50 protein-coding genes and 1 tRNA gene (2 of these 51 cut by a window edge) are annotated in these 57,671 nt (G+C 53.2%); 19 read left to right on the forward strand and 32 right to left on the reverse strand.

Annotated features, from left to right (window positions below; translation table 11 throughout):
* From IPM28_04475 to IPM28_04500, 6 genes are all read left to right on the forward strand, one after another.
* Positions 1-162, forward strand: partial view of an ankyrin repeat domain-containing protein gene (locus tag IPM28_04475; GenBank protein ID MBK9172249.1) — the 3' portion only. 207 nt of this gene lie to the left of the window's left edge; only the last 162 of its 369 coding nucleotides appear in the window; the start codon falls outside the window, past its left edge; it ends in the stop codon at positions 160-162.
* Entirely contained in the window at positions 143-1,867 is a 1,725-nt protein-coding gene (locus IPM28_04480) for a hypothetical protein (GenBank protein MBK9172250.1), read from the forward strand. Before IPM28_04475 ends, IPM28_04480 begins: the two co-directional genes overlap by 20 nt.
* Before the next feature lie 13 nt (positions 1,868-1,880).
* The gene (locus IPM28_04485; GenBank protein MBK9172251.1) at positions 1,881-2,387 is read left to right on the forward strand and encodes an energy transducer TonB; all 507 of its coding nucleotides are present in this window, start codon (positions 1,881-1,883) and stop codon (positions 2,385-2,387) included.
* 172 nt (positions 2,388-2,559) lie between these two features.
* Positions 2,560-5,307, forward strand: a complete 2,748-nt coding sequence (locus IPM28_04490) for an RHS repeat protein (protein MBK9172252.1) — start codon at positions 2,560-2,562, stop codon at positions 5,305-5,307.
* A gap of 1 nt (position 5,308) precedes the next feature.
* The gene (locus IPM28_04495) at positions 5,309-6,394 is read left to right on the forward strand and encodes a hypothetical protein (GenBank protein ID MBK9172253.1); all 1,086 of its coding nucleotides are present in this window, start codon (positions 5,309-5,311) and stop codon (positions 6,392-6,394) included.
* A gap of 221 nt (positions 6,395-6,615) precedes the next feature.
* On the forward strand, positions 6,616-6,939 hold the full coding sequence (locus tag IPM28_04500) for a hypothetical protein (protein ID MBK9172254.1): 324 nt from the start codon (positions 6,616-6,618) through the stop codon (positions 6,937-6,939).
* A gap of 107 nt (positions 6,940-7,046) precedes the next feature.
* On the opposite strand, the gene IPM28_04505 is transcribed toward IPM28_04500, so the two are convergent.
* The 3 genes from IPM28_04505 to IPM28_04515 form a co-directional block, all read right to left on the reverse strand.
* Complete coding sequence (locus IPM28_04505) at positions 7,047-7,664, reverse strand: inorganic pyrophosphatase (GenBank protein MBK9172255.1); 618 nt, start codon at positions 7,662-7,664, stop codon at positions 7,047-7,049.
* A 52-nt stretch (positions 7,665-7,716) separates the two neighbouring features.
* Complete coding sequence (locus IPM28_04510) at positions 7,717-9,654, reverse strand: ABC-F family ATP-binding cassette domain-containing protein (GenBank protein MBK9172256.1); 1,938 nt, start codon at positions 9,652-9,654, stop codon at positions 7,717-7,719.
* A gap of 115 nt (positions 9,655-9,769) precedes the next feature.
* Positions 9,770-11,068, reverse strand: coding sequence for a SurA N-terminal domain-containing protein (locus IPM28_04515; protein MBK9172257.1), 1,299 nt, complete (start codon positions 11,066-11,068; stop codon positions 9,770-9,772).
* Between the two features lie 96 nt (positions 11,069-11,164).
* Here IPM28_04515 and IPM28_04520 point away from each other — a divergent pair, with 96 nt between their 5' ends.
* Entirely contained in the window at positions 11,165-11,359 is a 195-nt protein-coding gene (locus IPM28_04520) for a 50S ribosomal protein L28 (GenBank protein ID MBK9172258.1), read from the forward strand.
* A 104-nt stretch (positions 11,360-11,463) separates the two neighbouring features.
* Here the strand turns inward: IPM28_04520 and IPM28_04525 are convergent, their stop codons facing one another.
* From IPM28_04525 to IPM28_04590, 14 genes are all read right to left on the reverse strand, one after another.
* On the reverse strand, positions 11,464-11,841 hold the full coding sequence (locus IPM28_04525) for a RidA family protein (protein MBK9172259.1): 378 nt from the start codon (positions 11,839-11,841) through the stop codon (positions 11,464-11,466).
* Positions 11,842-11,950: 109 nt separating this feature from the next.
* Entirely contained in the window at positions 11,951-14,161 is a 2,211-nt protein-coding gene (locus IPM28_04530; protein MBK9172260.1) for a bifunctional (p)ppGpp synthetase/guanosine-3',5'-bis(diphosphate) 3'-pyrophosphohydrolase, read from the reverse strand.
* 144 nt (positions 14,162-14,305) lie between these two features.
* Positions 14,306-15,274 carry a hypothetical protein gene (locus IPM28_04535; GenBank protein ID MBK9172261.1) on the reverse strand — a complete coding sequence of 323 codons (969 nt, stop codon included), beginning with the start codon at positions 15,272-15,274 and terminating at the stop codon, positions 14,306-14,308.
* A gap of 65 nt (positions 15,275-15,339) precedes the next feature.
* Entirely contained in the window at positions 15,340-15,822 is a 483-nt protein-coding gene (locus IPM28_04540) for a biopolymer transporter ExbD (protein ID MBK9172262.1), read from the reverse strand.
* 48 nt (positions 15,823-15,870) lie between these two features.
* Positions 15,871-16,317 (reverse strand): biopolymer transporter ExbD, encoded by a 447-nt coding sequence (locus IPM28_04545; protein ID MBK9172263.1) that lies wholly within the window; start codon positions 16,315-16,317, stop codon positions 15,871-15,873.
* A 40-nt stretch (positions 16,318-16,357) separates the two neighbouring features.
* The gene (locus IPM28_04550) at positions 16,358-17,065 is read right to left on the reverse strand and encodes a MotA/TolQ/ExbB proton channel family protein (protein MBK9172264.1); all 708 of its coding nucleotides are present in this window, start codon (positions 17,063-17,065) and stop codon (positions 16,358-16,360) included.
* Between the two features lie 152 nt (positions 17,066-17,217).
* The gene (locus tag IPM28_04555) at positions 17,218-18,030 is read right to left on the reverse strand and encodes a TonB family protein (protein ID MBK9172265.1); all 813 of its coding nucleotides are present in this window, start codon (positions 18,028-18,030) and stop codon (positions 17,218-17,220) included.
* A gap of 428 nt (positions 18,031-18,458) precedes the next feature.
* Positions 18,459-19,556: a protein translocase subunit SecF gene (secF, locus tag IPM28_04560; protein MBK9172266.1), complete on the reverse strand. Its 1,098-nt coding sequence runs from the start codon at positions 19,554-19,556 to the stop codon at positions 18,459-18,461.
* 61 nt (positions 19,557-19,617) lie between these two features.
* Complete coding sequence (gene secD, locus IPM28_04565) at positions 19,618-21,297, reverse strand: protein translocase subunit SecD (GenBank protein ID MBK9172267.1); 1,680 nt, start codon at positions 21,295-21,297, stop codon at positions 19,618-19,620.
* 76 nt (positions 21,298-21,373) lie between these two features.
* Positions 21,374-21,670: a preprotein translocase subunit YajC gene (yajC, locus tag IPM28_04570; GenBank protein ID MBK9172268.1), complete on the reverse strand. Its 297-nt coding sequence runs from the start codon at positions 21,668-21,670 to the stop codon at positions 21,374-21,376.
* Positions 21,671-21,731: 61 nt separating this feature from the next.
* Positions 21,732-22,916, reverse strand: coding sequence for a tRNA guanosine(34) transglycosylase Tgt (tgt, locus tag IPM28_04575; GenBank protein ID MBK9172269.1), 1,185 nt, complete (start codon positions 22,914-22,916; stop codon positions 21,732-21,734).
* A gap of 20 nt (positions 22,917-22,936) precedes the next feature.
* Complete coding sequence (locus tag IPM28_04580; protein MBK9172270.1) at positions 22,937-24,397, reverse strand: redoxin domain-containing protein; 1,461 nt, start codon at positions 24,395-24,397, stop codon at positions 22,937-22,939.
* A 3-nt stretch (positions 24,398-24,400) separates the two neighbouring features.
* Entirely contained in the window at positions 24,401-25,750 is a 1,350-nt protein-coding gene (gene der / locus IPM28_04585; protein ID MBK9172271.1) for a ribosome biogenesis GTPase Der, read from the reverse strand.
* A gap of 138 nt (positions 25,751-25,888) precedes the next feature.
* The gene (locus IPM28_04590) at positions 25,889-26,284 is read right to left on the reverse strand and encodes a hypothetical protein (protein MBK9172272.1); all 396 of its coding nucleotides are present in this window, start codon (positions 26,282-26,284) and stop codon (positions 25,889-25,891) included.
* Positions 26,285-26,347: 63 nt separating this feature from the next.
* On the opposite strand from IPM28_04590, the gene IPM28_04595 reads away from it, so the two are divergent.
* The gene (locus IPM28_04595) at positions 26,348-27,127 is read left to right on the forward strand and encodes a hypothetical protein (protein ID MBK9172273.1); all 780 of its coding nucleotides are present in this window, start codon (positions 26,348-26,350) and stop codon (positions 27,125-27,127) included.
* Between the two features lie 271 nt (positions 27,128-27,398).
* Here the strand turns inward: IPM28_04595 and IPM28_04600 are convergent, their stop codons facing one another.
* Together IPM28_04600 and IPM28_04605 are read right to left on the reverse strand one after the other, a co-directional pair.
* On the reverse strand, positions 27,399-28,112 hold the full coding sequence (locus IPM28_04600) for a hypothetical protein (GenBank protein MBK9172274.1): 714 nt from the start codon (positions 28,110-28,112) through the stop codon (positions 27,399-27,401).
* A gap of 63 nt (positions 28,113-28,175) precedes the next feature.
* Positions 28,176-29,147, reverse strand: coding sequence for a KpsF/GutQ family sugar-phosphate isomerase (locus IPM28_04605; protein MBK9172275.1), 972 nt, complete (start codon positions 29,145-29,147; stop codon positions 28,176-28,178).
* Positions 29,148-29,493: 346 nt separating this feature from the next.
* Between IPM28_04605 and IPM28_04610 the strand changes: the two genes are divergently transcribed.
* The gene (locus tag IPM28_04610) at positions 29,494-30,018 is read left to right on the forward strand and encodes a hypothetical protein (GenBank protein MBK9172276.1); all 525 of its coding nucleotides are present in this window, start codon (positions 29,494-29,496) and stop codon (positions 30,016-30,018) included.
* Between the two features lie 115 nt (positions 30,019-30,133).
* Here IPM28_04610 and IPM28_04615 read toward each other — a convergent pair whose 3' ends face one another.
* On the reverse strand, positions 30,134-36,475 hold the full coding sequence (locus IPM28_04615; GenBank protein ID MBK9172277.1) for an Ig-like domain-containing protein: 6,342 nt from the start codon (positions 36,473-36,475) through the stop codon (positions 30,134-30,136).
* A gap of 402 nt (positions 36,476-36,877) precedes the next feature.
* Between IPM28_04615 and IPM28_04620 the strand changes: the two genes are divergently transcribed.
* From IPM28_04620 to IPM28_04630, 3 genes are all read left to right on the forward strand, one after another.
* Positions 36,878-37,657 (forward strand): PspA/IM30 family protein, encoded by a 780-nt coding sequence (locus IPM28_04620; protein ID MBK9172278.1) that lies wholly within the window; start codon positions 36,878-36,880, stop codon positions 37,655-37,657.
* Positions 37,658-37,700: 43 nt separating this feature from the next.
* Positions 37,701-38,552, forward strand: coding sequence for a hypothetical protein (locus IPM28_04625; protein ID MBK9172279.1), 852 nt, complete (start codon positions 37,701-37,703; stop codon positions 38,550-38,552).
* A gap of 195 nt (positions 38,553-38,747) precedes the next feature.
* Positions 38,748-39,803 (forward strand): hypothetical protein, encoded by a 1,056-nt coding sequence (locus tag IPM28_04630; protein ID MBK9172280.1) that lies wholly within the window; start codon positions 38,748-38,750, stop codon positions 39,801-39,803.
* Positions 39,804-39,881: 78 nt separating this feature from the next.
* Here IPM28_04630 and IPM28_04635 read toward each other — a convergent pair whose 3' ends face one another.
* Both IPM28_04635 and IPM28_04640 read right to left on the reverse strand, forming a co-directional pair.
* A complete protein-coding gene (locus tag IPM28_04635; GenBank protein ID MBK9172281.1) occupies positions 39,882-41,249 on the reverse strand; it encodes a tetratricopeptide repeat protein in 1,368 nt (455 codons plus the stop codon).
* 163 nt (positions 41,250-41,412) lie between these two features.
* The gene (locus IPM28_04640) at positions 41,413-42,270 is read right to left on the reverse strand and encodes a hypothetical protein (GenBank protein MBK9172282.1); all 858 of its coding nucleotides are present in this window, start codon (positions 42,268-42,270) and stop codon (positions 41,413-41,415) included.
* Between the two features lie 218 nt (positions 42,271-42,488).
* On the opposite strand from IPM28_04640, the gene IPM28_04645 reads away from it, so the two are divergent.
* The 3 genes from IPM28_04645 (at position 42,489) to IPM28_04655 (ending at position 45,546) form a co-directional block, all read left to right on the forward strand.
* The gene (locus IPM28_04645; GenBank protein ID MBK9172283.1) at positions 42,489-43,181 is read left to right on the forward strand and encodes a sigma-70 family RNA polymerase sigma factor; all 693 of its coding nucleotides are present in this window, start codon (positions 42,489-42,491) and stop codon (positions 43,179-43,181) included.
* A gap of 259 nt (positions 43,182-43,440) precedes the next feature.
* Positions 43,441-44,253, forward strand: a complete 813-nt coding sequence (locus IPM28_04650; protein ID MBK9172284.1) for a zf-HC2 domain-containing protein — start codon at positions 43,441-43,443, stop codon at positions 44,251-44,253.
* A 105-nt stretch (positions 44,254-44,358) separates the two neighbouring features.
* Positions 44,359-45,546, forward strand: a complete 1,188-nt coding sequence (locus tag IPM28_04655) for a carotenoid 1,2-hydratase (GenBank protein ID MBK9172285.1) — start codon at positions 44,359-44,361, stop codon at positions 45,544-45,546.
* Between the two features lie 62 nt (positions 45,547-45,608).
* On the opposite strand, the gene IPM28_04660 is transcribed toward IPM28_04655, so the two are convergent.
* The gene (locus IPM28_04660) at positions 45,609-47,006 is read right to left on the reverse strand and encodes a tetratricopeptide repeat protein (protein ID MBK9172286.1); all 1,398 of its coding nucleotides are present in this window, start codon (positions 47,004-47,006) and stop codon (positions 45,609-45,611) included.
* 25 nt (positions 47,007-47,031) lie between these two features.
* Positions 47,032-48,978 (reverse strand): protein kinase, encoded by a 1,947-nt coding sequence (locus IPM28_04665; GenBank protein MBK9172287.1) that lies wholly within the window; start codon positions 48,976-48,978, stop codon positions 47,032-47,034.
* Between the two features lie 831 nt (positions 48,979-49,809).
* Between IPM28_04665 and IPM28_04670 the strand changes: the two genes are divergently transcribed.
* The 3 genes from IPM28_04670 to IPM28_04680 all read left to right on the forward strand — a co-directional run bounded on the left by IPM28_04670 (position 49,810) and on the right by IPM28_04680 (position 51,605).
* Positions 49,810-50,799, forward strand: coding sequence for a VWA domain-containing protein (locus tag IPM28_04670; protein ID MBK9172288.1), 990 nt, complete (start codon positions 49,810-49,812; stop codon positions 50,797-50,799).
* 100 nt (positions 50,800-50,899) lie between these two features.
* Positions 50,900-50,976, forward strand: a tRNA-Arg gene (locus tag IPM28_04675).
* 212 nt (positions 50,977-51,188) lie between these two features.
* Positions 51,189-51,605: a hypothetical protein gene (locus IPM28_04680; GenBank protein ID MBK9172289.1), complete on the forward strand. Its 417-nt coding sequence runs from the start codon at positions 51,189-51,191 to the stop codon at positions 51,603-51,605.
* A 127-nt stretch (positions 51,606-51,732) separates the two neighbouring features.
* Here IPM28_04680 and IPM28_04685 read toward each other — a convergent pair whose 3' ends face one another.
* From IPM28_04685 to IPM28_04705, 5 genes are all read right to left on the reverse strand, one after another.
* Entirely contained in the window at positions 51,733-54,213 is a 2,481-nt protein-coding gene (locus IPM28_04685; protein ID MBK9172290.1) for a tape measure protein, read from the reverse strand.
* Positions 54,214-54,418: 205 nt separating this feature from the next.
* Positions 54,419-54,790 (reverse strand): hypothetical protein, encoded by a 372-nt coding sequence (locus tag IPM28_04690; GenBank protein ID MBK9172291.1) that lies wholly within the window; start codon positions 54,788-54,790, stop codon positions 54,419-54,421.
* A gap of 172 nt (positions 54,791-54,962) precedes the next feature.
* Positions 54,963-55,853: a phage major capsid protein gene (locus IPM28_04695; GenBank protein MBK9172292.1), complete on the reverse strand. Its 891-nt coding sequence runs from the start codon at positions 55,851-55,853 to the stop codon at positions 54,963-54,965.
* A gap of 62 nt (positions 55,854-55,915) precedes the next feature.
* Entirely contained in the window at positions 55,916-56,326 is a 411-nt protein-coding gene (locus IPM28_04700; protein ID MBK9172293.1) for a hypothetical protein, read from the reverse strand.
* A 180-nt stretch (positions 56,327-56,506) separates the two neighbouring features.
* Complete coding sequence (locus tag IPM28_04705) at positions 56,507-56,782, reverse strand: hypothetical protein (protein MBK9172294.1); 276 nt, start codon at positions 56,780-56,782, stop codon at positions 56,507-56,509.
* Positions 56,783-56,789: 7 nt separating this feature from the next.
* On the opposite strand from IPM28_04705, the gene IPM28_04710 reads away from it, so the two are divergent.
* On the forward strand, positions 56,790-56,987 hold the full coding sequence (locus IPM28_04710) for a hypothetical protein (GenBank protein ID MBK9172295.1): 198 nt from the start codon (positions 56,790-56,792) through the stop codon (positions 56,985-56,987).
* 22 nt (positions 56,988-57,009) lie between these two features.
* Here the strand turns inward: IPM28_04710 and IPM28_04715 are convergent, their stop codons facing one another.
* The 3 genes in view from IPM28_04715 to IPM28_04725 are tightly spaced (at most 13 nt apart) and all read right to left on the reverse strand, a layout consistent with a single transcriptional unit that may run on beyond the window.
* The gene (locus IPM28_04715) at positions 57,010-57,276 is read right to left on the reverse strand and encodes a hypothetical protein (GenBank protein MBK9172296.1); all 267 of its coding nucleotides are present in this window, start codon (positions 57,274-57,276) and stop codon (positions 57,010-57,012) included.
* Positions 57,277-57,289: 13 nt separating this feature from the next.
* Positions 57,290-57,571, reverse strand: coding sequence for a hypothetical protein (locus tag IPM28_04720; protein MBK9172297.1), 282 nt, complete (start codon positions 57,569-57,571; stop codon positions 57,290-57,292).
* Positions 57,571-57,671 carry the end of a hypothetical protein gene (locus tag IPM28_04725; GenBank protein MBK9172298.1) on the reverse strand. It continues 613 nt past the right edge of the window, so the window shows 101 of its 714 coding nt (coding positions 614-714); the start codon falls outside the window, past its right edge; its stop codon occupies positions 57,571-57,573. The genes IPM28_04720 and IPM28_04725 overlap by 1 nt, the downstream gene beginning before the upstream one ends.

The following is a 57,671-nucleotide window of genomic DNA, read 5'->3' on the forward strand; positions in this document are numbered from 1 at the left end:
GCAGTTATTGGTCAGCATCCTAAAACCACAGAGGCATTGATCGAGAAAGGAGCAGATGTTTGTGAGAAAACCGAGGGGAGCGCATTACAATACGCTGTCGAAGTAGAAAACGGCGACTTAATAGCGATTCTAGAGGGATCCGGTGCAAAAAGTTGCCCGTGAGTTCGCCATAACGCGGATGAGAAAGGAACGGCCAGTGGGAGAACACGGTGTTCAACTCCCGTCTGCAGCCGACGAACATCGGTCTTGGGAATGGTGTGAACTCGCAGAATCTGCTGAAACTGCAATACGGTTACGGACCACCGCAAACAACGGGAACGTGCTGAGCCAGACGATCACTGTTCCGGGAGTTGCAAATCCGTACGTTCAGCAGTACACCTACGACGAGCTGAATCGGCTGAAGATCGCCGAGGAGACGCAGAACTCGACGCAGACCTGGAAGCAGACATTCACCTTCGACCGCTACGGCAACCGCAACTTCGACGAGGTAGAAACAACGACGTTGCCGAAAAGCTGCATGGACGGGAGCAATCCTGTTATGTGTGCCGCTGATCGAAAGATCTATAACCCGTCCGTCAATCAAAACAACAACCGGCTAAACGCCAGCGAAGATTATTCTTACGATTCGAGCGGAAACACTACAAACGATCCGCAAGGAAGAATCTTCAAGTACGACGGCGAGAATAAGCAGTACGAAGTCCGGGATTCCCAGAACAACGTTATCGGCCTGTATTTCTTCGACGGAAACGGAAAGCGTATCAAAAAGATTGTCCCTTCAACCGAAGAAGTAACTGTTTTCGTTTACGATTCAACCGGGAAACTCTCTGCGGAATATTCGACGAGGCTATCACAAGACCCGAAGGTCAGTTTTACAACATCGGATCATCTCGGCAGCCCGAGAATAAAGACCGACGAGAATCGATCTGTGATCTCAAGGAATGATTACCATCCTTACGGTGAACAAGTCTATACGACTCAGAGAATTCAAGCGCTGGGCTATAAGCCGGATGACATTCGTCGTCGATTTACAACCTATGATAGAGACCATGAGACAGAGTTGGATTTTGCGCAAGCACGGATGTATTCCAATACATTAGGTCGTTTTACTCAGGTAGACCCGATTAGTATTGACAGAGATCGCCTGATCAACCCTCAAAGAATCGGTCTTTACGTTTTTGTGCGTAACAGCCCCCTTGTTCTGACTGATCCAACCGGTAAAGATATCTATCTTGAGAATGACACTAAAGAAGGACGACGCAAAGCCCTGCTTAGCGCAACAGCAACATTGAAGGATAGTGAAAAGAGGAACGTAGGCATCAGGGAAAATGCCGACGGGAAGTTCGAACTTTATCTGAAAGATCCTTCTAAAGTTGACGTGCAAAAAGCTTCAGTCGGATACAAGTTCCTTGCGGGAAGAATAGCCGACAGTAATCTGAAAATTGGATTCACATTGTTAGAGAAAGGGAAAAGCATGACTGGAACAGATGGGGATACTTATTCTCAAAGAGATTTGGCTCAGGGCGCTGCTGGTGTAACCATCAGTTCAGGAAATGGAAATATTCAGGTAATTGTTGCAGAAGGCGGCGGTGCGAATGGCGTCAGGGGCCTTACAAAATCGGGAAAAGATGTTCCAATCGCCTTTCCCGAAGCGATAGTTACTGCCCATGAACTATTCGCAGAAACTCAAAAGTATGTCAAAGGTTGGGAACGATTCCAAAAACAAGATGACGCTTCGCGTAAGGCCGACAGTCAGCTCGTAATTGGCATTGAGAACATGATTCGTGAGTCGCAGGGGCTTCCACTGCGAAGTGGAAAAGATCATGGTGCAACGCTCGAATTCGAGGTTACGGTTCAACCTGAAGAGTAAGAGGAGTAAATTAATGAAATTCAAAGTTATCCTAGTGGTCGCAATCGTTTGTGCGTCGTGTTTTTCACAATCAAATCGAATGGAAAAACCAAATGAAATTACTAGGATCGAGTCGAAGGCCGATCAGGAGAAAAATGGGTGTGATTTTTCTGCCTTTAAGCCTTTTCAAGTGTCTCATTTCGTTCGTTCTAACCTCAAAGTGAGCTTTGTTCCTGAATATCCACAAAGTGCTATTCAACGAAACGCTCATGGAATTGTCAGTGTCAAAATCCTCGTTGATCGGGAAGGCTCAGTTGTGAGGGCCTGCTCATTAGACGGCGATGAGGACCTAGCAATAGCTGCGGAAGCTGCCGCTCTTAAATGGAGGTTCAAGCGGAAAGTTGTTCCCGGTCGGGAGTCATTTGTGGAGGCCGGTATAACGTTTCGTTTTGTGCTACATAAGACAGATCTAGGTGTTGAAAACTCGGATGAGACGATCGTGTATGCCAGATCGATTGATAGTGATACATCTAAACAGTAATTGGTTTAGCATAAACCAGTGTCAGGTCTGCGAGATTTGTAATGTATAACTTTTCGACTTGAGGTCTTGAGTCGGCGAGTTTTCTGTCTGATTAGAGTTTTAGCCGGGCGGCGTTGCATCAGCAGCTGACGGGCGGAGGGTCGCGGTTCAGCATTACGACCAACTGGGAAGAGTGCGCCTTTCTCGGTCGATCGAGAACATTGCAACCGAAGACCCAACCAACGAACAGCACGGCATCAAGGTCCAGACGCGGTACAAGACGGTTGCGGGTTATACGTATCAGTTATCGTCGAACCCGTACCGGGCCGCGACCGCCGTAACAGAGACCGACCCGACAATGGGCTGGACGCTCTCGACCGCCTGGAGCACTGGCCGCCGCTCGGAGGTCGAAACATTCTCTGGCTCCGCTCTGCCGGTCGCCTTCGGCGGCTCGAACCAAAACTCCACCGGCATCGTCCGCACAGACATCGACGCAAACCGCACGCTCGTCACCGATCAGGCCGGGAAGCGCCGGATCAGTAAGACAAATGCGCTTGGGCAGTTGAAAGAGGTCTGGGAAATACTCGCGGCTAGCGAAACTGGTTCGGAGAGCGTCGCGTTCCCGAACACGACGGTCGCCCATGGCTTCAAGACCGCCTATGGCTACGACACGCTTAATAACCTGACGACCGTATCCCAAGGGGTTCAGACGCGGACCTTCAGCTACAGCAGCCTCTCGCGCCTTCTTTCGGCGGCGAATCCGGAATCGGGGACGATCGGTTACGAATATGATCCAAACGGCAATTTGACCGAGAAGACGGACGCACGAAGTATTGTAACTACATACACTTACGACGAGCTGAACCGCGTAACGGCCCGAGATTACTCCGATACGACGCCCGATGTCGATTACACCTACGGCACGAGTGCTCCGAAAGTTGGTAAACTGGTGAAAGTGGAATCGAGCGTTTCGACAACCGAATACACGGGGTTTGACATCTTAGGACGTGTGACGGCCCACAAACAGACGACGGACGGCGAGGAATATGAAACCGGATACGCCTATAATTTATCGGGGGCGATGGTCGAGCAGACTTATCCATCTGGCCGCGTGGTGAAGAATGTGATCGATAACAACGGCGACCTTGCGATGGTCCAGAGCCGGAAGTCTGCGAACCACGGCTTCTTCGACTACGCCGGATCGTTCTCGTATAACGCCGCTGGCGCTGTCACGTCAATGCAGCTTGGGAACGGCCGATGGGAATCGACGGTGTTCAACTCACGCCTGCAACCGACGCAGATCGGGCTTGGTGTGACACCGAACGCCACCAACCTCCTGAAGCTCGATTACAGCTACGGCACGACCGCGAACAACGGGAACGTCCTGAGTCAGACGATCACGGTGCCGACGGTGGGAATAAATACAGGCTTTTCGGCGGTGCAAACCTACAATTACGACAGCCTGAATCGGTTGAAGGACGCGACCGAGATGCTGACGCCGCACGGAGGTTCGCAGTCACAATCGTGGAAGCAGACATTCACCTTTGACCGCTACGGCAACCGGAACTTTGACGAAGCGAACACCGCTTTCGCGGGCTTCGATAAGCTCTGCAACAATAATACGGAGTTATGTGCTGATCTCAGAAAGCGGCTGAATCCTTCGATCAACACATCTAACAACCGACTTAGCACTAGCGACGATTACGACTTCGACGCGAGCGGGAACACTACTTCCGACCCGGACGACAGGATGTTTATCTACGACGCTGAGAATAAGCAAGTGGAGGTCAAGGACTCGCTAAATGCCACTATTGGCCAGTATTTTTATGACGGAGATGGCCGTAGGGTGAAGAAGTACGTTCCCTCGACCGGCGAGGTGACGGTGTTTGTCTATGACGCTGGCGGAAAACTTGTGGCGGAATATTCGACCATCGTCGCCTCAACCAACGACGCCACGGTCGCCTACCTAACCAACGACCACCTCAGCAGCCCAAGGATCACGACCGACCAATTCGGCCAGATCGCCTCCCGCCGCGACTTCATGCCCTACGGCGAAGAAATCGCCCGCACCGGCTACGGCTCCGACAACGTCCGCCAGAAATTCACCACCTACGAACGCGATGGTGAAACTGATCTGGATTATGCAAAGAACCGTCAAACCGATTTCAGCCTAGGCAGATTTACCTCTCCTGATCCCTACAAAATCGTTGCTGAAGTGAAGGTCGAACGGAACAAAGAAAAAGCCGATGAAATGCTTAGAGCATATATTTCTCATCCTCAAAAATGGAACCAATACCCCTATACAATAAATAATCCGTTGAGATACACAGATCCAACGGGTGAGGAAATTTGGTTACGAGGAACGAAGGAAGAGATAGCGGAAGCACTCAAGCTATTGAAGGAAATACTAGGCAATGAGAGATTTGAATATGTTAACCAACTGGACCATAACGGCGACGATGGGTACGCCTTGGTTCTAAATATCGACCCCAAAAATGTCGAGGCCTTTTCGAAGATAGGCGACGACATACACAATAGGACGCTCAGCGAAGGAATGGCTGAGATTCTATCAAGTTCGAGTGTCTTGGAGGTAAGGATGGATGGTAACTTTGTCGATAAGGAGGGTAACCTTGTTGATGTTGACGCTCCCGAAAGAACCAATTTAGATTCCGGATATGTCAATTACTCTTGGAGCATCATTAGGCGTGGGCAAGCTGTAGTTGGCCCCGGCGCCGTAGAGAAGGCGAACTCAGAAAGAACCCTCGGTGAAAGAACGCGGTTGTCTACAGATGGCCGACCTTTGCAATTCACGAAAGCAATGATCTTAGCTCATGAAATCGGCCACCACTGGAGGAAACGCGGAGGTGGCGATGGTGCGGTCGCCTTCGAAAACGCGGTTAGGTCGAGGAATAGTCAGAGACTAAGGTTGGCTGAACAATAGAATGAAAAAAACAATGATTTTCTTTCTTTTCGTATTGCTCGGAGTGTTGTTGAGCGGCTGCAATCTTGCATCCCCCAACCATAGGACTGAGTTCGAGGGAACCTGGAAGCTGCTGTCGAAGACGAGCGACAGGCCACCCCCAATTGTACCACTTGAAACGGACTTATTTTTCTTTAATGAGAATGAAGGGTTCACAACAAACGGTCTTCGGATTGATCGCACAGCCGACGGCGGAAAGGAATGGACAGTTGTTTGGCAATACGAAAATACTGGCGACCCCGAGTTCCATTCCTTTGCTTTTGACGAGACTAAGAATGTTTGGGGCGTCGGATCGAGAGATCGTGATGGTATACGCTCGACGGATCCCGATGAGAAACCTCGTTCTGCCACAGTAACGCGTTCAAAGGATAAAGCGAAAACGTGGTCTCAGTTGGAAATTGACTTCGGCGATGAAAGGGAATTTCTCACCGAGTCCGTAACTTTCTGGGACATTTGTTTTACATCGTCCGACAGCGCTTGGATTGCCAGCAATATCGGACTGGTGCAAGCTACTGTCCGTGAAGAATCCGTCAAGGTCGAAAATGTCGTTCGTACAGAGGAAGAGCTAAGGAGAGTGTCTTGCTGGAGTACGGGGCGAGTTGTAATTGCCATCGGAAATTCGGCCGTGTATCGATACGACGGTCGAGGACTATCCCGACTGAGTACGCCTTCAGAGTTTACATTTTCGAAAGTCAAGCAACTCGACGGCCATATCTGGATGCTGGGACATAAAATGCTTTATCCGAACAGCAACTCGGTCGCTACGGGTTTAACCGGCATCGTCCTCGCTAGTCCAGATGGAGGAGCAACGTGGGAGAACAGAACTCCCAAAGAAATTCGCTTTTTCAGTGATATTGATTTCCGAAAGGGAAAGGGTTGGCTGACAGGAAGTGATGGAAGTCTTTTCTACTCAAATGACAATGGGAAATCGTGGCACCATGTACCGGTTCCCACTACGCATGATCTCTACAGCATCTTTTATCTCAATGAGCAGAATATTTGGATAAGCGGTCTCAACAGCACGATCCTAAAATATGGTGTTGACTAAAAGCGCTTGATTAAGTCGCGGAACTATTGCTTGGCTCAACGACACAAGAACAATGGGGTCAGGCCTACGATATTGCGATTCTTGCGTTGTAGCTCCGCTCATGAACTTGCGTGATCAGTTCTTGCATTTCCTTATCGGCCCTTGTTCGCCTAACAGCCGAGTCGTAAGGGCGGCTGACGGCTGAGAGCGATCTGGTCTTTGATCAGAAGTATGGTTATGACATGCTGAACCGCATCACATCGGCGGAGGAGAAGACCGAGACGACGGTGAACTGGAACCAGACTTATACGTTTGACCGATACGGCAACCGGAACTTTAACGAGAACCTGACGACGACGTTGCCCAAGGGTTGTGTGGATGGCAGCACGGCGGTCGTTTGCGAGGCGGACAAGAAGATGCTCAACCCCGACCTAAACGCCTCGGACAACCGGATGGCCGCGGGCCAAGGCTGGAGCTACGACGCGGCCGGAAATGTGACCGCCGACGCCGAGGGCCGGACGTTCATCTACGACGCGGAGAACAAACAGGTCGAGGTCTCGCGTTAATTCAGCGGTTTGCCGAGCGCTGAAGAATGTGAAGCTTTGCGATCATAAGAGAGCACCGTCGATCGTCGTCTCATCGATGCTGAGAGAACTGATCGGGATCTACAGCCTCAACGCGAATTTCCGGTCAATTCGGCATAATCGGCGATCGCCGCGTTTATCACGTTATAGCTTTCTTCACGGCCGTAAGAATAGGCGATCTCGCAAACGTTCGGTGCATCGGGGAGCGATTTGTAGGTGAGAAAGTAATGTTCGAACCGCTCGAGTATGCCCTTTGGCAGCTGAGCGATCTCGGTGTACTGCTCAAAGACCTTGTCGCCCTTTAGGACGGCGATCAACTTGTCGTCGGCCTCATTATCATCAACAAGACAAAACCCGCCGATCGGCCTCGCGACCAGGATGATATCGCCGCGTGGTATGTGGTGCTCGCTAAGGACGAGAATGTCAAGCGGGTCGCCGTCGCCGCCGCTGATCGCGATATCGGTCTTTGAGCGGGCAAGAGCGGCAATGCCTTCGCCGCAATACGTCTGCGGAATGAAGCCGTAGTTTGCCGGTACGACATTCGAGTATTGCTGCGGCCGGTCGATCTTCAGATAACCCGTCTCCTTGTCGACCTCATACTTTACGGTGTCGCGCGGAACGATCTCGATGAAAACGGATACCTCGCCAGGCGCGTTCTCACCGATCGGGATACCGTGCCAGGGATGAGCTTTGTCGGTTCGGAACATGAGCCTATTATCAGACCATGTCGGGGCAATGTCTATCGCACGAGCCCGTGGATCATGCGGCTGCACCGGTCCCCGCCTCAGGGTCGAGATCGAGCGAGAGCCGTTCCCATTCGGCTGTGTGTTTGTCGATCTCCGATTCGGTTTCAGCGATCAGGCGGGCGAGTTCTTCAACGCGGTCTGCATCCTTGGCGACCTCGGGGTCGGACATAGCGGCCGAATAGCGGGCAAGTGCATCCTCTTTTTCGGCGATCGACGCTTCAAGTTTTGCGACGCGTTCCTGCATCTGCCGGATCTGGTTCTTGCTGAAACGCGATACCTGAATCGGATCGTTCGATGATGCCGATCCTCCGGGTCCGCTCGCCGCCGATCCGGAACCTGAGACCCCGGAGCTCGCCGCCCGGTTCAGCTTCCAGTCGTGATATTCGGTATAGTTTCCGGCAAAGGTCTCGACCGCTCCGTCGGGTTCGAACGCGAGGATCTGGGTGGCGATCTTGTCGAGGAAAAATCGGTCGTGGCTGACGGTGACGATCGTTCCATCGTATTCGGCGAGAGCGTCTTCCAAAGCTTCACGCGCGGGAATGTCCAGATGGTTGGTCGGCTCGTCGAGGATGAGGACGTTCTTACGCGAATAGATCAATTTCGCAAGGGCAAGCCTTCCCTTTTCACCGCCCGACAGGTCACGGACGTTCTTGAATACATCCTCGCCCAGGAACAAGAATCGGGCAAGGAACGATCGGAGCTCGCCATTGTCGGCCAGCGGTGCCACACGGCGAAGCTCCTGAATGACCTCATTGGCCGGATGCAGCTCGTCAAGGTTCTGAGCATAGTAGCCGATGTTGGTCTTTGCACCCCAACGGATCTCGCCGCCGAGCTCGCGGATCTCGCCAAGCAGGGTTTTCAAAAGCGTGGTCTTCCCGGTTCCGTTAGCACCTATAACGCCGAGCACCTCGCCGCGAAGGAGCGAAAAATTGATGCCGTCTGCAAGCCGCTTGTCGCCGTAGCCGACCGCAAGGTCTTCGGCCGTGATGACGTTATTGCCTGTACGCTCGACCTTTTTCAGACCGAAACTGCCGCCGTGTTTTTCGGCCGCAACAGCTTCGACCCGTTCCATGCGTTCGAGCATGTTTCGGCGCGATTTCGCTTGCTTGGTCTTTTGCCCCTCGAGATTTCGGCGAATGAACTCCTGCGTTTTGTTTATCAGCGATTGCTGATTCTCGTATTCACGCATCTGCTGTTCACGCCGCAGTTCGCGTTCGACGATGTACTTCGAGTAGTTTCCTTTGTAGTTGACGGCCCTTCCATTCTCGATCTCGATGATGCGGTCGGTCGTCCTATCGAGAAAATAGCGGTCATGACTGATCACGACGTAAGAACGATCGTACGTCTGCAGAAATTCTTCGAGCCACTCGACGGCGTTGACATCGAGATGATTCGTCGGCTCATCGAGCAGCAGAACGTCAGAACCGGAAAGCAGCAGTCTCGCCATCCCGAGCCGGTTCTTTTGTCCGCCTGAGAGTATTCCGGTATCAAGCGACCACTGCTCTTTTGTAAACCCGAGACCGAGCAGGATCGCCTCGGCACGCGCCGAATAGGTAAAGCCGTCGGCACGCTCGAAGGCGATCTGAAGATCGGCGTAACGATTGAGCACCTCGTCGGAATGATCGGTCTCCATTCGCTTTTCAAGGCTACGCATTTCGGCCTCGATATCATGGATCTCCTTGAAAGCTGCCAACGCCGCCGTATGGACCGTATCGCCGGAGGCAAAATCGACGTGTTGGTCGAGGAGTCCGAGCCGCAGCCCATTGATCTTGACGACCTCGCCGGAATCGGGCTCTTCGGCCCCGGTCACGAGACGAAACACGGTCGTTTTTCCCGCGCCGTTACGGCCGACAAGCCCGATCTTTTCGTCGGGGTTGACCTGAAAAGATACGCCGCGCAGCACCTCGGTGCCGCCGTATGATTTCGTTACGTCTGATAGTCGGAAAAGCATTTGAAAATGGACCGGCCACAGAAAGGTCCGCGGTTATGGGCCAAAATTGCGTGACCCGGAACTGCCCGTGACTTTCTGTGGCCTTGATAGTTCTCGCTAAACCCAGAAACGCAGTTTAACGGTTCGCATTGCCGCCGGAGTTCGCATTCGTATTCGAGCGAGCCGCCGTCGTGCTGGTATTTGCGGCATTCGAATTCGAATTCGAAGCCGCATTAGTATTTACAGCGGCCGTGTTCGTGTTTGCTGCGGCGGTATTCGTATTAGCCGAAGTATTAGCATTCGCCGGCGTTGCGGCCGAAGCGGGACGTGCGCCGCTCAGTTCATTCGGATTATCAACTACCTTTTTCGCCAATATGTTCTCGACCTTAGCTTCATTGATCGCCAAGGCGATGTACGACTGCCAGAGAAGATTCTTGCGGGCGTTGATAAGCAATTCGGTGATCCGAGGCCGAACCTGCGGGCTCTCGAGCGTCAGGTCCTCGTCACGCTCCTGCTTACGCTGAAGTTTGACGATCAGGATCTTGCCGTCAAGTGTTAATGCCTGCGGGACGATCTGGCCATTTTGCATTTTGTTCATCACAAAATCGGCGACACCGGCACCGAACGCCTGCTTAAGTTCGTCTTCCGTGAAATAACGCCAATCTCCGCCGCGTGAGCGCGTCTCGAGATCTTCGCTGAACTCGCGAGCCAATGTCGCAAAGTCGCTCCCCGAAAGAGCACGCCCGCCAACCTCTTTTGCTCGAAGCTGCGCTTCGGCTTCGTTGGTCGTCGTATCGCCTTGACCGGCATTGACAGGGTCGATGACGATCGCCGCAAGCTCAGCACCACGTTTGTTCTTGAACTGTTCTCGGTTGCCGGTAAAGAACGATTCGATCTCGCTGTCTTTCGGCGATTCCACCTTTCCGGCGATCTTCTCCTGCAATTTCTGGAGAGCCATTTCCTTTTTGACGTTGAGCCGCCACGACTGTTCGCTTTCGCCGGCAGCCTTCATCTGTTTTTCGAACTCTTCGGCTGAAAGCCCGCTCGAGGTCTTTCGCTTGTTCATTTCAGCGGTGACCTCGTCCTCGGTCGGAACGGTCTGTTCTTTCTCCGCCTTCTGGAACATCACCTCGGTCTGGATCAACTGCTGAAGAACGGTGAGCCGGGCCGAGGCAAGCTCGAGTGGCGAGAAGTTGGTCTCTTCGCCCTGGCTCTGAGCCTTGATCGCTTTCTCGACCTCTTCGAGTTTGATCTCCTTGCCGTTCACACGGGCGGCGACCTCATTCGGGTCCGAACCGCCAGGGCCCGGCCCGGGTCCGCCGGAACACGCACCCAGAACGACAGAAAAAATAGCGATCAATCCGACGACGGCGGATCTCGATTTAAGATTTTGCACTATGGAATTAGCTCCTTTGAATTTGACAATATTGCTCATTACTTGACTATACCTATCGAAGTTTGTTATAAAACTTGTTTTTGAGTTTTCAATAACTCTTTGAACTTTCCCCACGCTAGATGGAGGCAATCATTTATGGCACAACGATGTGACGTCTGCGGCAAAGGGCCGCAATTTGGGAATAACGTTTCCCACGCTAACAATAAAACACGCCGGCGCTTTAATCCGAATCTTCAGCCGGTCAGGGTTCAGATGCCGACAGGCGGCAATAGTCGATTGAAGGTTTGCACCCGTTGTATCAAATCGGGGAAGATCGTAAAGGCCGCTTAGTAACGGCGCCCAATTTTTCTAAATTTTCAACAGCCAAACGCTTATCATCGATCGGCGTTTGGCTTTTCGTTTAGGCCGCGATCGCCTTGCGGGTCATAACGGACTCAGACAGTCGCTATACAATCGATCTCGACCTTTGCGTCACGTGGCAATCTGGCTGCCTGAACCGTCGCACGGGCCGGCTTGTTTGCGTCGAAATAGCGCCCGTAAACTTCGTTCATCGCCGCGAAATCATTCATATCCGCTAGGAAGACCGTCGTTTTAACGACCCTATCAAGGCCGCTTCCCGCGGCCTCAAGGACAGCGGCAAGATTTTTCAAAACCTGTTCCGTTTGTTTCGAGACATCATCAGAGACGAACTCGCCCGTCGCAATATCGATCGGGATCTGACCCGAGCAGAAGACCATACCGTTCGCTTTGACGGCCTGCGAATAGGGCCCGATCGCGCCCGGTGCTTTGTCAGTTGAAATTATCTCGTTCATCAGATGTAAACCGCGGCCTTGCTATAATTCAAGCAAAAGGCGAATTTTAGCAGAATTGGCAGTCAAATGTAAAACGGGACCAGTAAGAACGGAGTTTTGGCCAAGATCTTCAGGCGGCGTTCATTCGCTCGACGGCGATAACGCCAGGTACCTTTTCGATCGCGCTTAGGACCTTGTCGAGGTGCTTCTTATCAAAAACCTCAACGGTCACCTCGATCAAACCTTTGTCGTCGCGAGACACATTTGCCCTCGCATCTCGGATAGCTGTCTTGATCTCGGCAATTGCGTTGGTGATGCCGGCAAGCATCCCGGTGCGGTTTTCAGTCGTAACTAAAATACGAACCGATTGGATCTCTTCCTTTTCGCTCTTTGCCCATTCGACTTCAACGATCCGGTCGCGATTGACCATCAGTTGTTTGACGTTCTTGCATCGCTTGTTATGAACGACGATGCCCTTACCGAGCGAGATGTAGCCGACGATGTCTTCGCCGCGAAGCGGGTTGCAGCAACGGGCTCGGGTCGTAAGCAGATTGTCGACACCCTTTACGATGATCGCGTCTTCGCCGAGCCCGATGAACTTCTTGACGGCCTTCATACCGGTCTCGAGCCGCGTTTCCTTGCGTTTATCGGGGTCGAGTTCGGCAAACCGCTCGGCGCCAAGGTATTTCAAGAGCACGTTTCGCGGCAGAGTCTTGCCGTATCCGATCGACGCGAAGAGATCGTCGGGGCGCCCGAGGCCGTATTCGTTCGCGATCCGTTTCATTTCGACATCGTTGCTCGACAGCTTTTTCGGCGCGACACGGAATCGATCGGCCTCTTTCTCAAGGAGTTTCCGGCCTATTTCGATCGAATCGGCACGCTGTTGTTCCGAGATCCAATGTCGGATCCGATTGCGGGCCTTTGAGGTGATCACGTAATTAAGCCAGTCACGCGATGGCTTGGAATTGCTGGTCGTCAAGATCTCGACTACGTCGCCGTTCTGTAGCTCGGTCTTGATCGGCACGATACGGCCGTTGATCTTTGCTCCGGTACATGTGTCGCCGACCTCCGAGTGAATGGCATAGGCGAAATCTATCGGCGAGGCACCCCGTGGCAGCTGAATTACCCGGCCCATCGGGGTAAATGCGTAAACGTCTTTCGGAAAAAGATCAAGTTTCAGCGATTCGATAAAGTCTTCGGAATCGTCATTGGTCTGCGTGTTCTCGACCAGTGGTAAAAGGAGTTTTTCGACGGTCTTCCGAAGTTCGTCGAGGCTTTCATCGTCCTCGGCAGAACCGAGCTTGCTTTCTTTATATTTCCAGTGTGCCGCAACGCCTTCTTCGGCGATGTGGTGCATATCCTCGGTCCTGATCTGCACCTCGAATGCCTGACCGGTATCGCCTATGACCGACGTATGCAGCGACCGGTATAGATTATCGCGAGGTATCGCTATCCAGTCCTTAAAACGCTCGGGCACAGGCGTCCACGTATCGTGGATGACACTGAGAGCGAGATAGCAATATTTACGGTCGTTAGGGGTGATGACCCGGGCCGCGATCAGATCGTAGACCTGTTCGATCGTCAGCTTCTGCTTCTTGAGCTTTTTCCACAGCGAATAAAGCCTCTTTACGCGTCCCTGGATCTCGACATACGGCACATCGTTGGCCGTCAAACGCTCTCTGATGGTCGTAGTGATCCTGTCGAGCGTTGCCTCGAGTTCGGGACGACGCGCGTCAACTTCTTTAGCGAGCCGCTTGTATTCGTCAGGATAAAGGTTTTGAAATGAAAGGTCCTCTAGTTCGCTTCGGACCTTACCCATCCCGAGACGATGAGCGATCGGTGCGTAAATATCAAGCGTCTCCTGAGAGATCCGGGCACGCTTTTCGGGCTTCAGGAACTGCATCGTCCGCATATTGTGAAGCCGGTCGGCGAGCTTGATCAGCACGACGCGGACGTCGGTGATCATCGCGAGGACCATTTTACGGACATTTTCGGCCTGCTGGCGTTCTTTCGAGAGGTTGCTGATCTGCGCGATCTTGGTAAGGCCGTCAACAAGCTGAGTTATCTCGTCGCCAAAATAGGACCGGATCGTATCGAGGTCAACTAGGGTGTCTTCGACTACGTCGTGCAGCAGCCCGGTCGAGACGCTGACCTCATCGAGACGCATTTCGGCCAAAAGGTCGGCAACCTCGAGCGGATGAACCAGATATGGCTCGCCCGATGCCCTTTTTTGGCCTTTATGATGAAGAGCAGAGAAAAGATAGGCCCGCCGGATGAGATCGACATCCGGGTTCGGACGGTTTCGCTCCACTTTTTCGATCACGTCTTCAATTCGGATCATAAAAGCCTGTCTTTACTATTGTATATTCATTCGGACCGCGAATACCAGATTCATCTCACCGACGCAAGACCCGATACAAAATGAAAAGGTGATGCCCGATAACAAATACCGAACATCACCTGAGGTAGGTCGCAAAGGCGAAAACTACTGGGCCGCTGTGTTTGCCGCGTTAGCATTTGCGGCCTCTTGCTCGACCGCGATCCTTGCATCGATCTCGGCCTGGATAGCCTTGCTGGCTTCGCTTAGCTCAAGAAACTCAGCCCGGGCCTTTTCAGAGTTGGCACGGAGCTGATCGGCCTCAGGCTGCTTGCCGTCCATTTCGGCCAATCGCGAAGCTTGAATGATGAGACTCGCCCGGTAAGAACGAGCTGATTCGAAGACCTTGATCAGATCAAGCCGTTCCTTCAGTTGTCCGTCGGTGAGCGATTTGACGTCAGCAACCTTTGCATTCTTGACCAGGTCGGTCTCAAGGGCGTAAGCCTTTTCGATCAGCTGATTGCCAAGGGTGACGCATGCCCGCATTTTCTCGAGTTCTGCCGGATCTTCAGGCTTGATGTATTGGAAAACGTCTTTGCCGTCACGCTTGATCGGCTTTTTGGTCTTTTCGGTGTCGGAGATCTCGTTTGCGCAGGTGTTCTGCTTTGCCGCAAGCGACGTCAAAGCCTCGGCTCGATTTTGCGGCAGGATCGCTTCATTATTCGCCCGTTCAGTCACCCATTTCTGCCATTCATCGGTCTTCTGAAGATTTTCAAGCAGGCCGGCAACCGCTTTATATGCACTTTGCTCGTTCGGGTCCATTTTAAGCATTTTCTGATACTCGACAATGGCCGAATCGGCGAGGTCCTTTCTAGAACGGTCGCCGATGTAGCGAGAATGCAGTGTTCTCGCCAAAAACAGTTGGGCTGTTCGCCCCTCAAGAGTTGCGCCCTCGGGGTCACGCTCGGCGGCCTTGCGGAACATTTGTTCGGCCTCTTCGAACTTGCGCCCCTTGTATGCAACCGAACCGTCGACGAGGTTCTTCCTCGACATGATCCGATTATAGTACGTGCAATTCGTGGTAAATAATACCGATACGATTACAAATGCAATTATCCCTAAACGAGAAGATCTCATTTTCTGCTCCATTAACGGCCGGACGATCAGGAGGCGACCACGCCGCCGAGCGTCGCAAGGCCAAATTATTCTGCTGACAGATCGTCGATCTGTAACCCGATCGGCTGTGCTCCGGCCATTTTGGCTGCATCGATCACCTTGACCACATCACCGTAACGAACGGACGTAGGCGATTTGATAAAGACCGTTTTCTCGATCTCGTTCGTGCCTTCGCGTCGAACGTCATTATTCTCACGCTGCTTGAAGATGTCGGCCAATTTTGTCGTCAACGCCTCAGGCTCATCGACCGTACCCGCCGGCTCATTATTGAGCAAGAGGCCGCGAGTAGCTCGGTTGATCGCGATCACCAGGGTCAACGGGTTCGGCTTGACCTCAAGATTCTGCTGCTCCTTGGGCTCTGCCGGCACCTTTGCTTCAAACTTGCTGGGCTTGACCGGCGTGATGATCATAAAGATGATCAGCAGCACCAGCAGCACGTCGATCAGCGGGGTAACGTTAATGTTTGGTGTGGCTTCGTCGTGCGAGCCACCGCCTGTTGACATTCCCATAATAATTACCTCATGAGGAGACAAAAGGACCGCCTTCGGCCCTCGGGCCTAATTCTCAGCGGAGTCGCCTCCCTTCTTACGGTCGGCAACCAAACCGATCTTGTCGATGTCCTGCTTGCGGATCGTGTCGATCGCCTGCACGACCGTGCCATAATCGACATCGACGCCGCTCTTGATATACACAATTCGTTTATCAGGCGCTTTGTCTTTCATCATCGACTGGATCTTTTCGCCAAGTGCCGAGATCGGAAACGGATCCTTCCCGATATAGAAATCGTTATTGTTCGGTATCGAGATAACGACTGACGTATCCTTGGTGATCTCGGCATCTTCGACCGGCGTGTTCATCTCCTTCGGAATATTCACCGTAACGCCTTGTTGGAGGAGCGGCGTAACGATCATGAAGATGATCAGCAGCACCAACATGACGTCCACCATAGGTGTTACGTTGATCTCCGAATTATATTCATCGGTTCCCCCGACTTTTGCTCCCATGGCAATATTCTCCCTTCCGTTAATACTGTCGGATATCGAACTAGCCGTTCAGTCGTTTGGTTCGCTGCCGGATGAAGTAGTCGACCAACTCGGATGCCGAGTTTTCCATTTCGACGCCGAAGCTTGTCACCTTGTTCGTAAAATAGTTGAAAAGCCAAACGGCCGGGACGGCCACGGCGATACCAAAAGCGGTTGCCACGAGAGCTTCGGCAATAGCGGCACCCACCGCGCCGATACCGGCATTTTCAGCCTGAGCGAGAGCGACGAAAGCACCGATGATGCCCACAACGGTTCCGAACAGTCCGACGAACGGAGCGGTCGAACCAACGGTCGCGAGTCCGGAGAGGCCGCGCTTGAGTTCGGCCGTCTTGACGGCGATCGCCCGATCAAGGGCACGCTTCGAAGCTTCCATTTCGTCAGCCGTTATCTCGGAATTTCCCTGATGCGCGCTGAATTCTTTGAGGCCCGAAGAAACGACCATTGCAAGGTGCGAATCTTTGTGCTTGTCGCTGATGCTGATCGCTTCATCAATGTTGCTGTTCTTCAAAGCCTGAGCAACTTTTGGTGCATACTGACGGGACTGCGCCTTGGCCTTGTTGTAGGTAAGCCAACGCTCGATACCGACAGCAATAAGGTAGACGGTCATGATCATCAGCGTGATGATAACGAGCCAACCCGGGATCGTTAAACTGGCGGCGATATCGTAGATACCGAAAGAGATCTTTTCTTGCCCACCGGCAGCGAACATAAGGAATGTGCCCTGGAATTCACTTCCGAGCAGGCTTGCGAAAAAAGTCATGATTTTTCCTCCAAAGAAATCGAAAAGTTTTAAGATTGCGTAAAAAACTTTTGTACGCAGCGGCAGGGTCGATCTGCCGCCGCGTGACATTCATCGTCCCATTAAGGAGCGACAAAATTGTATGTGATAACACCCGAGACCTTGACCGGCTGACCCGAAAGCATTGTCGGACTGAAACGGGCACTCCGGGCCGCCTGAACAGCAGCGGCTCTGAGAAGCGGATGGCCACTAACGGCACTCGCCGAGATGACGCTACCACTTTCACTGATCAGGACCTGAACCGTTACCGAACCACCAGCGCGGACAGCTCTTGCTGCGGGCGGATATGGCGGTTTGGGCAAGCTGGTCGCCCTTCCGTTAAGAACACCGCCTGAGATCTGTTTCGGGACGGGCGGCTTGGTCGGCGGCGGCGGCGGGGCATCGCGTCCGGTTTCACCATCACCGCCTCCGCCTCTGAGTGCGCTGTCGCTTCCCGTTCCGGTGGCGTTCACCGGTCCTTTGTAGTCCGGCGGCGGTGCATTGGCCGCGCTGTAGTTCCTGTCACCCAGAACCGTGTACTTGTTCGGATCCCTCGGCGGAACAGTGTTCTTAACAACACTGGTTTTGTCCGGCGGTTTCGGAGGAGTCTCCGACATGCTGGCGATGATCTCTTTACGAACGTCGACGTTCGGATCTTTCTGCTTCTCTGGTTGCTTTTCCGGCTCCGGTTCCGGTGCTTCTTCGATCACCGGAGGTGCAACGAGCGTCTGAAGCGAAAGCTCGTCGCCGCCCATATTGAAGTCCTTTGCAAAAAGACTATAGAGCCAGGCACTGAGAAAGACGGTGACCATTATGATGGCAGTTGTTAAAAGAAAACCGCCTCGCCTGGTATCTTCGCCTGCATGGCTTTTAGATTCGACTAATTGATCTAACATCTCTAATCCTCCCTGTTTTAGGGTGCCAAACTTTGGTCAGGGCCCCGATGAACCCTGCAATTCGTTCGATGACGTATCTCAGGCCCGACGTTGTAGTACATCTCATCAACAACGGGTCCGGGCTCTCGATCTGTCGGCTTCTTAACGTATGAACAATTGTTCATCGAGTGCGGGGCAAAAAGGAACTCTGCCGGCAATCCAAACAAAAGCTCTACGACCTCCATTTTGAAAGGGCCTCAAAACGGATAAAAGCAGATACGAAATATTTAATTGACCAGCAACGTAAAGAAGTCTAATTTCTAAAAACCTGAAAGTCAAGAATAATCGCAGTACTTTGAACGGATATTCTTATCTTTTTGCAAATATCATTCAGCATCGGATCGCCGCAGAACGTGATCTTCGCCGATGAACCGAATTGCCCGGTATGGTCATCGTGTTACCGGCCTGCGTGTGACCGAACGCCGCGATGCCGAAGCGAGCTTTTCTGTAGTCGGTGCGGACTGGACGTCTTTCATTTCCGCTTTGCCGATCTTGCTCTGCCACCAGATCGCGATCGGACTCGCGATGGCTATCGTCGAATAGGTGCCGGTTATAGAACCCACAAAAAGCGCCAACGAGAAACCCCGCAGCACCTCACCTCCGAAAAGCACGAGAGCGAGCACAGACAAAAAGAAGAGGCCGTTCGTCACAATGGTACGCGACATCGTTTGATTGATGGCCTTGTTCGTTAACGAGTAAAGCGAGTCGTTACGGTGCAAAGCTACGTTTTCGCGGATGCGGTCGAAAATGACGATCGAGTCGTTGACCGAAAATCCGACCAAGGTCAGTAATGCCGCAAGCACCGTAAGACTGACCTCCCATTGAAAAAGTGTAAAGAACGCGAGCGTTACCAACACGTCATGAAAAACCGCAATGACGGCTCCGGCCGCATACGTCCAGTCGTACCGAAATGCGATGAAAAGAAGCATGCCGATCATGCCAAGAAGCGTCGCGATCACAGCGGCGTCGCGAAGCTGAGATCCAGCGACCGGGCCGACCGAATCGGTTCCCACTATCTTGTACGCCGCATTGGCGTCCTGACCAAGCGCGAGAGTCGGCTCGGCTTCTTTACCAAATGTATCCAACGCTGAACGCACAAGGGCACGTCCTTTTTCGACCTGAGAAGCTCCGGTCGTTACAGCATCCGCCGCGGATCCTTCACCAGACGCGATGCCCTCGACCAGGGGAACCTTTATAAGCACCTCGTCGGTCTTGTCGGTCGAATCTTGGATTATCGGTTCACCGATGCCGACGTTGTTCAGTGCCGACCTGATCGCGTCAGGAGTCGGCTTCTCTTTGAACTTGACCGTAATGACGGTCCCTCCCTGAAAGTCAACGCCGAGATTGAACGCGTCAGTCCCGCCCGGCGTGAACTGCCGGACCATTGCCGAACCGAGCCCGGCCAGCAAGACCGCGATCGATAGAAAGACCAGAGGCTTTCGGAGGCCAAGCCAATCTACATTGAGATCTGTAAAGAATTGAAACATTGTTTTCTACAACATATCGCTGAATACATAGACCACGATCCGGCGGTCATCCAGCACAAGATCAAATACTTATCTGCTTCATCTCAGGATTTCGCTCGAGAAGCCACATGAATATCGTTCGCGATACAAATACCGAGGTAAAGAGGTTTATAAGCAAAGCAAGAATAAGAGTTACCGCAAACCCCCTGATCGGCCCTGAACCATAAAGGTAAAGTATCGTGGCCGAGATTATCGTCGTCACGTTTGCGTCGATGATAGTGACGAAGGCCCTGTCAAACCCCGTCGAGACGGCCTTTGCGACCGGCTGCCCCGCCCTAATTTCCTCACGCATTCGTTCGAAGATAAGCACGTTCGAATCGACGGCCATGCCGATACCGAGAATAAATCCCGCAATGCCCGGCAACGTCAGCGTTGAGTCCAGGATCACAACACCGGCGACCGTCAGGATCATGTTCAGCGATAAGGCGATCACAGAATTGATCCCTGACGCACGGTAGTAAAAAAGCATGAACACAACAATGAATGCGAGTCCTGCCAGCGAAGCAGTCACGCCCGAGCGTATCGAATCGGCACCGAGGCTCGGCCCGACTGTCCGCTCTTCGAGATACTCGATCTTCGCCGGCAATGCACCGGACCTCAGCGTTAATGCGAGATCGTCTGCAGTGGCTTTGGTGAAACGTCCCGAGATCTCGCCCTGATCAAAGATCTGCGAGCGAATATACGCGGCAGACTTGACCTCGTCGTTAAGGACGACCGCCATGTAATTATTGATATTTCGGCCCGTCCATTCGCCGAATTTCTGTGCGCCGGCAGGCTTGAACGAGAATGAGATCTGGTAATCGCCATCGTTGCCCGTACGCGATACGGCATTGGCGTCACGCAATTCGCTGCCGTCGACGACAGCCGGATATTCAACGATCACGAATGACTTGGGTCTTTCGGCCGGACTCTGCGTTGCGGCCGTCTCGTCGCGTTCGGCGTACGGCATTATGCGACGGGTCGGCGGAACCGCTCCGCCAAGCGACTGTCGGGCAGCTTCTTCCGACGGGAACGTCTGCACCGGAGATGGGCTTGGCGGGCTGACGATCTTCATCAACATCAAATTTGATTCCGCACCGATCAACGACTTAACGCGTTCGGGGTCATCAACGCCTGGCATTTGGAGCAATATCTGAGCTGACGATTCGGCACCATGACGCTGCAATGTCGGTTCCTTCACGCCAAACGCATTGATTCGACTCTCGATGATCTTCAGTGCCTGCTCGACCGCCTGATTCTTCATCACGGTCTGAACATTTGATGGTAACGACCAGGTGATCGAGTTTCCGCTCGCATCTTCGGTCCAATTGAAAAGATCGACCTTTTTCTTGACCTCTTCCGCTACTGCGGCAGCCTGGGCCTCGTCGGTCAATTGAAGAGTGAATGAGTAAGTTGAGCCCTGCGTGACGGTGGAATTGCCCGAGACTGGAAGCTTGGCGTCCTGAGCCGCCGTGAGAGCCGCCTGAGCGTTGTTCTCGGTCAGCGTCTTGAGATACTCGTCAGTCCTTACGCGCATCACCAGATGCGAGCCGCCTTTTAGGTCGAGCCCGAGATTGATGTTCTCTTCGAGATTTGTTTTTATCCCCTGCCAGGTAAAGTCCTGGCCCGTCGGGGTTCGACGAGGACCGAAGACAAAGTAAATGCCGATCAGCGTTATTGCTATGATCAACGCCGTCCTGATTGCCAAACTCTTGTTTTTCATTAGTGAAACATCGGCCTTTGAAACACATCGCTATCCCGGAGATGCGTCTGTGTAATGAACTCAGGCCTGAAGATCGTTATTCCGCTCTTTTTCCTACGACAGCGCTTTTGCCTATCTCAATGAACGATTTGTCCGCGCTGTTGATAATGAAACTGTTTTCCTTGATCTCCTTTATCTTCCCTATAACACCGCCGTTCGTTACGACCTCGTCGTTAATCTTCAAGCCGGCGATCATTTCCTGCAGCTGCTGTTTCTGACGCTTTTGAGGAAGTATGACCAGAAAATAAAAGATTCCGAAAATAAAGACGAAAGGCAGCAATATCCCAACGAGACTGCCGCCGCCGTCCTGAAAATAAGCAAGTAGAATATTCATTATTACAACACCGAGAAAATAAAAGGTTAATAATATACGTTCCGCGAGCGGTAATCAAACGTCACCCCGATTCACCTTCGCTCAACCTGGTCAGGAAATCCTTTTTGAATCGCGAGAACTCGCCGGATTTGATAGATTGCCGAACGCGACGCATCGTGTCAAGGTAGAACGCCAAATTGTGATGTGAGATCAAGGTTGCAGCCGTCATTTCGCCAGCCTGGTAAAGGTGCCGAAGGTACGCCCGCGAATATCTCCGGCAAACCGAGCAATTGCAATCGTCATCGAGCGGCGAAGTGTCCGCCGCGAACCTTGCATTACGAATATTGAGTTTCCCGCGCGACGTAAAAACGCTGCCCGTCCGCCCGTTTCGCGTTGGCATCACGCAGTCGAACATATCGACCCCCCGAGACACCGCCTCGATCAGATCCTCCGGCGTGCCGACGCCCATCAGGTATCGAGGTGCGTCTTGCGGCATTTTCGGAGCCAGGTGCTGCAGTATGCCGTACATAACCGATTTCTCTTCGCCAACGCTCAAGCCGCCGATCGCGTACCCGTCAAAACCGATCTCAACAGTTTGTTCAAGACTCTTGTCCCGAAGGTCGAAATGGCCGGCGCCCTGAATTATTCCGAAGAGTGCCTGTTCGCCCGATAACTTTTCTGAATGCGAGTTCGGATCCAAATATCCTTTGTCGGCACCTTCGGCTTGCAGCCGGTCGAACCTGCTTTTTGATCTCTGCGCCCATCGTATTGTTAACTCGAGACTTTTTTTTGTGGCTTCGTACCCGGCGTCACCAGGCGGACATTCGTCGAAGGCCATTACGATCTCGGAACCGAGGGCCGCCTGGATCTCCATCGATATCTCGGGTGAAAGAAACCGTTTGCTGCCGTCGATATGAGAACGAAACTCAACGCCATCCTCTGTGAGCTTTCGAAGATCGGTCAACGAAAAGACCTGAAAACCTCCTGAATCCGTGAGAAAGGACCGCGGCCAACTGGTGAACCGGTGGAGGCCTCCAAGCTCGCGTATCAGGTCGGGTCCGGGCCGTAGAAAGAGATGGTACGTGTTCCCGAGGATTATCTGAGCATCCATCTCTTTCTCGAGCCATTCGAACCTAACGCCTTTTATCGAGCCCTGTGTACCGACAGGCATGAAGACCGGGGTTTCGATCAACGATCGCCTGGTAGACAGTAAGCCTGATCGCGCCTCACCGTCCTTTGCTGTCACTCTCCAATCGATCGCGCCCATTCTGAACTCGCTGCCGTCCGTTATTTGCCCAAGAGTGCCCGTATGTTCGGCGAACCGATACCCGCTTCGGTCGTAACGACCCCCTCGGCATTGACCAGGACCGCAGACGGTGTTCCGAACAGTCCGAAGTTGATGGCCTTGATATGACGGACATCGATAATTACCGGTGACTGGAAGCCATAGGACCTGAATTCATCCGCGTCGCCGTCAGCAAGAATAACGATCCGTCGCCCACCGTCCAATCGTTCGGATTCCCATTTTTTTATCTCGTCGGCCATCTCAACGCAGTGCGGACATGCGAGGCTCCATGCGATGACCAATGCCGGTTCACCGATCAGATCATTTTCGGTCCATTGGCGTCCGTTGATGTCCGTTAGTTCGAACTTCGGTATACGTGAGCCGATCTTGATAGCGCGTCTTATTGCGGGATTCGCAAAGAACGTGAACGGCCGAGATAGATCGGAGGCCTTGATGCGCTCTGCAAGCTCCCGAATGGCTCGGTCGCCAGCCGCTGGGTGGCTTGCGATCGAACCATCCGTGCCGACAACGATAGCGGTCGGCGTCCATCGCGCGTGAACTAACTCGGCAAGTTCGCGCTTTTGCTGCAACAGCAGTCGGTCGCCTTCGAATCCGGCAAATTTCGAAAGATTTTCATCTGGCTCGCCGCTGCTTATCAAAAAGATGTCCATTTTTTCAGCGAACTCCGAGCACCATTCCTGTATCTCCGGAAACAGAGCTCGACACGGTCCGCATTCCGGGCTGACGAATATCAGCATCAAAGGGCGCGCTCGCGAAAGCAGATGTTCGAAGCGGACCGCCTTACCGGACGCCGACGGTAACTCGAAGTCAGGGAAAGGAGCACCGATCGGAAGGCCGTCTGCCGGGTCCCCTGCATTCTCGCGAACGGCCGGAGATCCGCCCTCAAACGAACCGATCGATTCGAGCCGACCGGAAAACTGTGCAAACTGGTCCGAGAGTTTCTTTACGAAGAAAAGCAGGGTCACAGAAAGCATTAGGCATGTGACGATGAGAAGGGTTTGGATCGACTCTGCTGGCGACTCTGCCAACGCGAGCCCCTGACCACCGCTCCCCTGTATCGCAAGGACCAATGCGAGTGCGGCAAATCCAACGCTGCGGATGATACTGCTCCGCCCAACGGGCTCACTGTGGATCTGACCAAAGCAATGACAATCGGGAGCCTTTCCCCTTGCAAGCATATGGATCATTCCGCCAATAAATATAAGCAGGAGGAGCAGGCCGACGATCGCGGCAAACCAGGAAGTCGCATTGAACAGGAACAGTGCGGCAATAAGAAGCTCGACGATCGGCAATGCTAACGCGGCGAACGGCACAAAGCTCGACGGAACGCCAAATTCCGTGACCGCTTTCCGCGACCCAGCCGGATCCATTAATTTCCCGATCCCCGCGAGTGCGAAGACGCCGAAAAGAAAGATCCGGATCAGAAGTAGAACGGTTTCCATTAGCTATTTTTTCTTTGTTTTATGACGCTCCTTAATTCTTATCGGCGTGGCGAAAAACTCAAAAGCACCTCGTAACTGATTCTCGATGTACCTCAGATACGAGAAGTGCAAACCCGCCTTATTGCCTCCTGAGGTAAAGAGCACGAAAAGCGGAGGACGGAGGCCGCCCTGCGTAATGTATTGCACCTTTAAACGCGAGACACCGCCCTTAACCGGTGCAGGTGCGGTTCCGCCGCGGGGTTGGGCGATACTGTCTTCGAAAAACTTGTTCAGCTGCGACGTCGGAATCCTCAGGTTCCGTGCTTCATTCGCTTTGACCACAAGCGGCAAGACTCTGGTGACCCGTTGTCCGGAAAGCGCCGAGATAGCGACCATCGGAGCCCAGTCGAGAAACTTCATCTGACGCCGCAGGCTGCGCTCAAATTCGTAGATCGTATTCGTCTCTTTTTCCTCGACCGCGTCCCATTTATTAACGGCGATAATGACCGAACACCCTGAATCGACCGCATAGCCGGCGATGTTCGCGTCTAGGTGCGTCACACCTTCGACAGCGTCGATAACCAAAACCGCAACATCGGCCCGCTCAAGTGCCTTTTTTGCCATTATCACCGAGAGCTTCTCGGCCATTTCAGTCGTCTTCCCTTTTCGCCGAATTCCGGCCGTGTCGATAAGCAGAAATTTCTGCCCGTCGAGGGCAAAATGGGTGTCGATGGCATCGCGGGTCGTTCCGGCGATCGGCGACACGATTGTACGCTCTTCGCCAAGTATCTTGTTCAGAAGCGACGATTTGCCAACATTCGGCCGGCCGATAATGGCGAGTTTGATCTCGTCGGACACCTCTGTTTCAGCTTCATCCTCAAATTCAAGGACATCGAACAGGTCGTCAAGCAGATCACCGATCGAGGTGCCGTGCTCGGCTGAAAGCGGAGTCACGTCAAAGCCAAAGCCGTAGAACTCGGCGGCTTCTTCTTCGACCTTTCGCGATTCGCATTTGTTCGCCGCGATAAAGACGGGCTTTCCGATATTTCGAAGAAATACCGAGATCTCTTCATCAAGCGGCGTTATGCCTGCACGTGCATCGACCACCCAAACTATTGCCTGGGCCTTATCGATAGCGAAGCCTGCCTGTTTGAAGATATTTGCAGGAATCACCGCATCATCGTCGGGGACGATCCCTCCAGTGTCGACGAGTTCGAACGTTTTCGATTTCCATTCGACATCCCCGTATATCCGATCGCGTGTGATGCCCGGTTCGTCGCCGACGATCGATTTTCGCGAACCGGTCAACCGATTGAAAAGAGTCGATTTTCCGACGTTCGGCCTCCCGATTATTGCTACCAAGGGCGGATTCATTACCTTCAGGATAGTAGAGAAACGCGTGACTTGCACGTTAACAGTCACTTTAATCCAATGACCGAAACACGCCGACAAAAAAAAATGACCCCGCCCGAGACTTTGCCCGAACGGGGTCGATAGATGGATCAGGCAGCTTTAGAACCGGACGATCTCAACGATCGCACCGATTATCGCTCCGAGGATGTTGTAACGACCGTTATCGTAGTAACCGTATTGATTCTGGCTGTAATAGCCATCTTCATAACCTCGTTGAAAGCCTTGTCTGAAGTAATAATTATACTCGTCAAGGCCGATGTAATAGCTGTCGTACCCGAAAGAGGCATCCTGATAACCGTAAGAATTCTGCGGGCTGAACTGCCATCCGTCCTCGCGATCAGAGCGTCCGGCATAATAACCCTCTTCGTAACCACGATTGACCGCATCCTCGATCATCTGCGCGCCGTATTGACTGGTGTAGTAGTAACTGCCGCCACGCGTGTATCGGTAATCGTAGATAAGGTTGTCGTAATAGCGTGCCTGCTGTAGCCTCAACTGATCACGTCTGATCTGTTCCCAATATCGCTGCTGGTAGCGTAGGTATGCCAGCCGCCTCTGTTGCTGCAGTTGACGCTGTCGCCGATCCTGGATCGACTGCCAGTTTTGCCACCGGTTGTTGTATTGATTCCAACGCTGCTGCTGAAGCTGACGCTGCTGATCGCGGTCGTACTGCTGATACCGACCGTTGGAATTACGGTTCCGGGCGTCATTGTTCCAGGTCGGGCGCTGTTGTGCCGGCCGCCGCTGAGCCTCCTCGGCCCGTTGCTGCTGTGCCTTGGTCTGTTCACCTTGCTGCTGGCGAAATACGCGTTGCTGCTCCTGCCCCAGCTTCTCCTGGTTTCTCTGCTGCTGACGCCAAACTTGCTGCTGCTGTTCCTGACGTGGCCGCTGCTCAACCTGTTGCTGACGTTGACGCTGTTCCTGCTGAGCTTTTTGCTGGGTGTTCTGCTGTTGCCGCCATACAGGTTGCTGTTCCTGCCGCGAGCGCTGTTCGACCTGTTGCTGCTGCTGACGTTGGCGCTGTTCCTGCTGAGCTTTTTGCTGGGTGTTCTGCTGTTGCCGCCATACAGGTTGCTGTTCCTGCCGCGAGCGCTGTTCGACCTGTTGCTGGCGTTGGCGCTGCTCTTGTTGAGCCTTTTGCTGCGTACTCTGCTGCTGCCTCCACACCTGCTGCTGTTCCTGACGCGACCGCTGTTCGACCTGTTTTTGCTGTGTGTTCGTTTCAGAACGGTTTCGCTCGACTCGAGCCGGGCGTTCCTTTACCTTTTCCTCGCTGCGCACCTGTTCTTCCTTGGTCGCGGTTCCCTGTATGTTTCGACGCTGGGCATCTACGTCTGAGGCCGCAAACGCAAGAAACACAACGCTAGCGAGCACCGCGAGACCAATTGGACTTATTAAATTCTTTCTCATTTTTTTCCCCAACTTCCGATCGATATGCCGAGGCTTTCGACACTCCAAGGATGCTACGCCGCAAATCGCGTACCAATCGGAAAAGACCATGTTTTACTCTATGTTTGGGGCTTGAAAGCGGATATCGACACCAAATCGTGATATTCGCCACGATTTCGTCGATTATTTATATTGTAGGGTCAACTCTTAGGTCGCAGAACTACAACCTGGAAAACTCGTAGGCGATATGGATCAGCAGACTGCCGTTCTGGATCTCATTCCTGACGCCAACAGCTTTCATCTTGAGGTTGCCGGAGTTTTGTATCGGGACGATGAACGACACCTTGTCCATCCGGATCACCTCGATCGGGTTGATCTTGCGATCAATGGCGTTTTGTACCATACGGGCGATCAAACCGCTTCCGACGCCACCGGTGCCGCTGAGGATCACATTCAAGACCTTTGCGTCTGCGACCAACCGCTGCGATTCCTGATCGAAACGCAGTTCGATATTCGTTTCAGCCCAGCCCGAGAAATCGACGCAGCCGACAAACGGTGGATTGTACGAACCCCTGAAAGCGAGCGGGGCGTATATCTTACCTTCGCGAAACCTAACTGCAGTTCGTATCCCGTTGAGTTCGCGGCTTAGCCTTATCGACTCTTTGCAGGCCGACGCAGATTCTTGCGGAAAGAACGAACTTGGATATGTGATCGAAATTGATGTCCTCTGATCGTCGGGGATGAACTCGTCGACCCTTCGCTTCGAACCCGCGATCGAAAATTCCGGCGGTTCGCCGTTCTGGAACAACGCATCGACAACGGTGTCGAAAAATTGTTCGCTCAGACCGATCGAAATTTCGGTGCGTTGAGCGTTAGCGGCTGAAACAAACAACAGGGCGAGGATCAAAAGGGATGGAACAAGTCGTACTTTCATATTTTGTTCGATCAATTAATTTGGATGTTCGTTTCAGAAGATTCGTTGGTTGTCGGTAGAGCTTCAGATCCCAGCCCGGACAAGATCATGAAGCCTTAGCATACCGATGCACTCCCCGCTACCGTCGACCACCGGCAGCACCGAGATCTGCGACGGCCGATCTTCCATTAGCCTGAGAGCGTCAAAGGCTAGAGCATCGGGACTTGTGCAAATCGGTGAACTGGTCATCATCTGTTCGGCTGAAAGCGACGAGAGCATTTCCGTTTTGGTTTTCTCGATCGTACGGCGAAGGTCGCCATCGGTCACGATACCGAGAAGCTGGCCGTCCTTGCTAACTACATTTACCGCACCGAGCGAGGCATCGGAAATGGCCTTAACGACTGCAAGCCAACCAGTCTCGAGTAGTATGTTTGGGCTTGGATGCATGAGATCGGCAACCTTTAAGGTTAACCGCTTGCCGAGCCGGCCCGCCGGGTGATTTGCCGCAAAATCCTCAGCCGTCTGGCCTTTTGCTTCCATTACGGTCATTGCAAGAGCGTCGCCGATAGCAAGTGCGACCGTGGTCGATGTCGTCGGGGCGAGATTCAGCGGACAGGCCTCACGATCCACCGAAGCGTCGAGCACGACGTCAGAGCATTTTGCGAGCGACGAATCCAAACTGCCAACGATCGAGATGATCGCGACACCGCGAAGCTTCAGCGACGGCACGATCGCGAGAAGTTCATCGGTCTCGCCCGAATTGCTAAGCGCTATCACGACATCGTCTTCCCGGATCATTCCCAGGCTGCCGTGCAATGCGTCGGAGGGATGAATAAAGACCGCGACCGTGCCGGTCGAAGTCATCGTTTGAGCGATCTTTTGTCCAATGACGCCCGATTTGCCAACACCGAGGATGACGATCTTACCTCGGCAATTCACGATCAGATCAACGACCCGCTCGACCGAATCGCTGTTGATCTGTTCCGCCGCGCGTTCGATCGCCGAGGCCTCGAGCCGCAAATACTCGACGACCCGCAATGAAGATCTCTTTGCCATTTCGTATTTTGGATCCATTTCGCGACAAGGTTGAGTTCAGTGAACCGGCGATCGGCTCATTGAACAACTTTCGGTGAATACGTACACGGATAACCCGTCCGTTTTCGAGATACTAACATAGATACATTATCTCAGGCTTTTTTTGGTCGACGCTATTCGCGCTGCAAATCCAGCTGGCAAGACGCCGGTTAGATCGCGGGCTTGGTTTTGTTTGCGGTGGATCGGATAGGCGTTCGGGGGATTTGTCTCGTTCAAGAAATTGGTTGACACACTCCGATATTCAAAAATACAATCCAGCGCATTCCGATCGTCAAAGATTTCTGAATTGTCCGGAGGATTATTGCAGATGAGTACCTTCACTTTGTACCTGAAACGCAAGAGTGGTTCAAAAGAGGCCGCCGAAAAGGCCATAACGTTACTGAAGACCTATCTGCCGAAGGTTGTCGAAAAGAACCCGGCGTTTACGGGCTCTGATGCCGTTCTGGTCGACGAGAATACTACGCCAACGCTGGCCGAAACAGACGTCATCGTCTATATGGTGAAGAGCGTAGGAAAGAGTATTATCGCGGCAAAAGGCGGTGACGTCAGCATTGCGCATTCGAACGGAAACCTTCTCGGTCTAACTGACCTTAACCTGAAGATCTGTGAGGTATATTTCGATCGAATGTATGACGGAAGTCCAAAGGAATTGTCAGGAGCGTGTTATCACGAGGCGGCCCATATCAAATCGAATATGGATAACTCGATGCATAAAGGACAGGACGGTTTTCTGAAGGACGCACCTGATTACAACGGCAGCCCGACCGATAAGAATGCCGAATTCCTGGCAAAGCACCTCGGCAAAAAGGTATCGATGAATGCAGGTTATTGAGCGTCAAGGATCTAATGTGCTTGTTCGGTTTGAAGGCGATCGCTTAAAGACGTCCGCGGTTCGGAACCTTTCACCGAACCACGGAAGTCTTACCGTCTGATATTTGGGTGGCTTTCTATTCGACCCTCAAGAAGTCGGTACCAGATCGCCCGAACGTCTCTGGTGCATACATTTCCTCGGCCTTTGCGGGCGGCACGACGAATTGACCAGGTGTCGTCGCACGTGTCACGTAAGTATAGTTGTAGACACCTTCCCAAAGGAGCGAACTGAACGCCTCGGCACGCTCGTCGCGGAAGTTCTGGTGTTCGAACCAGTTTGCCCTCCACCAATAGTAGTTCCGGCCGAGCGAACGGCTTCCGATCTCAGCGACGCCTGTGTTGCCGCCTCCAGTGTCGGGCGGTAATGCTTCTGTGGTCGCGAGACCCGGATTCAGGATCTCGAGCCCCGCGGGCAGGTTATCGACCAAAGCAACGTGGTAACGCCGGGACTGTGCGATCATCGTTAGCCTCACACGGACACGAGCACCGGACCTGACCGTCCAAGAGCCATCCGGATTTTGCTTAACATCGTCTGCGGAATCGACCGCTTCGTATTTGCGCAGAACCGTAAATCCGTAATCGGCCGGTTCGAGCTTCAGATTCTTTGGCGCATACTGCATGCCTATCCGATAGTAAAGGCGACCAGCACCTTGTCTATCGAGGATCAGGTTCGAGCTTCCGCCCTGACCGACCAAATAAGACATCGGGATGTTCAACTGATTCGAATCGACCGACCGTCCTTTGAATGCTTGTTCGCCGGCGTAGGTGTTCCCGAGCCAGACCTTTGTCACAAAGTCCGGCGTCACCTTCTCAAACGCATTGAAATACTTGTCCAACGCCAAAAGAATGAACACATTCTCTTGGGTCGAACCCCAATGCCCTTTCTTCCGATGTGCAAGCAGTCCGCGAACGAGTTTTGGAATCAGATCCTCGACGGCTGGCTGTGGTATCCCGGCAGCATTGGCTTTTTCGCGGATCTTCACCATCGCTTCCAACAAAACGCCGTCAGCACGGCGATTTGAGTACATGATCAACCACCCGCCATCGCCATAATTCGTCACGAAGTTTGCAGCTGCCGCGGTCTCGGTAGTTCGGTTCATAAGGAACCGGGTAATAGCATCGACCTCAGCAGCCGAATTCTTATCGTCAGCAAGGACGGAAAGTACCCAACCGAGTGCCTCAAAAGGCATCTTTTCGATCGTCGCTTCGGAAAGTAGTTTTTTCGCCTTTCCCGCGTCCTTGTCGCCCATCATGTTCCGGATGTACAGCGCATAGGCCGAGATCGTCCAACGAACCTGCGGCGACGATATATACCATTGATCCTTTAAGTGGCTTTCGATATTCGATAGATAAGGCTTTACCTTATTGATCATTTCGTCGGGCACTTTATAGCCCTTTGCCTTAGCCAATGCGAGAGCGTGCGCGACATGGATCGTAAGGAAAGGATACTCATAACGTTCCCTTTCCCGTTTCCATAGGCCAAAGCTCCCGTCGTTTCGTTGACGCGACTGCAGGATCTGGATGTCGCGTGCGAACTTTGCCTCGAGTTGAGCGGCTGTCGGCATGTCCTTTGCTTTGAACGCGTTCAAAACGTCGCGAAGCGCGGCGGTCGAGATCATCCGCGACGAGATCTGCTCGGAACATTCGTAAGGATAATTCGCAAGATAGATATACGCGTCTGTAAGTTCTTGAAGTTGTGTAGAGCTGGTCGTTACTTCGAGACCGCCAAACTGGGGAAAAACATCTCCCGGTGTTTGCACAGGTTGGAAAACAGCTCCATTTGCATCGGTTGTTCCGTATGTCGCGAATGCCTCGGTTGTTGCCGGCGTCCAAACCGGGAGCGAGATCTCCGCCGCATCACTGTTTCCGCCCGAGTTAACGGCGATCTGGAACCGGGCAGTACCGGCCTTTATCGTCGAGACCGGAAAGCGGACCTCTTCTCGTCCGTTAGCCCTGACAAGTACGCGCTTTCCGACGTTTTGGGTCCCTGCATCCGTCGAGGCACCGGTTAGCTGCGCGTTAGTTGCCCTGATCGCCACGTCAACTGCCATGTCCTGATCCGTCTGGTTCTGTACGACGACCGGCAGTTCGATCTTGTCGCCAAAATTCATGAATCTCGGTGCGGATGGCCTAACCATCAGCGGCTTTTTGGCCGTTATGTTAGATTCGGTCTTGCCAAATCGCTTGCCGGTATCGACTGAAACCGCGGTAATCCGATAACGCGTAAGGTTGTCAGGCAGCTTAATATCGACGGTCGCACGGCCGTTTGAATCCGTCCGGACAGAAGGCGCAAATACAGCCAGAGCGTTGAAGTTCTGCCGCAGTTCGATCGGTGCCTGAGCTTGAGCCTGATCGTCAGCCTCGTCCCTCGCACCGTCTTTCGACATCTCGTTGGCACGGTCGGCCCTCGCCTCAGATTTCATCTTTGCCGCACCGGCAGCGCTCGGTGCTGCCGCAAGCTCCATCGTCTGTCTTCCGCTTATCGGGAGGCTTGCGGGCGGAGGCGGCGGCTGCTTCTTTACGTCTTCCGGATTGCCCAGGATAATGTCTTTGCGGGAATGATAATCCTGCGTGCCCATACCGCGCGACGTATAGAAAACTGACATCGGGTCTGCCACGGTGTATCGCGAAAGTGCGAGCACGCTCTCGTCGACAACCACGACCGCGACCTCGCTGTTTGCGACCGGTTCACCTCGATGATCTCTGACGTCTATCGTGATCTTGGTCTCGCCGCCCGGAGCGAGAGTCGAGTCGCGCGGTTCGGCTGAAACCGTCAATTTGCGCGAGGCGGTCGAGATCGAAAGGTCGATGTTGCCGCTTGCAAACGCTGGACGATCTGCGAGTTTCGGATCGACCTCGCCCTTGTCGTTCTGCCGCGGAGCGGTTCCGACGATATCGACCTGGGCATGGATGTTCGGCAGGTAACTTTCTTCGATCGGTATTCTCAGTGTTATCGACGAATCCTTCATCGAAAACCTCTCGGTCTTGACAATTCCATCTCGGCGAAGAGTAAGAACTCCCTCTGCAGGGGTGAATGGAGCGATAACAAGCAGTTCCGCAACATCGCCCGGCTGATAGTCCTTCTTGCTGGGGATGATCTGAACTTGTTCCTGTTCAACGCTGCGATTTGGCGGCGTCTTTCCGCCGGGAACCCAAACCGTAAATTCGCTTTCGTTGAATCGTTCCCGATCGTCCATAACGAGGGCGGACACCAAATACCTTCCGCCGTTTTTTGCCACAAAGTCGCAACGGGCGGCTTTATCTGCCGATTTTACCGAGCAGATCTGTTCGTCCACAGTGACCTCTTTCCAAGATCCGGCTTCGAATCGCCAGTCTTTGAGCAACGCCTTGATCTCGATATCACGTCCCGGTTTGAGGATGCCATCGAGGTCAGTAACGATCGATTCGACAACTATCTTTTCGCCCTTTTGGACGAAGGTCCGAGGTGTCTTGATACCGACATAGAGATCTGCCGGATGAACAAGAAGCGATGTTTGCCCCGCCCACGTCTGGCGGTTGACGTCCTGAACCGAAGCCGAAGCGTTTATGGCATAGGGTCGCGGGGGCTTGACCGATTCGAAATCGATCTTGAGTAAATGTTTGCCGGCAGCATCGGTAACCCCCTTGAAATACTGGGTCGTTCCCGGAGCACCTGGACGCCCGCCAAAATAATCGTATCCGCGCCACCACGGCACCCACGTACCGAAAACGTAATCATCGCGGTTCGGCGGCGTATAACTTGTCGGCGTCGCGGTCACGGTCCAGTTGGTCTCAGCGTTTGCCAGGCCCCCGCCCGCATAGTATTTCGCCTCGACCGAAAGGTCCGCTTTTCCGCCCACAAAATGCGGTGCTTCGCTATCGACCTTGGCCGAGACCTCGAATTCGGGCCGCCGAAATTCCTGTATCTGAAATTGATGCGAGTTTGCCACCGGTCCTCCGGGCGAATCGCTAAAATCAATTCGGCCGTAACCGAGATTTACGTTGTCCGGAAGCGAGAATTTAAGATCAAAGGCTCCGAATACATTAAGTGTGACCGTACCCTTTGCAACTTCATTGTTTCGTGGATCTTTTGCCGACCAAGCGTATTTCAATTCCCTACCGCCAAGCCCCTGAATGTCGCCAAGTTTGCCGGCGGTCTGTAGACGGACGTAGCCTTTAACCGCGACTTCCTCCTTCGGCTTGTACATCCTGCGATCGTCAAAGACAAACCATCGGTAACTGTCGGATTCAGGCTTCTTATACCAACTGCCGTAATCCTGCCAATAATAGTCCGTGTTCTCGGGCAGAAACGCGATGTCCTTGCCGCGACGGGCGATCAAAAGGTTCTGGCCTTTTTGCGAAGGCTGATCAGAGAGGGGCAGCCTGAGGATGCCATTAACGCCTGTCAGCCTTGTTTGTGTCGGCTCGATAGTCTCTAATTCAGCGAACGTCCCATCCTCGTTGACGGATACTATCTCGGCCGGATCGGGTCCGCCCCAGTTCGAGAACCACTTCCAGATCGAGCCAAAAAACGATCCGCCGCCGCGGTTTTCTGCCTCGCCGGTGGTCGTCATACCGCTGCTGACCATGCTGTCATTCGGATAGATCGATAGTTCGACACCCGTGAGCGGTTTGCCCGTCCTGAGTTCCGTTGCGAAACCGACCAACTCTGCATTGTCAACGAATGCATCGAGCCCGATCTGGGTAGATTGGATCCATGTGACGATCCGTGTCCGGTCATATTTATCGCGTTTGATCGTTGGCTCGATATCGAGGATCAGGTTGCCAAAACCGCCGTTCAGCGCACGTGCGAGATCGATGCGTGTCTCGACTAGTTCGTCAGACACATTCTTGATCGGCATAACTTTGTCCGAGAACACGGTCCCAGGCATCACCGGCCGTCTGCCATCGTCGTAATTAAGATATCGAACGTACTGTTGGTAGGCGTGCCAATCCTCGGGCTTTACATTGTGGATCCTGACTCGAACATTTGCGTGATTCGTAGAATAGATCGAAAACGACGGGATCGCGGTTGGGTCGAGAACGGTCATGAAGCCGCCCTGAGCATACATCGTCGCCTCGGCGGACCCGACTTTGATCGATGCTGTTGCCGGCTGGCCCAATCGCTGTCCGTATATATCGCCGAGCGAACCGTCGACCGTGACCTTGTACGTCGTACGCCCCTTCTTTACTCCCTGGATATAGATGTAGTTTCCTGAAGGGTAAATATTCACTCCCTCGATCGCCGGTTCGATCGTCACCATCTCTTTCTTGAATTTTGATGCATCGATCGAATTCGAGAACTGCAGTGAGAATTGCTCGAAGGGCGAACAGTTCTGATTTCGACGCCATCCGCAAAGAGCCTCGACGAACTTCATTGGCCCATAGGTTTGAAACCCGAACGATTGATCGGCCGCCGTCGTCAAAGGCCCTTCGGCTGAAGGCGTGCCCTTTTGGATCGTAACGTTGATAGGAGATGCGCCAGGCAGAGCATCTTCGACCGATCCGTTTTCGTTGACGGCACGAAATGCGAGCCAACGCCCTTCCAGATTGATATTGGCGTAATATCCGACGCTTGCCTCGACCTCCTCCTTTGTCGCAAGCCTGATAGGCAGCCTTTTGCCGCCACCGGTCACAATGATCGAACGCAGAACGGCTGCAGGGTCGATCGCCTGGTCAAAAGCAACGAACATCACCGCGTCGCGACGAGTCGTTTGGCCGCTCGGTATCATCTGTATCGCCTTAGGCGGCGGGGTCGTGAAGGTCCAAGAGAAGTCCTTTGCGAGCGTCTGCCCCGTTGCTGACTTGGTGCCGGCCGGCACTCTCGCTGTAAATTTCGTCGCCATCGGAAAACGCTTGTCCGTATCGAACATTAGTGTTCTGGTCCCGAGCCAACGCCAGCGTCCGTCAACCTGCGGCGTCATCTCGACCGGTGCGTATTTCGCCGCTTCCTCTTGCGATGTCACGGCAACCATCGGATGCGAAAATGTTACGCTGAGATCCGGAGCCAAAGGTATTTCGCCTTCGGGCGAGAACCTGATGACCGAAAGTGCCTTTTTCGCATCGCCGTACTGAGACGGAGCCTGACTTTCGGTAGCCGGAAACTTGACAGGGATCTTTTCGCCGGTCTTTGGTGCGGGCAAGGTGCCAAGTCTTTTTGCAAACTCTGCCTGATCGTCTGGATCGGATTTGATCTCCGGGAGGCGCCCCAACAGTTTGCCTGCCTCGGATTCGCTTATCGGATCGGTGACAGCGGACGGCTTCACTTCCCGCGTTTCCGCTCCCTCAACTCCGTTGCTCAACGTGAATTTGAGGCCTTGCTCAACTTCCGCCATTTTAATATCCCTCGCTTTTCCAACCGCCTGAGCCGATACGGCGACAGGACCGATGAAGCTTAAGTAGATCGCCAGAAATAATGTCCACGCTGTTAGTTTTTTCATTTCGTTCAAGTTCCAGTTCGAAGAGTTTCGCTGCCGGCCTATTGCGATGTTCGGTCGCCGAGGCCGACAAGTTGTATATCAGGGAACGGACGCGAACATGAGTTCTTGCAATCCTTTAGAAATTGTGACGCCGGAAACGGTTGTACCATCGTCTGGGCGAAAGCTCTGTCGGCGACTAAATATTAACCGTTCTCCCAGCAATTCGATAACGGTAATTTCTACGCAAAGCCTGGCTAGCACCAACCGTCGATCTTCTGCCGGGGCTTAAGTCGGTTATCCTCTTCCCTAAAATCGATTTCCTGTTATACTTATTCGGGAAAATGCAACTTTGAGCAATTTACCGTCGTAGAGATGTTGGCGGAAATGCTGTAATAACAACTTTTTAGGAGCTGGCAGATAGAAATGGGATTGTGGGCAAGGATAACACGAGTGTTTCGGGCGAGTACCGGTGCGGCGCTGGATAAGATCGAGAATCCCGAGTTGGTTTTGCAGCAGACGATCCGCGACATGCGAGACCGAGTTCCTGAACTCAACAATTCGGTTGCTCAGGTCATGGCAACGGAGCGTCTCCTGATCAAGAATGCTGAGAATCTCGAAAAACAAGTTATCGATCTTGATTCGAAGATCAAGGCTTCGGTAAAGATGGGACGCGACGATATTGCGACCGCTTACATCGGCCAATTGCAGCAGGCTCAGCTCGATCTCGAACGAACGGGCGCACAGCTCGAGCATGCGTCGCTCGCTTCAAAGCAAGCGCTCAAAGCCCGCGACAATTACGTCTTGAACATGAAGAAGCGCACCGCTGAGGCGATGCAGCTGATATCGGCTGCCAAGCAGGCAAAACTGCAAGAACAGCTGGCTCAAACGATGGACACTTTTAACATCGGCGACGACGCTTCGACTTTCAACGAGATGCGCGAGAAGATCGACCGTCGCGTTGCTGCGGCGGAAGCCAAACTCCAGCTTGGATCCGCATCGGTCGATTCTCAAATGGCCGATATCGAGCGCGAAGCAATGGATATTCAGCTTCAGGATAAATTGCTCGAATACAAATCTCAGATGGGATTGCTTGGTTCCGGGACCGGTAAGGAAAGCAAACAGATCGCAGCCGGATCTGAGGTCGGAGAGGAAGAATTACTCGAACAGGTCATCGAAACCGAGGTCAAGTCTTCTAACCAATAAGATCATACGAACGCGCGTGAATGTTCACGCATCTCAGTAGTTTATGGCAGACCTGGCTAAGTACCAGCAGAATCTAGAGAAATTCAACACCAGTTACGCCAAAGAAGCGGTTAAGGAACCGCTCAATTTTTGGGGGCTGGCCGGGTTTGCTGTCGCCGCTGCCTACACCGGAAGCGTGATCCCGCTTCTTGTCGCACTGATCGCCGAGATCGCTTATATACTTGTCTTGCCGAATCTTCCCTTTTATCGCCAAATGGTGCAGATGCGCGAAAAGAAACGGCTTTTCGAGTTGAGCCGGTCCAATCGCGAAAAACTGATAAAAACGTTTACGCCCCGCGAACGCGAAGCCGTCGAGTACCTGCGTTGGCTGAAGGAAAAGATCCAAGATAATTACAAGAAATTTACTGGAGCCGGTCAGCTACCGTCGAATCTTATTACGCTCGATCAGCGCTGGGAGGATTTCGTCGATCTTCTCGACGTTTATCGTCGTCGCAAACAACATTTGAAATCGATCAACCGACAGGCTGTCCACAATCAGCTTTCACAGGCATATCGGGCGGCCGAAAGCGCTGACGACGAAAAAACGAAGCGTATTCAACAAACTAATGTTGAGATCTTAAAGCGCCGGATCGCCTCGTTTGATGAGATCGAACGCAGCGTTAAATTGGTCGAAGGCCAATTGCAGTCGATAGAGAACTTCTTTAGTTATCTGAATGATGAGATCGTAACGATGTCAACGCCCGAGAAATTCTCGCTGCTTGATTTTGAGCAGTTGTCTGACTCGATCGCTATGACGAAACAAATGCTCGATGCCACGGCCGATTCGGTCGGCGCTCTTGATTCCTACAATCGCGAGATGGGAAATTACGAGCTGCTGCCGGGTACGAATCAGTAACTGAGCAAATTCACGATCGAACAAAGTTCACGAAAACGCAGCATCTGCTGCGTTTTTTCTTTGTTTGCGCCCGTTCGACCAAACCGACGTATGCGTAGCTGTCTTGCCGATAAATGCGTTTTTTTATACAATAATCGATTTCATTCATTGGTGATTTGTTCATTTTGATTACATCTAAATAGGAAATACAAGAATATGAAACGAGTTGGAATTTTAGCGGGACGCGAAGTGACGTTTCCCGAATCGATAATCAAAAGCATTAACGAGAAAGGCAACGGCGAAGTCGTCGCCGAAATGGTCGTCGTTGGCGGGATCCGAATGGATCAGGAAAAGAAATACGACGTGATCATCGACCGCATCTCACACGAGGTGCCTTATTACAGAGCGATGCTAAAGCGAATGGCGCTCGAAGGCACGTACGTCATAAACAATCCGTTCTGGTGGTCGGCGGACGACAAGTTCTTCAATTTTTCACTAGCCTCAAAGATCGGCGTCGCTATCCCCAAGACCGTGCTTTTGCCGCAGCACGCCTATATCAAGGACATTACAAGTGAATCCCTTCGCAACCTGGAATTTCCGATCGACTGGGAATCGATCATCAACTATGTCGGCTTCCCTGCATTCTTAAAGCCATTCGACGGCGGCGGTTGGAAGAACGTCTCGAAGATCCACTCGCTCGAAGAACTATGGAGCGAATACAACCAGTCCGGGACGCTCTGCATGACGCTGCAGGAAGGCATCGAATATGATCATTTTGTCCGTTGCTATTGCGTCGGTCAGGAAAAGGTGCTGATAATGCCCTACGACCCGTCGAAGCCTTATCTTTCGGGAATGCAGTACGTCAATATCGAGAACTACCTTACCCCCGAACTCCATCAACGCGTTGAAAGGGACGTGATCACGATCTGTAAGGCTCTGGGTTACGATCTGAACACGGTGGAGTTTGCGATAAAGGATGGCATTCCGTACGCCATCGATTTCATGAATCCGGCCCCGGATGCAGAACTTGCTTCGGTGGGCGAATACAATCACAATTGGATCGTCGACAACATGTCCGAGTTTATTCTCAATAAACTCGAGAGCGGCTTTGAGGCACCCGAATACCGCTGGTCGGCTATGCTGAATCCGGCCGAGACGGTCAAAAAAAAAGTAGCTCCTAAGGTATTAAAGGCTTCGACGCCGAAAAAACCGGCGAAGTCGGCACGACCGGCAGATAAAGCGAAATCGAATAAAGCGACCGGCGGGAATTAAAGCCCCGTCGGCCGGCTATACTTCGCAATCGTGAAGGCATGTACTCCGGAACACCTTTCGGACGCATGCCTTCTTTTTCTAGTTGTTTCGCGAATCTCCGTCCTCGATCATGTCGAACGGTATCCTGCTTTCCAGCATCCTGCGTCCGATGCCGATCACAAGCCAAAAAAAGCATGCGACCATCGAGACCGCCCAGCCAATATTGGCGATAAGCACATCCTCGACCGCGACACCCAAGATGATCATCGGAATTCCGGCGATACCGATTCGAAGTGACGTTTTTTTGGCACGATCAAGCGAATCGAGCAGGTTTACTCGACTGATCTCGAGCTCCATGTATTCGTCGTCATCATGCAATCGCGAAAAATACTCGACCTCGACCCTTGTCCAACGACGAAGTGCGGTCGATCGGGCAAGGGCATTAGCCGATGCGAAATTGTGGATCACGTGTGCGATCTTACCTTCGCGGAGCGCGATCTCGGCCAGACCCCGGAATGCCCGAAAATTTCTTCCCATCGCATCGACGGCCCGTTTGAAGACCGAAGCCGCACGATCCCAATCGCCGATCTGGAAATAAAACTCACCGATCCGGCCCAAGAGCTCTTCGTCGTTGGCAGCGCGACGCTCGGCCAACCGCACCATCGCGATCGCCCGTCGTTCGATCCGGTGATCGCGTTCGGCGCCGGCCAGGGACTGAAGGCAATGTGCAAATTCGAAAAGCAAACGCGAGTCGTTAGGTGAATAGATCAAGGCACGCCGAAATGCCTCGGCCGATCGCAGCAACGCACCCGAAACACGAAGCTCATTGCCGAGTCGGCGCAGCTCGTCCGCTTTCGGCTTCTCGCCGGCATTCGCGATCAAGGCATCGACGGCTCCCTGACGTTTCTTTTTCCTGAAATCGTTCAGAGACCCTTCAAGAACCTCGGCCGACGGGATCTTCGAACGATTGGCACGGAGCCTGACCTCGTTCGGGTCACACAGATACTCCCTGAGCTCGAGTGAACGATGATCCAGAACGTCCTCGTTCAACATAGGCAATACGGCTCGGATCAACTGCCGGTACATGCCGCCCGACGAGACCGAAAATGCCACCGACATGCCGCGGAAGGTCGTCTTGTAACGATAAACGACACTGCCGCTCCGTCTGAAGGTACGAAGAGCCTGAGAGTCGACCTGTTCGACGTCCGCGAGCTTGATATTCGTCCGCGAACTATTTGCGCGAGCCCAAAGTACGGGGAGCAGGCCTGTTCTGAAAAGCCGGCGTCCATCGAATGAGATCCGGTCAAAGAACCAAAGCAGCGGTAGGATCACCCAAGCGACGGTCAAACCGACCGAGGCAACGAGAACGTTGTCGAGATAAAACAAGAAAGCCGAGACAAATGACAGAAAAAATACGGCCGCGATATAACTTCCCGGCGAGACCCTGACCCTGATAGGGTTCGTCAAACGCCGCTTTGTTGAACGTGGACCGATATGCTCAGTTCGCAGAATATTTTGTTGCTCGATGGTTTCCAAAGCTTGACCCCGGCCTGCGTCTATATTTTACGCTTAACCGAGGTCAAAAGTAACGGAAAAGTGAATTTACGTGTTCGGATCTGGAATTCTGGTCTTAAAGACCGAATGGTGAACCGGCAGCAGGCGGAGGTTCTGGCAACTCCTTTGCCTTTTCCGCATCAAGCTCTTGCAGCTTTGTCTTTGCGTTCTGAGCCGTCGACGATAAAGGCACAGCCTTGCCATCAAGGTCCTTAGCCTCGGTCGCTGCCTTAACAAGATCAAATAGGGCGGTCACCGCCTCAGCTTTCTTCCCCTGTTTCTCGTATATCTTCGCTAACTCAAAATTAATGGTTTCCTTTGCAACGATCGGATCGCTTGAGGCAGCCAATTCCTGGTATAGCGATGCAGCCTGATCAAATACACCGTCTGTCGCCTTAGCCTGGGCAAGTGCGAACTTCGAGAGGCTGCCGACTTCACCGCCAGTCTTCGCGAGGGCCTCGAGTTCGGCGATCCCGGCTTGCCTATCGAGCGTAAGTCTGTTTACCGCGATGAAATACTTCGCCTTCTCTCCAACAGAGCCGCCGTAAGTGTTACGCACCATTTCAAACTCGGCGATCGCGGCCTCTGCTCGTTCTCGTTGGGTCTTAAAGGTTCTTTCGGTCGAACCTGCCGGCGGAGCCTGATCGGTCACAGCAGATTGTGAGGTAACGATCGCCTTGCCGAGGGCCGTTTGAGCTTGGGCGTTCGAACGACCGCTCCAAGTCATGACGATCCCGACGATCAGGGCCAACACAACGATCGCGGCGAGTCCATACAGGATGTTTCGCCCTTTGCCCTCCAAAAGCTTGCCGGCCTCTTCGATCGATCGCCCGACCTTTTGCTGGAACGGATCTTGGTAGCGTGGTTTTGCCGCCGTGTCGGCTGCTGGCTCCGCGGCGACCGGAGCATCAAATCGACGTTTCTTTCTTGTCATTACGTTATTCGTGCAATTATGACGAGCACCATCGTTATATCAATGGGATATCAGGTTTTTTCCAAAAGATTTAAATTAGCACAGAAACCTGAATCCGCACAAAAGTCCGGAAACGCTGATGCAATCTGGTGAATCGAAACGATGGAAAAAAAAGTTTCGCTAATTGGGAACAAATCAGCCAAAATGGTGTCTAAGTAATCACCGGTCGCGAGTGCCGGATGAAATGCAAGCGTTTTGCCTTCGGGAAAAACCACGAGATGCTCTTCAGCAGGTCAATCACATTTGACGACGAAGAATTAGGAAGTGTCGCTGTGGCGGCAGAGGTGTCGAGTGCGTTTCCGACGGCAGAAAGACAGTTCATTGAAAAACTAAGATCGGGCGATGGCGAAGCTTTTGATCTGCTTATCTCACGTTACTCGAACGACGTTTATTCGCTTTTGCACCGGTTGACCGCGGATCCGGACGAAGCCGGCGACCTGACCCAGGAGACCTTTTTGAGCGCATTGAAGGCGATCAAGTCCTTTCGCGGCGAATCGGAATTGAAAACGTGGTTGTTCAGGATCGCGATCAACCATTCTCGCAATAGGTTTCGCTGGTGGAAACGCCGTCATCGGAACGACACCGTCTCGCTCGAGGATTCGCGATCCGAAGATGGGCTCACGGTTGGCGAGAAACTCGAATCGGCCGGGTCAGACCCTGAAGCTTCGATACTTTCGCGCGAGCGCGAGAATTCGATCTGCAAGGCTCTCGCCGAACTGCCCGAGGCTTATCGCGAGGTGATAGTTCTCTGCGACATCGAAGGCAGGGCGTACGATGAGATAGCCTCATTGCTGATGATGAACATCGGAACCGTGAAATCGCGGATCGCCCGAGGCCGCGAGCTGATGCGGCGAAAATTGAGTGATTTTTGAAAATTGAATTGATGACTGACTCGCCCCGGTTGGACTTTGAAATAAGACGTATCGGTGCCAAACGAGAGGTCGAAAATGACGGATTCAGGATGCGAGATATGAGCGACTGCAGTTCGGTGGTTTTTTGAAATTGACCAGCAATCAATATTGGAATTACCGGATAAACGGTTTCGGATCTTTCAGACGTTAATGCGTTGTTTTCTGCAAACAAAGGATAGCCGGGGTCAGTGAGTCATATAATTCGATTCTTGAATGTGAGATGAAATGTCAAGATCTACAATTTGAACTTCCGCTTTACTTTGACGATGTACTGTCGCCTGCCGAAGTTGCAAAGATCGATGAGCACCTGGCCGAATGCCCGCTTTGCAGACGTCGACTCGCCGATATGCAGGAACTCCGCCAAGCGATGCGTTCGCTCGCTCGTCCGGTAATTCCAGCTCGAACGCTGGCGGCGATCAGAACGGCTGTCGCTGAAAAAGCTCACATCAGAATTCCTGCTCCTGGATTTCGCTTGATCGAAAGCAAACGAAATTGGGTAGATACCTGGCTAATTCCCTATGCGGTCGGATCGGTGGCGTCGGTCATGATCTGTTTCACGCTTTTATGGTTCCTTCTGGTGCCGCCACAGACTTTCGAGATCGTATCTGAACGGCAGCGAAGCAGCGAGGCGATGTCGGAAATAATGCTCGCTTCGACCAACCCCGATGTGATCGATATTTCACCGCTTCAATATGCGAACGCGCGGTTGTCGGTGGCGGGCGAATCGCCAAGCATTAACCCTCAAGGTGCACTGGTAGCCTTGACGCGTTCGCTCATGCGGGGCGAAATGAACGATGACGAAGTCGTTGTCGTAGCGGACGTTTTCGGGAACGGCCTTGCACGGATCGCCGAGGTCGTCGAACCCTCTCACGACAAAAAGGCGATCGTCGAACTGCAGAAGGCTCTGCAATCCGACCCGGATTTCGCTCCGTTCGTTCCCGCCTCGATGGATCGGCGGTCTGGAAGTGTAAGGGTCGTTCTAAAACTCCAAAGTGTTAATGTAGAGGCAGAAAGCGATCCGCCTGCTTTTTAGATCGTCAGGCAGAAAGGTGATGAGCGGCACGGCGTGTTAAATGCAGTGCCGTTTTTTTGATGAATCCGATGGCCTATTATCTATCGAACTACTACCGTTACACTTATGGGCAACGAAAGTCTTTATCAGCAATTTTTGTATCGAACCGAGGTCGCCGCGGCCGATTTTTTTGAGGCCGTTGCCGAAAGAGTCGTCGGCAGGGCTGAAACGCTTCGTGGCGAAACGATCCACGACCCGGTCTCTTTGCCTCGGGACCTTGCCGCTCACTCTGACGCGCAGACCGAATGGTGGTATTACACAGGACACTTAGCCACGCTTAGCGGCCGGAAGTTCGGTTTCGAGTTGGTTTTCTTCAAGCGGCGGACAGATCTCGACAAATTTGCGGTCGTGCCGCTGCGACTGTTGGGAAATCCATTTTATTTCGCCCATTTTGCTCTGACTGATCATGAGGAACGATCGTTCCGATACGACCATCGAAAAAGTTCGAACGGCGTGCTTGATTCGGAAGCCTCAGCTTCTGAAACGCACTATTACCTGAGGCTCGGTGACTGGTCGGCCCGCGAAGCGGCCGGAATGCACATATTGACGGCATCTCTCCCCGACGGTACGAGGTTCGAAGTCGCTCTTGACCCGGCAAAGCCGGTCGTCCTCAACGGCGACAACGGCGTTTCGTTCAAAGACCACGGCGAGGCTTCACGCTACTTCTCTTACACAAGGATGAAAGCCGAGGGCGACCTGACGATCAATGGTAAGACCGAACATTTCACGGGATCCGCGTGGATGGACCGTGAATTCGGGACGTGGGCCCCGACCGAGAATCAGAAAGGATGGGACTGGTTCTCGATTCAGCTTGATAACGAAAGCGAACTCATGTGCTATCACCTGCGAAACAGCGAAGGTGCGACCTCGCCGCACTCAAGCGGAACTTTCGTAAATGTCGACGGTTCCGTCAGACCGCTCGCCAATTCGGATTTTACGATCACGCCCGTTGACCACTGGACGAGTTCAAGATCTGGTGCGACATATCCGATCGAATGGCGGGTCAAGGTGCCTTCACTCGAAATTGATCTGAACGTATTTCCAATAATGAGAGAACAGGAACTCGACACGCGCGGAACGACGATGATCGTTTATTGGGAGGGCGCCTGTCGAGTGACCGGAAAAATGAACGGCCGGCCTGTAAAGGGCGACGCCTACGTCGAAATGGTCGGCTACGACCGGTCGCACGATCAGCCGAATCTGGCGCATTTTTTGTTCGGAAACCCTCTCGACCTGCTTGGGATCTTCACTTAAGACAAGAAGGGCGGTCCAAGACATCCGGTCTTGTTCCGCCTCCTGTTGATCTCGGAAACCTGTCAGGGCAGCTTGTCGATCTCGGCCTTAAGCGTCGCCGCGAGTCCTTTATCGATCGCCGTCAGAGCGTTGTATTGGATCGTCGCAAGCCCCTTTTCTTTTTCGACCACCAGCAATCTACCAAGGTTGTAACGTGCCCTCGCAAATGAAGGAGCCAGACGAATTGCCTCGTTGTAAGCCTCGATCGCTTTCGAACGCTGATTGTCCGCAAAGTAAGCATTCCCAAGAAGGTAAAATCCATCCGAGTAGTCCGGACGCTCCTTCACATATGCCTCAAGGCCGGTAACCGCGCGTTTGTAATATCGCGTAGCATCGGCCGGCTTGTTCAGAATGTCGTGAGCGCGGCCGAGGTAGAAATACGTCTCGCCGTCATCGGGCTTCAGACGCAGGGCGTTGTTACATTCGCGAATCGCCAGTTCAGGTTTTTCGAGATCGTTATAGGCACGGCAAAGATTCGTATAGGCCATGTACTGATCGGGCAAAAGCTTGATGCCCGCTTTGGCTGCTTCCACAGCTTCTTCATGGCGATTTGCAAGACTGTAATACCACGACAGATCGGTAAAAATATTTCCGTCGTTCCCAAAAACCGCAAGCGCACTTCGCGAAGTCTTTATCGCCTCATCAAACCTGTTCTGCGAACGATAAAGATCGGCCAAACTTCGATAGATCTCATAGTTCTTCGGGTTTGCCGCCTTCGCGCTCTCGAACGCGGCGATCGCCTGCGTGATGTTCCCGAGCTTTTGATGACCATCAGCTAATAAGAGAAACGCATCGCCCGGAAAACGGGTGCCTTTGTTGATCGCTTCCTGCGCGGAACCGACCTGATTCTTTGTGTCCCTGAGATTGAAGTAGGACTTAGAAATACTCAGGTACAATTCTGCATTGTTCGGGGTTCGGACAAGTGCCTTTTGATAGGCATCCAAAGCATCACGATAATTCTTGTTAACAAAACTCATATCGCCGCGGGCGATCTGGAGCTCGTGATTGGCGGCATCGATCGCGAGGCCGCTGTTAACGTCGGCCATCGCTGCTTCATAGTTCTTGTTAGCAAAATGTATCCGCCAGCGGTTCGAATAGATATCGATCGGCTTTTCGTAACCCAGGTCGAGAGCGGCAGTAAGTTCGTTCAACGCCAACTCATAATCGCCGGTGTACATGTGCGCCAGGCCTTTCCAAAACCGCGATGAGGCGACTCGGGGCGCGAGTGCGATCGACATCGCGTATTTGTCGATCGCCAAACGATAGTCCTTCTGATTGTAAGCCCGGCTTCCTTCCTGAAATAATGCCGCAGCTCGCTGATTTTCACGACGCTGCTGAGCCATAAGCCCCGGGGCGGCGATCGCGAATAGAATTGCAAGGACGGCGACGGTAAACGTTATGTTGGAAAGCTTCACTCTCATAATTCCAAGCTTCTCGGCGATATCTTTATTGCAGGATGATGGTCCTGTCACGCGTTGGTGCCGGGGTGGGACGCACCGGTGAAGGTGTACGAGCCGGTCTCGTAGGTGTAGGCCTAACCGCCGGTCCTTGTTGTACCGGTGTTTGACGAGGCCTCGGATCGGCGGATTCCGGAGTCGCGACCGGCGTTGGCTCGACCCGAAGATCCGAGTTCTGATTCACCGAATTCGAATTTGAGTTCGACTCCGATTGAGTATTCGAATTCAGGTTCGAACCATATGTGTTATCGATCGTCGGTTCGGGTGAGGGAGTCGGTTCAAAGGTCGGCTCCGGCGTCGGGGTCGGCTCGTCTTGAACAGTGGCCGCGTAATAGTTGTTGTAGTAATAAAGCCCGCCGGCAATCCCACCCAATGCGAGAATGAAAACTGCAAAAAGCCCAGCAAAAATTGCCACTATCTTGCCGGTCGAGCTCTTTTTCGCAGTAACCTTTGCTGCCGGGACAACGGACGCAGACGAAGTAGACTGCGCGGCGACCTCAGCGGGCACTGGTTCGCCTGCGGACTGATCGTCATATTGCCGGTCGCTAAATCCAGGCGTCGTAAAGAAATCGCTCTGGCCGGCAACATTTGCGGAGGAGGCATTTTGATCCTGAAAGGCGATTATCGGCATCGTTGCGTCCGGTGAGAACGACTCACCGTTGCTCGCGGTTTCCGATCTCGTCGGTTCGCTGAAATCCTCGAATTCGTTAGCCGTCGTGTACGATTCGGCCGGGGTTACATTGATCTCCGGCTCATATCTCGGGGTTTCGGGGACGCCGAATGGAGTTGAGCCGCCAGACCCTAGAAAGACCTCGGTCTTCAGATCGGACTGCTTGGGAAGCGAGTTGTGGCCGCCGGGATCAAAAGCGATCGTTGCATCAAAATCGGTCTCGCCCTGCGCAGGTTCGGTGTATGTGGCGTTTCCGGCCGCGCTGATCTCGCCCGGAACGTCGGGCACGCCGAACTGCATCACCTCAGTTTTATCCATGGTTGCGGCGATCGGTTCATTTGCGGCCTTTTCCTGCTGCTCTTGAATATTGAACGCAACGGTCTGAGCCGACATCGCGGTCTGCATCGATGCAAACGCCTTTCGAAGTGCTTTCTGCATCTCGCGAGCATTATCGAAGCGCTTCTCCTGGCTCACCTCCATTCCTTTAAGGATCACGTCCGAAACTGATTTCGGAACTTCAGCATTAAGCTGACTCAGAGGTATGATCGGATCTTCGTCACCGTTGATCAAACTATCCGCACGAGTCAATGCATCGGCCGGAACGGTATTGGTTAGAAGCTGGTACAATGTCGCCGAAAGCGAATAGAGGTCACTTCGCTGGTTAGTGCCGATCCCTCGTATTTGCTCCATCGGAGCGTAATGCGGCGTATAGCCTACTACGCTGCCGGTGCTACCCGAGCTTCCGGAACGCCCGACTCCGGCGTTCGTGTTGCCAGTAGAACTTTTTGAAAGGCCGAAATCCAACAGGATAATGTGGTTTTCATCGGTCAACTTTAGATTTTGCGGCTTGATGTCGCGATGAATTATCGGCGGCTCATGCGAGTGCAAATACGAAAGAGCGTCCAGTAGCTGATCGGCCCAGAACATTACCCAACTCAGCGGAAACGGCTTCTGTGCGACTTCGAGGCGTTTCGCAAGATCGTCACCCGAAATATGCTCCATCACGAGGTACTGTTCTTCGCCCTCAGAAAAATGGTCGCTGACTTTTGGGAGCACCGGATGACGCATGCGGGCTAGGATCCGAGCCTCGCGTTCAAACGCATTCCCGAGCATTTCGTCGCCGGCAAAAAACGTGCGTTTCAGTGCCACAGCACTACCGAGCCGCTGGTCGACCGACAGGTAAACTTCGCCCATTCCGCCTTTGCCGATCATCTGAATGATCAGGTAGCGGTTTTGGATCATCGTGTTTTGTGCAAGAGGTTTCATCTCAATCTGAGCAAGGGGTCTTAGGGCGAAGTGAACGTTTTAGAAACGCAAATCAATATTTTCCAACAAAACGCCTTAAACATCAACAATAAATGCCGTCACCGACCCGCGATGCGACCATTTGGCGAATTGTTTCACGTCGAACCGCCATGCTGCCAGCAGCGGCCCTTTTTCTTAACCCGGCGTGAGCACGGCGTTCCTTTTTTGGTCGGAGCTCCGCAATAAAACACTTCCCCTTGAGATGATACGCCACCGATGTTCGTTTGTTGCTTTCTTTCTGGAGCTGTCTCATCGTATCCGGCACCAGTTTCAGACGTCCGATCGCGCACATTCCCGGATTCCGAAAGTGTAACTGTCGTTGAATCGCTGTTCGCACTATCTCGATCAGTCGACGAAGGAACAGCGGGTTTCAAGCTCCGAACCGATATTCTCTCTCGTGTATCTGCCGCCGGTCGCCCCGAGCCTTCTTTAAAAAAACTCCCAAAACCGAAAACGCCGAGAACGATGCCTAAACCGACGATCACCCGAGGAATAAGGTCGCCCGCTTTATGCTCGGTCTCACAAAGTTGGCAAAACCGGCGGCTGTCCCAAATGCGCCACTCGGCCCGCTCGATCTTATCCCCGCAATTGCAGCAATATGTCGGCTTGTAAAGCATAACGTAACCTTGGTTCGCAGCCTTGCTGGCCACGCACCGGATCCGTTCCGAATTTTGAAAAGTTCTAGGGCACGAAGAGTATAGACCAATTTCGACCTGTTGTTAAGGCAAATGTCCCCGTATCCCTAAAGCAACTGGACTTCTGTTTAGCGCGTCTGATTGATATATTTTCATTATGGCCCGTGTGCTCGCCTCACTTCTCCTGCTGATCCCATTATTCGCCTGCGTAGCGATCCGTGGACAGGACGACGATCCGATCCGGATCGACTCGGCTCTTGTGCGATTGAATGTCGGCGTAGTCGATCAACGCGGACGTCCGATCACGAGCCTTGGGATGCGAAATTTCGTCGTTTACGAAGATGGCGTCAAACAAGAACTTTCGCGATTCGAAATGACCACAGCGCCGTTCAGTGTCGTAATGCTCCTCGACATGAGCGGCTCGACGAAAGGATTTCGTCAAAATATCAAGTTATCGGCTTCGCGTTTCCTGGATGCTTTGGGGCCCGAGGACCGGGTCGCGGTCGTTGAGTTTTATAGTAAGATCAATCTCTTGAATGATTTCACGACTAACCGTAGAACCGCTGCCCAATCTATATCGGTGGCAAACGGACAGGGTGAGACTAGCCTCTACGGGGCAATGCAATTCGCGTTAGAACGCCTTGCAAAGGAGCAAACACGTCGAAAGGCGATCGTCGTTCTTACTGATGGAGTCGATACGTCTGTACAGAACCGTGATCGAGAACTGCTCGGACCTTTGACCGACGACCAGATCGCGAACGCCATTTCACCCGAATCCAGCGAAGAGCTTAACAGCGTTTTGAACACTGCAGATCGGCAGGGCGTCACAATTTACCCACTTGCGTTGCCAACGGGCGATCCGGCGCGCCTCGCAGATCCGACCCCTCGTCAGATCGCGATGTTCCGGGCGGCACGCTCACGGCTGCAGATCGTAGCGGATCGGACCGGCGGAACGCTGAATACGATAAATCGTCTCGAGGAAATGGGAAGGCTTTATGCAGTCGTCGCGGCTGACCTGCGAACGCTCTATACGCTCGAATACGCTCCGAAAAATCTCACGCGTGACGGCAAATGGCGTTCGATCAAGATCGAAGTAACCGATCCGGATCTGATCCCGAGGTCGCGTCAAGGGTATTTTGCGAGATGAACCGTTCGTACATCGACTCGGTGCTTCGACTCATTCGCTAAAATGGCCGAAACTTGACACATATAGTTTAGATTTGTAGTCTATTCATTCGCTTTTGCGAGCACCCGTAGCTCAGCTGGATAGAGTACTTGACTACGAATCAAGGGGTCGCATGTTCGAATCATGCCGGGTGTACCAGCCTTTTCAACGGTTTAGCGTCGTTCCCAAGTCATCACTTCAACCCCTTGGGAACGTACGGGGAACCGTTTAACTACTTACCCACTTCAACCGACAATCGACCTCAAGCATTCCACCACTTACGACCGCCATGATCGTTGCTTCGAGACGTCCCGATGCAATGCTGTAGCGAGAAATGTAGCTACTTTTACACTACAAGGAGAAAAATGATCATGAGTGAAAATCCAAAAGAAGTAAGGCCGCGGATAACACCGGCACTCGAAGCGTTTTTAGGCTTAAAAGATGTAGATCTTTTTATGAGCGTGATCGCGGGCGAGAACGAAGCTCCAGGCGAGGTCGCAACGGGTGACATTTTCGGCGTGAGTGCGCTGCTTGATCGGATTGAGCCAGGCGATCTGGTACTCGATTACGACGCTTTCGAAGAAAAGTCGATTATTCGGCGGCTTGGTTCGCTCGATTTTCAAGACGGACCGGGCCGCGGCAAAGTGCTCTGTGAGGTCGATTTTGATCCGGGCGTTGATACACTCGGTGAGCCGCTGAAACAATCCGGGCGTTGGCATATTGTCGGTCGCGTTGAAGTAACAATCCGTAAGTCGGAACGGCTGCAGAGTATTGAAGCGGCCGCATAGCAGAAACCAACAAAATAATGGCCGCGGATCATTACCCGAAGTCCGCGGCCTTTTTTCCGCCGTCGAGGTCCTTCCACCCCGCCGATGATCAGCGACGAGGTTTCTATGTATCAGCGGAAAGCGATCTTTATTTCAAACCGATGCTTCGACCGATGCGCGAACCAAGTCCGCTGTTGCGGCCGATATCGTCTGCAACCGCGTTTGCGATCACGCCCGGGCTTTGCCTGACCCCGACCCGAACAACATCGCCGGGCCTCATTCCCTCGATCTTTTCCGATAGCCTGGCGACGGCTTCGGCGAGTTCTCGCCTTTCAGGATCACGTCCGCTGATAAACGCATTTTCCGATGCCCGCGAAAACGGATCGGGCGTTTCGTTCGGCCGCGAAGATCCGCCGTAGTTTGACGATGAACCGCTCGACGAGCCGGAAGATGAACCCGAACCACTTCCGCCGCCCATTGCACGGGCACCGAGGGCGAGTCCGAGACCGGCGGCACCGGCGATAACGGCGACCGTGGAATACATCGTTGCCGCCGCCGCGTGCATCGATCCGGAAACAAAATCCCAGCGGGCATAAGCGGCAACCGATTCGGCGGCCTCAAAGACGGCTTTGATCGCGGCCTGAGTCGCGATACTAAAGGCCGTAGCCGAGAGCATCTGCAAAGCTGCCTTCGCCGAGAATTCGCCCGTTGTGAGCCATGCCACGCCCATTTGAACCAAACCGTTGACCATTCCGCCGAGAGCATCCCCGACAAACGCATTGACGTCCTGGTGAACCATCTGGAGCCGCTGCTGAAAGGTCAGCATTGCGTTGGTCGCCGCATCGAACATCGGCACCAATTCACTGCCCAGGCCGGACATTATGCCGCCGTAAAGCGTACCGGGAGCCGTGGCCATTGCCGCCTCAGCATTTTGGCGGGCGATCGCCGCTCGTTCGGCTGCCCTCCGTTCCATCTCGGCGCCTTCGAGGTCCCATCGCTTGTTCAAGTAATCGATGTGCTCTTTCCAGCGTTGTTTGCGTTCGGTGTGGAGCTTTCGTTCTCCTTCCGTGGCCGCCTTTTTCCGATCGGCCTCGCTTTTCGCGTTTTCGGAGCGAAGCGTTTCGATGTCCAGCTCAAGGATCGTCTGTTCCTGCAATGCTCGAGTATGTTCATTCGTTCCGGGAACAAGCTTCTTGATGTATTCACCGAGTTTTTGCTTTTTGAATTCGAGCGTGTCGAGAGCTAGGAATTCCTGAAAGCGTGCAACATCGGCGGCCGAACGCTTTTCGGCCTCGGCATACTCTTGAACGATCGCGAATCGCTTGCGGGCCTCAGCCGCAAAATAGGCCGTCTGGTCTTCGTAAAGCTGCCGGGCGATCCTAATGCGTTCGCGTTCGGCCTCTGCCGCTCTGCGAGCTGAATCGTCCTTCGGCGGGCGGGCGGGTTTGGCTCCGGGCGGTGTCGCCGCCGCGTTTGCCGGTGTACCGGCCTGCAATGCCCGCAGGCGATTCATTTCGCGGCGATAACGGGCGATGACGGCGTTGAACGCTTCCTCTTCACGCTGAAAGCCGGCAACTTCCTTGTTGAACGGATCGGCGGAGTCCTGAAAGCCTTTCGCGATACCCTCGCCCATCTGACGGCCAAAGTCTGCCGCCAATGTGCCGAGATAGGGGATCGTGTAAAGCGAATTGATCAGACCGGCGAACCATCCTTTATCACCGATCTTTGACTGCTCGATGCCTTGCCCGATCGCTTCACCGATGGCGAAGCCGAACGAAACGCCCTGACGGGTTACATCTTCCTTTTGACTTTGGAGTGATTGGGCTATCTTCGACGAGAATTTTGATATTTCATCATAGATCGGCTGAAATGCGGTGCTTGCGGTGTCGAGTGCGATATTGCTGATTATCGACATCGCACCGCTGAAGGTCTGGGCCTGCTTCTGCATCGCCCCGCCGAAGTTAGCCCGCGAGAAATCTTCGAATGCCCGCAAAAGAACTTCAGCCGACAGCTCGCCGTCCTTTGCCATTTTCTGCAATTCGGCCGCCGATTTGCCAAGCTGTTCTGAGAGTATCCGCCAGGCCGGGATGCCGCGTTCCGCGAGCTGATTCATTTCCTCGGCCGAGACCTTCCCCTTCGTTACGACCTGCGAGAACGCAAGGCTGATGCCTTCCATGCGTTCGGCCGTAAGTTCGCCGGTCGCAGCCGCCGTGTTGCCGATCTCCCGGATCAACGGAACGATGCGCTCGAGCTGTATCCCGGCACCCTGCAGCCGTTGCGACATCGATGTCAGCGATTGCAGACTGAGCGGTGTTTGCGTAGCGAGTTTGCGAAGGTCGTCGAGATGCTTTGTCGTAGCGGCGGCGTTGCCGATAAGTGTCGTGAACGCGATCCGCGACTGCTCAAGCCGTGAAGTGAAGTTGAATACGGCGGTACCGGCCTGTTCTGCACCGGCCGTTATCCGCGAAAAGGCATCTGCCGCAAGGCTGCCGCCGAAAACGGCACCCATGCCGCTCGATGACGAAGCCGCCCGCTTCGACATCCGGTCGATCGCCCGTTCGACATCGGTCAACTCGGCCTTTGCCTGTCGTCCGTCCGCCTGTATCTGATATCTGAGCTTAAAATCCATACGGCCTATTTCTTTCGCTTAAGCTTCGCTTCGCGGTTGCGAGCGGCGATATTTTCGGCCCGCATCTTGAGCACGGCCCGGTGAAACCAGAACAGGGGCCAATTCTCGATCTCATGCGGCGGCTGACCGTATTCTTTCGCGATCTCCAGAGTCAGATACTCCGGAAATGTCTTGCCCGCTTTACCTTCGCTCTCGATCCATTGAGCTACTTCGCGGGCTGTGTTTTTCCCGCCGTCATGTCCTGATTGATCGCATCGCGGAGAGCCGTCAGATTGCGGATGTCCTGGGCATCGAGCCAATCTATCGTGATCGGCGAAGGAACATCGATCCCGTCGGGAAGGCCGGTCAGTGAATGAAGCATCGGTTCCAGCTCTTCACTCACCCATACGATCGCGGTCGGATCCTGCTCATACCGCCGCTGTGCCTCGATCCGCTGTGCCTTGAGCATTGCGACCGTCGGTGAATAATAATGCACCGAGATCTCGGTGCTGATGACGTCGCCGGATTCCGAATTCGATTCCCAATTTGCGGACGTTTCGCGTATCGTCCGGGCCTCTCGCTGAATTTTCGTTTTCATAGGTTTATTTGTATTGAAAAGCCCGCCGGATCTGTTCCAACGGGCCGCTTTCGCTCAAAAGGCTCCAGGGCTTCAGCCTGAGTTTTCAATATTTGATAAGCCCGGCGGCATAAAAAGGAAACAAAATACCGCCGGGCTCATCCTGGCCGGAGTTAAAGGCCATTCGTCAAAATCAAGATCCCGACACTTCGCAAAATGCGGCGACTGCCGGAATTGCCAAAAGAAACCGTGTATCGGCTCTCGCGGTTACGAGCCCCATTGTGAAGTCATCTTGATCATACTTTGTGATCTCAAACGTCGGGCCGTAGGCCTCGAAGATCGTCGCGGTTTGAAAATCGCCGACTATCGCGTTGCCGTCTGAAATGGCTGTGCTCGGGAGCACCGGGATCCCGTACAACGTGCCGGACCAGTTCGCCTCATCTACATCCGCAGCGTCAACATAATCGTCCGGCGACATTAAGATCGCCGTGGGCTGAAAACCCGCGGATAAAACGGCCGAGATCGCTGCTTTCAGTGAAGCGGCGGTTGGCATCGCCGGCGTCCAGTTGCGAAGGCCGAGCACGTCCGGAGCCGTGCCATCGCCGTTAATGAGCTGATTATCGACCGTAACGAGTAGTTGCCGGGCCAGCTCCGTCCGCAGCCAGGCTGAAAACGAAACGGAGTCTTCAACCGTCTCTTCGGTGGCTTTCGAGAAAACCGCTGCTTTCCCGAGCCGAACCGTTGCCGGCTCAAAGTCCGGCGTAAATTCGGGCTTGTCGTCGCCCTCAAGCGTCATTGTGGCGGCCGGTGTTATCGAACCCGTCGAAGGCACCAGGACCTGGTTCGCTTCCGTGAGCTTTTCGCGGCGGAAGAGATCGGCGATATACCGAAGGCTGCGAGGTGTCGGGAAAGATCCCATTTTCTCGCTTTCGAGGTTCGAACTCGAAAGAGCTGCCCGGGTCAGCGTGACCTGAGCCTGCCGAGCCGCGTTTCGGTCCTGTTTCGCGGTCCGGTATAGGCACCGAAGCATCTCAAAACCCGCGTCCCGATTTTCCCAGATTCGCTTTTCGTATGGTCTTTGCATAACTGCGAGAAAGCGTAGCATGACGACAGCCGTCGACTGTGAGATCTCCGCAAAAAGCCTATTTACGGGAGTCTGAGCATTTTTGCGGGCCGTCCGCTCGTTTGTTCGGTGTACGTTTCGATCAGGCCGCCGTCGATCGCCATGGTGACCAGGCGGCGGCCTTCATCGCGAACGAAAGGAAGCTGTTCGACAAGAAAGCCCCGCGTGCATGGCTGAATATCTCGCACCCGTTCGAGAAGGATCTGGAGCTTCTCGCTGTCACTAATCTCAAACGACGTTTTCAGGACGGCAGCGAAGCCAAGAAAAGCGTACCGGATCGGGCTTTCGTGCGAATATTCGCCCGCCGTCAATTCGAGTTCGTGGATGTCGTTTTGGAGCTGAAGAAGTTCCTCGCTGTTCATCTCATTCGCTGAATGGATCGTTGAACGACCGAACCGCCCGGCGCCGCCCGGCGCACGAATCGTTATCGTCATCGAAAAAGACTCCCGAACCCGCGAAGCCTTTCACCGGCCGAAATCGTTCCCCGTTCGCCCTGGTAAACCATCCATCACCGTTCGGGCCTTTTAGCTTCGGTTCCGGCTTCGGTTCCGGATCCGCGACCGGAATCGTTTCGACCGGCGGCCAAAAGTGATTTTTGATCTTCTGCAGAATGTTCATCGCTTTATCCCCTTTTCGCTTATCCGCCCGGGCTCGCCTCGTTCGGCCCAATATCGCTTTCGGTTGTATTCGGCGATCTTCGCCGGGTTCGCTTTTGCCCATGCCGCATTCTTGGCGAGGCGTTCCTCACGGTTCGCCAAATATGATCTTCTTGCCCGAATCGCGTGACACGCCCGACACTGGGAACTGAGCCCGGTTTTGAGCCTGGCATCCTTCGGAAATTCTCCGAGCGGTTTCGATGATCCGCATTTTGTGCAAGGTTTGGTTTCCATATCTTCGATGACGATTTCACGAAATTTTTATCAGTTACTGACCAAGCGCCGTCGTGCGATACCCGCAGGCGAGGAAGGGCCAGGAAGGACCCGCGAACGAAAGAGCGCTCTAATGAATGATGCCGCGGTCCAGCAGCCGGGCCAGGCCGCGGCGTATTCGCGAAGTTTCAACATATCGACTAGAGACGGAATGGATTCCATGTAGCCGCCGGCCGTCTTCGCGAAGATCAATCGAAGCGCGAAGGCCACTCGTCTTCGCCTTCGACGAGCCTTTTCAACCACTCGATGTGATTCGGCCGGCATTCTTTCTCAAGACGCTTGATGAATTCCTGTCGGGCATCTTCAGGCAACGATTGCAGATACTCCTGGATCAATGGCGCGACCATCAATTGCAGGCCGAAAAAATAGTCCGCAAGGCTTTCGAACACCCGGACGATCTCCGGATTTGAATCGCTTTCCGATCTGAGAAACGGGAATTTGGTATCGTCGCTCATCGCAATCCTCCTCTTAATTCTCGGCCATCTTCGACCAATCGACTGACATTTGATCAAGAACTTCCCGAACTGATTGCCGTGTCTCGGTCCTAGGCTCGAGACCGCACTTCTTACGCAATTCATTCTCGAACAAATCGCCAAGGCCCATGTTCATTTTCTCAACGGCAAGGATCAATGGTTCCGGCTTGACACCGATCATCTCGAGCAACGATTGCAGCAAAAATGCGTTGACGACCGTCAATGCCTTGAGATCGGCGAAATTTTCGATTGCAATTATTTTTTCCCTTTCCAACATCAAATTTCCCTCCACAAAATTTCCGGATCTGCTACCCCGCCGGCTTCGAATGCTTCGACAAGGTTTTTCAAATAGGTTCTTTGCAGCCAGTCGGCTGTAT

It is taken from the genome of Chloracidobacterium sp., from assembly GCA_016716305.1.
Classification (GTDB): domain Bacteria; phylum Acidobacteriota; class Blastocatellia; order Pyrinomonadales; family Pyrinomonadaceae; genus OLB17.

Bases quoted from the DNA above. Each gene is read 5' to 3' on its own strand.
- IPM28_04485 (MBK9172251.1), top strand. From the start codon at position 1,881: ATGAAATTCAAAGTTATCCTAGTGGTCGCAATCGTTTGTGCGTCGTGT.
- IPM28_04495 (MBK9172253.1), top strand. From the start codon at position 5,309: ATGAAAAAAACAATGATTTTCTTTCTTTTCGTATTGCTCGGAGTGTTG.
- IPM28_04500 (MBK9172254.1), top strand. From the start codon at position 6,616: ATGCTGAACCGCATCACATCGGCGGAGGAGAAGACCGAGACGACGGTG.
- IPM28_04505 (MBK9172255.1), bottom strand. From the start codon at position 7,664: ATGTTCCGAACCGACAAAGCTCATCCCTGGCACGGTATCCCGATCGGT.
- IPM28_04510 (MBK9172256.1), bottom strand. From the start codon at position 9,654: ATGCTTTTCCGACTATCAGACGTAACGAAATCATACGGCGGCACCGAG.
- IPM28_04515 (MBK9172257.1), bottom strand. From the start codon at position 11,068: ATGAGCAATATTGTCAAATTCAAAGGAGCTAATTCCATAGTGCAAAAT.
- IPM28_04520 (MBK9172258.1), top strand. From the start codon at position 11,165: ATGGCACAACGATGTGACGTCTGCGGCAAAGGGCCGCAATTTGGGAAT.
- IPM28_04525 (MBK9172259.1), bottom strand. From the start codon at position 11,841: ATGAACGAGATAATTTCAACTGACAAAGCACCGGGCGCGATCGGGCCC.
- IPM28_04530 (MBK9172260.1), bottom strand. From the start codon at position 14,161: ATGATCCGAATTGAAGACGTGATCGAAAAAGTGGAGCGAAACCGTCCG.
- IPM28_04535 (MBK9172261.1), bottom strand. From the start codon at position 15,274: ATGAGATCTTCTCGTTTAGGGATAATTGCATTTGTAATCGTATCGGTA.
- IPM28_04540 (MBK9172262.1), bottom strand. From the start codon at position 15,822: ATGGGAATGTCAACAGGCGGTGGCTCGCACGACGAAGCCACACCAAAC.
- IPM28_04545 (MBK9172263.1), bottom strand. From the start codon at position 16,317: ATGGGAGCAAAAGTCGGGGGAACCGATGAATATAATTCGGAGATCAAC.
- IPM28_04550 (MBK9172264.1), bottom strand. From the start codon at position 17,065: ATGTTCGCTGCCGGTGGGCAAGAAAAGATCTCTTTCGGTATCTACGAT.
- IPM28_04555 (MBK9172265.1), bottom strand. From the start codon at position 18,030: ATGTTAGATCAATTAGTCGAATCTAAAAGCCATGCAGGCGAAGATACC.
- secF (MBK9172266.1), bottom strand. From the start codon at position 19,556: ATGTTTCAATTCTTTACAGATCTCAATGTAGATTGGCTTGGCCTCCGA.
- secD (MBK9172267.1), bottom strand. From the start codon at position 21,297: ATGAAAAACAAGAGTTTGGCAATCAGGACGGCGTTGATCATAGCAATA.
- yajC (MBK9172268.1), bottom strand. From the start codon at position 21,670: ATGAATATTCTACTTGCTTATTTTCAGGACGGCGGCGGCAGTCTCGTT.
- tgt (MBK9172269.1), bottom strand. From the start codon at position 22,916: ATGGGCGCGATCGATTGGAGAGTGACAGCAAAGGACGGTGAGGCGCGA.
- IPM28_04580 (MBK9172270.1), bottom strand. From the start codon at position 24,397: ATGGAAACCGTTCTACTTCTGATCCGGATCTTTCTTTTCGGCGTCTTC.
- der (MBK9172271.1), bottom strand. From the start codon at position 25,750: ATGAATCCGCCCTTGGTAGCAATAATCGGGAGGCCGAACGTCGGAAAA.
- IPM28_04600 (MBK9172274.1), bottom strand. From the start codon at position 28,112: ATGAAAGTACGACTTGTTCCATCCCTTTTGATCCTCGCCCTGTTGTTT.
- IPM28_04605 (MBK9172275.1), bottom strand. From the start codon at position 29,147: ATGGCAAAGAGATCTTCATTGCGGGTCGTCGAGTATTTGCGGCTCGAG.
- IPM28_04610 (MBK9172276.1), top strand. From the start codon at position 29,494: ATGAGTACCTTCACTTTGTACCTGAAACGCAAGAGTGGTTCAAAAGAG.
- IPM28_04615 (MBK9172277.1), bottom strand. From the start codon at position 36,475: ATGAAAAAACTAACAGCGTGGACATTATTTCTGGCGATCTACTTAAGC.
- IPM28_04620 (MBK9172278.1), top strand. From the start codon at position 36,878: ATGGGATTGTGGGCAAGGATAACACGAGTGTTTCGGGCGAGTACCGGT.
- IPM28_04625 (MBK9172279.1), top strand. From the start codon at position 37,701: ATGGCAGACCTGGCTAAGTACCAGCAGAATCTAGAGAAATTCAACACC.
- IPM28_04630 (MBK9172280.1), top strand. From the start codon at position 38,748: ATGAAACGAGTTGGAATTTTAGCGGGACGCGAAGTGACGTTTCCCGAA.
- IPM28_04640 (MBK9172282.1), bottom strand. From the start codon at position 42,270: ATGACAAGAAAGAAACGTCGATTTGATGCTCCGGTCGCCGCGGAGCCA.
- IPM28_04645 (MBK9172283.1), top strand. From the start codon at position 42,489: ATGAAATGCAAGCGTTTTGCCTTCGGGAAAAACCACGAGATGCTCTTC.
- IPM28_04650 (MBK9172284.1), top strand. From the start codon at position 43,441: ATGAAATGTCAAGATCTACAATTTGAACTTCCGCTTTACTTTGACGAT.
- IPM28_04655 (MBK9172285.1), top strand. From the start codon at position 44,359: ATGGGCAACGAAAGTCTTTATCAGCAATTTTTGTATCGAACCGAGGTC.
- IPM28_04660 (MBK9172286.1), bottom strand. From the start codon at position 47,006: ATGAGAGTGAAGCTTTCCAACATAACGTTTACCGTCGCCGTCCTTGCA.
- IPM28_04665 (MBK9172287.1), bottom strand. From the start codon at position 48,978: ATGAAACCTCTTGCACAAAACACGATGATCCAAAACCGCTACCTGATC.
- IPM28_04670 (MBK9172288.1), top strand. From the start codon at position 49,810: ATGGCCCGTGTGCTCGCCTCACTTCTCCTGCTGATCCCATTATTCGCC.
- IPM28_04680 (MBK9172289.1), top strand. From the start codon at position 51,189: ATGAGTGAAAATCCAAAAGAAGTAAGGCCGCGGATAACACCGGCACTC.
- IPM28_04685 (MBK9172290.1), bottom strand. From the start codon at position 54,213: ATGGATTTTAAGCTCAGATATCAGATACAGGCGGACGGACGACAGGCA.
- IPM28_04690 (MBK9172291.1), bottom strand. From the start codon at position 54,790: ATGAAAACGAAAATTCAGCGAGAGGCCCGGACGATACGCGAAACGTCC.
- IPM28_04695 (MBK9172292.1), bottom strand. From the start codon at position 55,853: ATGCAAAGACCATACGAAAAGCGAATCTGGGAAAATCGGGACGCGGGT.
- IPM28_04700 (MBK9172293.1), bottom strand. From the start codon at position 56,326: ATGACGATAACGATTCGTGCGCCGGGCGGCGCCGGGCGGTTCGGTCGT.
- IPM28_04705 (MBK9172294.1), bottom strand. From the start codon at position 56,782: ATGGAAACCAAACCTTGCACAAAATGCGGATCATCGAAACCGCTCGGA.
- IPM28_04710 (MBK9172295.1), top strand. From the start codon at position 56,790: ATGACGATTTCACGAAATTTTTATCAGTTACTGACCAAGCGCCGTCGT.
- IPM28_04715 (MBK9172296.1), bottom strand. From the start codon at position 57,276: ATGAGCGACGATACCAAATTCCCGTTTCTCAGATCGGAAAGCGATTCA.
- IPM28_04720 (MBK9172297.1), bottom strand. From the start codon at position 57,571: ATGTTGGAAAGGGAAAAAATAATTGCAATCGAAAATTTCGCCGATCTC.